Source organism: Leucobacter sp. UCD-THU (genome assembly GCF_000349545.1).
GTDB classification, from domain to species: Bacteria; Actinomycetota; Actinomycetes; order Actinomycetales; family Microbacteriaceae; genus Leucobacter; species Leucobacter muris.
The window spans coordinates 215,701-272,613 of the sequence record NZ_KB714600.1; the positions used below are offsets into that span (position 1 = coordinate 215,701).

At 71.3% G+C, this 56,913-nt stretch carries 49 protein-coding genes (2 of these 49 cut by a window edge); 28 read left to right on the plus strand and 21 right to left on the minus strand.

What is annotated here, in order from left to right:
* From H490_RS20395 to H490_RS20430, 8 genes are all read left to right on the plus strand, one after another.
* Window positions 1-419: the final stretch of a phosphotransferase enzyme family protein gene (locus tag H490_RS20395; protein WP_017883279.1), read on the plus strand. It extends 583 nt beyond the left edge of the window; only the last 419 of its 1,002 coding nucleotides appear in the window; its start codon lies off the left edge, out of view; it ends in the stop codon at window positions 417-419.
* 22 nt (window positions 420-441) lie between these two features.
* Window positions 442-1,710: an aspartate aminotransferase family protein gene (locus tag H490_RS20400; protein ID WP_017883280.1), complete on the plus strand. Its 1,269-nt coding sequence runs from the start codon at window positions 442-444 to the stop codon at window positions 1,708-1,710.
* Window positions 1,711-1,774: 64 nt separating this feature from the next.
* Entirely contained in the window at window positions 1,775-2,737 is a 963-nt protein-coding gene (locus H490_RS20405; RefSeq protein ID WP_017883281.1) for a helix-turn-helix domain-containing protein, read from the plus strand.
* Between the two features lie 272 nt (window positions 2,738-3,009).
* Entirely contained in the window at window positions 3,010-3,828 is an 819-nt protein-coding gene (locus tag H490_RS20410) for a MoaF C-terminal domain-containing protein (RefSeq protein ID WP_017883282.1), read from the plus strand.
* 45 nt (window positions 3,829-3,873) lie between these two features.
* On the plus strand, window positions 3,874-5,055 hold the full coding sequence (locus H490_RS20415) for an ABC transporter substrate-binding protein (RefSeq protein WP_017883283.1): 1,182 nt from the start codon (window positions 3,874-3,876) through the stop codon (window positions 5,053-5,055).
* A gap of 169 nt (window positions 5,056-5,224) precedes the next feature.
* Entirely contained in the window at window positions 5,225-6,100 is an 876-nt protein-coding gene (locus H490_RS20420; protein ID WP_017883284.1) for a branched-chain amino acid ABC transporter permease, read from the plus strand.
* A complete protein-coding gene (locus tag H490_RS20425; protein ID WP_017883285.1) occupies window positions 6,087-7,850 on the plus strand; it encodes an ABC transporter permease subunit in 1,764 nt (587 codons plus the stop codon). The genes H490_RS20420 and H490_RS20425 overlap by 14 nt, the downstream gene beginning before the upstream one ends.
* Window positions 7,847-8,542, plus strand: coding sequence for an ABC transporter ATP-binding protein (locus H490_RS20430; protein ID WP_017883286.1), 696 nt, complete (start codon window positions 7,847-7,849; stop codon window positions 8,540-8,542). Before H490_RS20425 ends, H490_RS20430 begins: the two co-directional genes overlap by 4 nt.
* 99 nt (window positions 8,543-8,641) lie before the next feature.
* Here H490_RS20430 and H490_RS20435 read toward each other — a convergent pair whose 3' ends face one another.
* From H490_RS20435 to H490_RS20445, 3 genes are all read right to left on the minus strand, one after another.
* Window positions 8,642-10,201, minus strand: a complete 1,560-nt coding sequence (locus tag H490_RS20435) for a SpaH/EbpB family LPXTG-anchored major pilin (RefSeq protein WP_017883287.1) — start codon at window positions 10,199-10,201, stop codon at window positions 8,642-8,644.
* A gap of 259 nt (window positions 10,202-10,460) precedes the next feature.
* A complete protein-coding gene (locus H490_RS20440) occupies window positions 10,461-12,161 on the minus strand; it encodes an amidohydrolase (protein ID WP_017883288.1) in 1,701 nt (566 codons plus the stop codon).
* Between the two features lie 17 nt (window positions 12,162-12,178).
* Complete coding sequence (locus H490_RS20445; RefSeq protein ID WP_017883289.1) at window positions 12,179-12,994, minus strand: SDR family NAD(P)-dependent oxidoreductase; 816 nt, start codon at window positions 12,992-12,994, stop codon at window positions 12,179-12,181.
* A 350-nt stretch (window positions 12,995-13,344) separates the two neighbouring features.
* Here H490_RS20445 and H490_RS20450 point away from each other — a divergent pair, with 350 nt between their 5' ends.
* The 3 genes from H490_RS20450 (at window position 13,345) to H490_RS20460 (ending at window position 17,508) form a co-directional block, all read left to right on the plus strand.
* Complete coding sequence (locus H490_RS20450; protein WP_017883290.1) at window positions 13,345-15,429, plus strand: primary-amine oxidase; 2,085 nt, start codon at window positions 13,345-13,347, stop codon at window positions 15,427-15,429.
* Window positions 15,430-15,532: 103 nt separating this feature from the next.
* Window positions 15,533-17,176 carry an amidohydrolase gene (locus H490_RS20455; protein WP_017883291.1) on the plus strand — a complete coding sequence of 548 codons (1,644 nt, stop codon included), beginning with the start codon at window positions 15,533-15,535 and terminating at the stop codon, window positions 17,174-17,176.
* A gap of 20 nt (window positions 17,177-17,196) precedes the next feature.
* Entirely contained in the window at window positions 17,197-17,508 is a 312-nt protein-coding gene (locus H490_RS20460) for an EthD family reductase (RefSeq protein ID WP_017883292.1), read from the plus strand.
* A gap of 113 nt (window positions 17,509-17,621) precedes the next feature.
* Here H490_RS20460 and H490_RS32620 read toward each other — a convergent pair whose 3' ends face one another.
* The 6 genes from H490_RS32620 to H490_RS20485 all read right to left on the minus strand — a co-directional run bounded on the left by H490_RS32620 (window position 17,622) and on the right by H490_RS20485 (window position 23,462).
* Window positions 17,622-18,434: a hypothetical protein gene (locus tag H490_RS32620; RefSeq protein ID WP_238560311.1), complete on the minus strand. Its 813-nt coding sequence runs from the start codon at window positions 18,432-18,434 to the stop codon at window positions 17,622-17,624.
* Complete coding sequence (locus H490_RS32970; RefSeq protein WP_323749069.1) at window positions 18,337-20,046, minus strand: sulfatase-like hydrolase/transferase; 1,710 nt, start codon at window positions 20,044-20,046, stop codon at window positions 18,337-18,339. The genes H490_RS32620 and H490_RS32970 overlap by 98 nt, the downstream gene beginning before the upstream one ends.
* Window position 20,047: 1 nt before the next feature.
* Window positions 20,048-20,839: an ABC transporter ATP-binding protein gene (locus H490_RS20470; protein WP_017883293.1), complete on the minus strand. Its 792-nt coding sequence runs from the start codon at window positions 20,837-20,839 to the stop codon at window positions 20,048-20,050.
* The gene (locus H490_RS31640; RefSeq protein WP_017883294.1) at window positions 20,836-21,672 is read right to left on the minus strand and encodes an ABC transporter permease; all 837 of its coding nucleotides are present in this window, start codon (window positions 21,670-21,672) and stop codon (window positions 20,836-20,838) included. Before H490_RS31640 ends, H490_RS20470 begins: the two co-directional genes overlap by 4 nt.
* On the minus strand, window positions 21,672-22,448 hold the full coding sequence (locus H490_RS20480) for an ABC transporter permease (protein WP_017883295.1): 777 nt from the start codon (window positions 22,446-22,448) through the stop codon (window positions 21,672-21,674). The genes H490_RS31640 and H490_RS20480 overlap by 1 nt, the downstream gene beginning before the upstream one ends.
* 3 nt (window positions 22,449-22,451) lie before the next feature.
* Window positions 22,452-23,462, minus strand: a complete 1,011-nt coding sequence (locus tag H490_RS20485; protein ID WP_017883296.1) for an ABC transporter substrate-binding protein — start codon at window positions 23,460-23,462, stop codon at window positions 22,452-22,454.
* Between the two features lie 203 nt (window positions 23,463-23,665).
* Here H490_RS20485 and H490_RS20490 point away from each other — a divergent pair, with 203 nt between their 5' ends.
* Window positions 23,666-24,262, plus strand: a complete 597-nt coding sequence (locus tag H490_RS20490) for a TetR/AcrR family transcriptional regulator (protein WP_017883297.1) — start codon at window positions 23,666-23,668, stop codon at window positions 24,260-24,262.
* Window positions 24,259-25,332, plus strand: a complete 1,074-nt coding sequence (locus tag H490_RS20495) for a formylglycine-generating enzyme family protein (protein ID WP_017883298.1) — start codon at window positions 24,259-24,261, stop codon at window positions 25,330-25,332. The genes H490_RS20490 and H490_RS20495 overlap by 4 nt, the downstream gene beginning before the upstream one ends.
* 69 nt (window positions 25,333-25,401) lie before the next feature.
* On the opposite strand, the gene H490_RS20500 is transcribed toward H490_RS20495, so the two are convergent.
* Both H490_RS20500 and H490_RS20505 read right to left on the minus strand, forming a co-directional pair.
* Complete coding sequence (locus tag H490_RS20500) at window positions 25,402-26,145, minus strand: SDR family NAD(P)-dependent oxidoreductase (protein ID WP_017883299.1); 744 nt, start codon at window positions 26,143-26,145, stop codon at window positions 25,402-25,404.
* Window positions 26,145-27,722, minus strand: a complete 1,578-nt coding sequence (locus H490_RS20505) for a GMC family oxidoreductase (RefSeq protein WP_017883300.1) — start codon at window positions 27,720-27,722, stop codon at window positions 26,145-26,147. The genes H490_RS20500 and H490_RS20505 overlap by 1 nt, the downstream gene beginning before the upstream one ends.
* Window positions 27,723-28,032: 310 nt before the next feature.
* On the opposite strand from H490_RS20505, the gene H490_RS20510 reads away from it, so the two are divergent.
* Complete coding sequence (locus tag H490_RS20510; protein WP_017883301.1) at window positions 28,033-28,623, plus strand: TetR/AcrR family transcriptional regulator; 591 nt, start codon at window positions 28,033-28,035, stop codon at window positions 28,621-28,623.
* A 155-nt stretch (window positions 28,624-28,778) separates the two neighbouring features.
* On the opposite strand, the gene H490_RS20515 is transcribed toward H490_RS20510, so the two are convergent.
* Genes H490_RS20515 through H490_RS20525 form a run of 3 tightly spaced genes read right to left on the minus strand, consistent with a single transcriptional unit; the run spans window position 28,779 to window position 32,129 of the window.
* Window positions 28,779-29,921, minus strand: a complete 1,143-nt coding sequence (locus H490_RS20515; RefSeq protein WP_017883302.1) for a phosphotriesterase family protein — start codon at window positions 29,919-29,921, stop codon at window positions 28,779-28,781.
* Complete coding sequence (locus H490_RS20520; protein ID WP_017883303.1) at window positions 29,918-31,144, minus strand: hypothetical protein; 1,227 nt, start codon at window positions 31,142-31,144, stop codon at window positions 29,918-29,920. The genes H490_RS20515 and H490_RS20520 overlap by 4 nt, the downstream gene beginning before the upstream one ends.
* 10 nt (window positions 31,145-31,154) lie before the next feature.
* Entirely contained in the window at window positions 31,155-32,129 is a 975-nt protein-coding gene (locus tag H490_RS20525; RefSeq protein ID WP_017883304.1) for a methyltransferase, read from the minus strand.
* A gap of 279 nt (window positions 32,130-32,408) precedes the next feature.
* Here H490_RS20525 and H490_RS20530 point away from each other — a divergent pair, with 279 nt between their 5' ends.
* Window positions 32,409-33,131 (plus strand): alpha/beta fold hydrolase, encoded by a 723-nt coding sequence (locus H490_RS20530; protein WP_017883305.1) that lies wholly within the window; start codon window positions 32,409-32,411, stop codon window positions 33,129-33,131.
* A gap of 152 nt (window positions 33,132-33,283) precedes the next feature.
* Here H490_RS20530 and H490_RS20535 read toward each other — a convergent pair whose 3' ends face one another.
* On the minus strand, window positions 33,284-34,282 hold the full coding sequence (locus tag H490_RS20535) for an aldo/keto reductase (RefSeq protein ID WP_017883306.1): 999 nt from the start codon (window positions 34,280-34,282) through the stop codon (window positions 33,284-33,286).
* Window positions 34,283-34,439: 157 nt separating this feature from the next.
* Here H490_RS20535 and H490_RS20540 point away from each other — a divergent pair, with 157 nt between their 5' ends.
* Window positions 34,440-35,198, plus strand: coding sequence for an SDR family NAD(P)-dependent oxidoreductase (locus H490_RS20540; protein ID WP_017883307.1), 759 nt, complete (start codon window positions 34,440-34,442; stop codon window positions 35,196-35,198).
* Between the two features lie 159 nt (window positions 35,199-35,357).
* Here the strand turns inward: H490_RS20540 and H490_RS20545 are convergent, their stop codons facing one another.
* Window positions 35,358-36,788, minus strand: coding sequence for an amidohydrolase (locus H490_RS20545; RefSeq protein ID WP_017883308.1), 1,431 nt, complete (start codon window positions 36,786-36,788; stop codon window positions 35,358-35,360).
* Window positions 36,789-36,970: 182 nt separating this feature from the next.
* Between H490_RS20545 and H490_RS20550 the strand changes: the two genes are divergently transcribed.
* From H490_RS20550 to H490_RS20575, 8 genes are all read left to right on the plus strand, one after another.
* Complete coding sequence (locus H490_RS20550) at window positions 36,971-38,086, plus strand: zinc-binding dehydrogenase (RefSeq protein WP_017883309.1); 1,116 nt, start codon at window positions 36,971-36,973, stop codon at window positions 38,084-38,086.
* 86 nt (window positions 38,087-38,172) lie between these two features.
* Complete coding sequence (locus H490_RS20555; RefSeq protein WP_017883310.1) at window positions 38,173-39,135, plus strand: aldo/keto reductase; 963 nt, start codon at window positions 38,173-38,175, stop codon at window positions 39,133-39,135.
* Window positions 39,136-39,137: 2 nt separating this feature from the next.
* Complete coding sequence (locus H490_RS32805; RefSeq protein ID WP_051066144.1) at window positions 39,138-39,806, plus strand: alpha/beta hydrolase; 669 nt, start codon at window positions 39,138-39,140, stop codon at window positions 39,804-39,806.
* Entirely contained in the window at window positions 39,806-40,375 is a 570-nt protein-coding gene (locus H490_RS0115655; RefSeq protein ID WP_017883311.1) for an alpha/beta hydrolase, read from the plus strand. The genes H490_RS32805 and H490_RS0115655 overlap by 1 nt, the downstream gene beginning before the upstream one ends.
* On the plus strand, window positions 40,372-41,391 hold the full coding sequence (locus H490_RS20560; RefSeq protein ID WP_017883312.1) for an alpha/beta hydrolase: 1,020 nt from the start codon (window positions 40,372-40,374) through the stop codon (window positions 41,389-41,391). Before H490_RS0115655 ends, H490_RS20560 begins: the two co-directional genes overlap by 4 nt.
* On the plus strand, window positions 41,388-42,827 hold the full coding sequence (locus H490_RS20565) for a multidrug effflux MFS transporter (protein WP_238560308.1): 1,440 nt from the start codon (window positions 41,388-41,390) through the stop codon (window positions 42,825-42,827). Before H490_RS20560 ends, H490_RS20565 begins: the two co-directional genes overlap by 4 nt.
* Window positions 42,828-42,860: 33 nt before the next feature.
* On the plus strand, window positions 42,861-44,276 hold the full coding sequence (locus tag H490_RS20570) for an aldehyde dehydrogenase family protein (protein ID WP_017883314.1): 1,416 nt from the start codon (window positions 42,861-42,863) through the stop codon (window positions 44,274-44,276).
* 83 nt (window positions 44,277-44,359) lie between these two features.
* Complete coding sequence (locus tag H490_RS20575; protein WP_017883315.1) at window positions 44,360-44,716, plus strand: nuclear transport factor 2 family protein; 357 nt, start codon at window positions 44,360-44,362, stop codon at window positions 44,714-44,716.
* Between the two features lie 217 nt (window positions 44,717-44,933).
* Here the strand turns inward: H490_RS20575 and H490_RS20580 are convergent, their stop codons facing one another.
* From H490_RS20580 to H490_RS20600, 5 genes are all read right to left on the minus strand, one after another.
* Window positions 44,934-47,312, minus strand: a complete 2,379-nt coding sequence (locus H490_RS20580; protein ID WP_017883316.1) for a DEAD/DEAH box helicase — start codon at window positions 47,310-47,312, stop codon at window positions 44,934-44,936.
* 162 nt (window positions 47,313-47,474) lie between these two features.
* The gene (locus H490_RS20585) at window positions 47,475-48,368 is read right to left on the minus strand and encodes an ABC transporter ATP-binding protein (protein ID WP_017883317.1); all 894 of its coding nucleotides are present in this window, start codon (window positions 48,366-48,368) and stop codon (window positions 47,475-47,477) included.
* Complete coding sequence (locus H490_RS20590; protein WP_017883318.1) at window positions 48,365-50,218, minus strand: dipeptide/oligopeptide/nickel ABC transporter permease/ATP-binding protein; 1,854 nt, start codon at window positions 50,216-50,218, stop codon at window positions 48,365-48,367. Before H490_RS20590 ends, H490_RS20585 begins: the two co-directional genes overlap by 4 nt.
* Entirely contained in the window at window positions 50,215-51,156 is a 942-nt protein-coding gene (locus H490_RS20595) for an ABC transporter permease (protein ID WP_017883319.1), read from the minus strand. The genes H490_RS20590 and H490_RS20595 overlap by 4 nt, the downstream gene beginning before the upstream one ends.
* 174 nt (window positions 51,157-51,330) lie before the next feature.
* Window positions 51,331-52,875: an ABC transporter substrate-binding protein gene (locus tag H490_RS20600; RefSeq protein WP_017883320.1), complete on the minus strand. Its 1,545-nt coding sequence runs from the start codon at window positions 52,873-52,875 to the stop codon at window positions 51,331-51,333.
* Window positions 52,876-53,179: 304 nt separating this feature from the next.
* On the opposite strand from H490_RS20600, the gene hpaH reads away from it, so the two are divergent.
* The 4 genes from hpaH to H490_RS20620 all read left to right on the plus strand — a co-directional run.
* Window positions 53,180-53,965: a 2-oxo-hept-4-ene-1,7-dioate hydratase gene (gene hpaH / locus H490_RS20605; RefSeq protein ID WP_017883321.1), complete on the plus strand. Its 786-nt coding sequence runs from the start codon at window positions 53,180-53,182 to the stop codon at window positions 53,963-53,965.
* Complete coding sequence (locus tag H490_RS20610) at window positions 53,950-54,768, plus strand: HpcH/HpaI aldolase family protein (protein WP_017883322.1); 819 nt, start codon at window positions 53,950-53,952, stop codon at window positions 54,766-54,768. The genes hpaH and H490_RS20610 overlap by 16 nt, the downstream gene beginning before the upstream one ends.
* A gap of 213 nt (window positions 54,769-54,981) precedes the next feature.
* Complete coding sequence (locus H490_RS20615) at window positions 54,982-56,472, plus strand: fumarylacetoacetate hydrolase family protein (RefSeq protein ID WP_017883323.1); 1,491 nt, start codon at window positions 54,982-54,984, stop codon at window positions 56,470-56,472.
* A gap of 2 nt (window positions 56,473-56,474) precedes the next feature.
* On the plus strand, window positions 56,475-56,913 hold the 5' portion of the coding sequence (locus H490_RS20620; protein ID WP_017883324.1) for a GntR family transcriptional regulator. 248 nt of this gene lie beyond the right edge of the window; the window shows 439 of its 687 coding nt (coding positions 1-439); the start codon lies at window positions 56,475-56,477; the stop codon falls past the right edge of the window.

Here is a 56,913-nt window from a genome sequence, read left to right on the forward strand (position 1 = left end):
CCGCGATCGGGCGGATTCGCGAGGTGCTCGGCGCGTACGGCACCCCCGAGCACCGCTTCGGCCCGATCCACGCCGACCTCACCCCCGAGAACGTGCTGCGCACGGCCGACGGCCTCGTGCTCATCGACTTCGACGACTTCGCCGCCGGGTGGCACCTCTTCGACCTCGCGACCGCGCTCTACTTCTTCACCCCGCACCCCCGCTACGGCGAGTACCGCGACGCCCTCTTCGCGGGGTACGAGTCGGTGCGCCCGCTCGACGCGGCCGACCACGAGGTGTTTCCCGCGATCCTGCTGGCCCGCGGCCTCACCTACCTCGGCTGGTCGGCCGATCGCCGCGGCGAGCCGACCGCCGAGTGGCACGCCACCACCGTGCTGCCGAACATCGTGCGCCTCTCGCGCGAGCTCGTGTCCGTCTGACCCCACCATCAAGGAGCACCGCATGACCTCGAACGCCGAACTCATCGAGCGCCGCAATCGCACCATCGGCCCCTACTCGCCGCTGTTCTACACCGAGCCGCTGCAGTTCGTGTCGGCGAAGGGCGTCTGGTTCACCGAGGCGAGCGGCGACCGCTACCTCGACGGCTACAACAACGTGCCGCACGTGGGCCACTGCAACGAACGGGTCGTGTCGGCGCTGGCCCAGCAGGCCGCGACCCTCAACGTGCACACGCGCTACCTCAACGAGCGAGTGATCGACTACTCCGAGCGCCTGCTCTCGACCTTCGACACCGGCCTCGACCGCGTGTTCTTCGGCAACTCGGGATCCGAGGCCAACGAGCTGGCGATCCGCATCTCCCGCCAACTGACGGGCAGCACCGGCATGATCGTGTCCGATTACAGCTACCACGGCACCACGATCACGCTCGCGGGGCTCACCACGGGCCTGAAGACGGCGACGCCGCTCGACCCGAACGTGCGCGCGCTGCGGATCCCGGATCTGGATCGCGATCCGCGCCCCGAGGCGGAGGTGCTCGCGGAGACGCTCGCCGATCTCGACGGGGCTATCGCCTCGCTGCAGGAGGCCGGCTACGGCGTGGCCGCCTGTCTCTTCGACCCCCTGTTCTCGACCGAGGGCATGCCCCGCCTGCCCGAGGGGCTCGTGCAGGGCATCGTGTCGCGGGTGCGGGCCGCGGGCGGCATGGTGATCGCCGACGAGGTGCAGAGCGGCTTCGGCCGCACCGGCACCCACATGTGGGGCCACCAGTACGCCGGCATGGACGCCGACCTCGTGACCATGGGCAAGCCGATGGGCAACGGGCACCCGATGTCGGCGGTCGTGACGAGCGAGGCCGTGCTCGACGCGTTCGGCTCGACCAACGAGTTCTTCAACACCTTCGCCGGCAACCCCGTGTCGGCGGCGGTCGGAGAGGCCGTGCTGATCGAGATGGCTGAGGAGGGCCTCATGGCCCGGGCGAAGACGCTCGGCGATGAGGCCGCGGCCCGCTTCCGCGGATTCGCCGACCAGTACGACTTCGTGCGCTCGGCGAAAGGCGTGGGCATGTTCCTCGGCCTCGACTTCGCGGTCGACGGCGAGCCCGCTCCGCAGCTCGCGAAGCAGGTCGTCGAGGCGATGAAGACCCGCAAGGTGCTCATCTCGCGCATCGGCCGCGACGAGAGCGTGCTGAAGGTGCGCCCGCCGCTCGCGTTCAGCGAGACGGAGCTGCCGATCCTGCTCGGCGCTCTCGAGGAGGCCCTCGCCGAGGTTTAGGAGGTATCCTCTCGGCTAAAGGGTGTTGCATCAAAGGCGTTGCATCATGAGAAAGGTGACTGGCATGCCGACTGCAGAACAGCAGAACGCGTCTCGCGCAGAGACCCGGCCGACCCAGGTCGAGAGCCTCGGCGTGTTCCGCCGCATGATCTCGACCTCGTTCGTGCCGCTCGAGATCAGCGCGGAGCGCAGCGGCCCGTTCGCTGCGCGGCTGTGCTCGGCCGACGCCGACGACGTCGTGTTCACCGAGGTCGCGGCGAAGCCGCACCTCGTGGAGCGCACCCCCGAGACGATCGCGAACGGCGGCAGCGGCTACTACAAGGTGAGCCTGCTGCTGTCGGGCAGCAGCATCCTGGTGCAGGACGGCAAGGAGCTCGTGATGCGGCCCGGGGACCTCTCGGTGTACGACACGTCGCGGCCCTACTCGCTGCTGTTCGGCGAGGACTTCCGCAACCTCATCATGATGTTCCCGAAGGATCGGCTCGAGCTGCCGAGCGCGTTCACGGAGCAGCTGACCGCGGTCTCGCTCAGCCAGGAGCACCGGGGCGTCGCCCCCGTGATCACGGCGTTCCTATCGCAGTTCCCCGCGCAGCTCGCCCACCTCTCGGACCCGGTGCGCGCGAAGCTCGCCCACACGAGTCTCGACCTCATGGGCACGCTCTTCTCGAGCATTCTCGACGCCGAGCCGGGCCAGCGCGATCCGCATCAGGTGCTGCTGCAGAAGATCTACAGCTACATCGATCTGCACCTGTCGTCGACGGATCTCTCGCCGGGCAGCATCGCAGCGGCCCACTACATCTCGACGCGGCACCTGCACTCGCTGTTCCGGCAGGCCGACACCACGGTGTCGACCTGGATCCGCGAGCGCCGTCTCGAACGCTGCCGCGCCGACCTGCTCGATCCCGTGCTCAGCGACCGCACGGTCTCGGCGATCGCCTCCCGCTGGGGCTTCACCGATGCCGCGCACTTCAGCCGCGTGTTCAAGTCGGCGTACGGCGTCTCGCCGAGCGATCTGCGGCGCGTCTAGCGCGCTCGCCCAGAGGCCTCCCCGAGCGGTTCCGACCGCCCGGGGAGGCCTCTGTCGCGCTCCCCTCCCCGCGGGTCGCGCGCTTCCGCCGCACCCCGCGCGGACCGGACCGAAACCGAGTCGTGATACTCGTTGACCGGTAGCGCACGAAGGTTGTCGTAGGCGGTGCTCGCCGCACACCGAAGCCCTCCGACTCTCTACATTGAGAATCGTATTCCGGATACCGCGGCCTCCGCGGCCATTTCCGACTTCATCAAAGGAGACGAAGAAGAATGACCGATGCACAGATCGCCGACCTCCGCGACGAGCGCCGCGGCGTCGACGAGTGGGCCACGTACGACGAGTTCGCCGCGGGCATCGACACCTACCGCCTGCCGAACGTGTCGCTCGAGGGCCGCAGACTGGCGCTCACCCTCGACGACGGCAGCACCCTCACCGCGCGGTTCGACGCCGAGACGGCGACGTGGAGCGCGAGCGGCGTCATCGGCGCGAGCGACGCGCGCGACCCCTACGACGCCGTGCAGGTGCGCAAGGACGTCTTCTTCCTCAACCTGCCGCTGGAGTCGCGCGAGCGCGAGGCCGTGACGATCGTCTGGTCTGAGCGCACCGGCCGCGGCATCGTCGCCCACTCGCACATCGACGCCGAGCGCGTCGAGGGCGAGCCGCAGGTGAAGCAGGACTTCTACGCCGTTCAGCTCGACGGCGGCGAGGCGAGCGGCGACACCCCCGCGGAGTCGCGCGACCTGATCGGCATGCGCAACCTCTACCGCTACAGCCCCGAGCACCTGTACGAGCACGTGTACATGTCGACCGAGCGCTACGCCTGGCAGAACCTGCAGGGCGTGCAGCGCGGGCACGGCGACATGGACCTCTCGACCGTCTGGAAGCTCGACGAGGGCCTCTATCTCTTCTGCTTCCGCGAGTTCCGCATCTCGGTCGCGAGCGTCTGGCTGCACGACCTCGGCTACAACCTCATGACCACCGGCATCTTCCTCGGCATCAACGGCCGCGGCGAGTCCGAGCACTCGCGCGCAGGCGGCCACATCTACCCGCTCGGCACCGTCAAGTACCCCGACGTGCAGCCGGTCTGATCCCGATCTTCACCTCCCCCCTTCACCCATCCGAGAGGACACACCATGAAATCACGCATCCTGGGCGCCGCCGCGCTGACCGCGGCGGCCGCACTCGTGCTGAGCGGCTGCGCGGGCAGCGACGGCGGCGGTGAGGGCGCGCCGATCAAACTCGGCTCCGTCAACACCATCAGCGGCCCCGCCACGTTCCCCGAGGCCTCCGAGGCGGCTGCGGCCGTCTTCGACAAGGTCAACGCCGACGGCGGCATCAACGGGCGCCAGATCGAGTACAAGGTCACCGACGACAAGGCCGATCCGGCAACCGCCACCGCCTCCGCGCGCGAACTGGTCGGCAGCGACGAAGTGGTCGCTCTCGTCGGCGGCGCGTCGCTGCTCGACTGCGAGATCAACGCGAAGTACTACGAGCAGGAGAACGTGCGCTCGATCCAGGGCATCGGCGTCGACCCCGGCTGCTTCAACTCCCCGAACATCGCGCCGGCCAACATCGGCCCGTTCAACGACACCACGCTCACGATGCTCTACGGCTCCGAGGAGCTCGGCCTCGAGAACCTCTGCGTGCTGACGAGCGTCATCGGCTCGACCGGCCCCGCCTACCAGGCCGGCGTCGACCGCTGGAGCGACATCACCGGCAAGGAGCCGCTGTACGTCGACGACACAGTTCCCTACGGCGGCGCCGACTACACCCCCTACGTGGTGAAGGCGCGCGAGGCCGGCTGCGACGGCATCGTGACCAACAACGTCGAGCCCGACGCCATCGGCATGCTCAAGGCCGCGAACCAGCAGGGCTGGGACGACGTCACCTTCCTGATGCTCACCTCGGTGTACAGCGAGAGCTTCGCGCAGGCCGTGTCGAACAGCGCGGCCGGCGTCTACGTGCCCGCCGAGTTCTACCCCTTCACCGAGGACAGCGACGTGAACGCCGACTGGAAGGCGCTGATGGAGGAGAACGGCATCACGCTCACCTCGTTCAGCCAGGGCGGCTACCTCGCCGCGACCTTCATGGTCGAGGTGCTCGAGAGCATCGAGGGCGACATCACCCGCGAGAGCGTCAACGAGGCGCTCGCGAACATGGATCCCATCGACAACCCGATGATCGCCTACCCCTACCAGTTCGACAAGATCGCCGCTCAGGACTACGAGCCGGGCGGCTGGCCCGTCACCCTGAAGTCGGGCACCAACGCCTGGGAGAAGGCGGCCGACGACTGGCTGATGATCCCGGCGAGCTGATGCTCCGCGCCCTGAGCCGCTCGCGGGGGCCGATCCCCACGACGGGCTCAGGGTCAGACTCACCCGGTGCGGCTGGAGCGCTTCGCTCCAGCCGCACCGGGCACCTCCGTTTCAGATCTCGAAGGATTCCCATGCTTCTCACTTCCCATCGCGCACCGGGGAGGCGGCCGTGAACGGCGGGGCCCTGCTGCAGGGCGCGCTCTCGGGCCTCGCCGCCGGCGGCGTGTACGCCGTGTTCGCGGTCACGCTCACCCTCATGTCGCGCCTCGTGCGCGTCGTCAACTTCGCGCAGGCCGCGACCGGCATGTTCGCCGCGTTCGTCGCCGTCTGGTTCGCCAGCAAGCTCGGCATGCCCGTCTGGCTCGCGACGATCGCGGGCATCCTGGTGGGTGCGCTGCTCGCCGCCATCATCGGCTGGATCGCGGCGACCTGGCTCTCGGACGCCGACCTCTCGACCCGCTCGGCGATGACCGTGGGACCCTTCCTGCTGCTGATGTCGCTCTCGTACATCCTGTTCGGCAACAAGCCGCAGCCCTTCGCGCCCATCTTCAACGGCCCCGCGTTCACGGTCGCCGGCGTCGTGGTGAGCTGGGTCACCGTCATCACCGTCTCGCTCGCGATCCTGGTCGCGGTCGCCGCGGCGCTCGTGCTGCGCAAGACGACCATCGGCACCAAGCTGCGCGCGCTCTCCGACCGCCCCACCACGGCCGAGCTCATCGGCATCTCGTCGAAGCCGCTGGCCATCGGGGTATGGGCGGTGACGGGCGCGATCAGCGCCGTCACGATCCTCATCATCGCGCCGACGCAGTCGAACGACGCGGTGACCCTCTCGATGCTCATCATCCCCGCCGCCGCGGCGGCGCTGCTCGGCGGCTTCAAGCGCCTCGATCTCGCGGTCGTCGGCGGTCTGCTGCTCGGCCTCATCAACGGCATGGTCGCGCAGATCAACGAGCTGGCGCTCGTTCGCAACTTCGTGCCGCTCATCTTCATCGTCATCCTGCTGCTGTGGTCGCAGCGAAAGGAGGTGTGGGATGCTGCTCGCTAATCGGCGCCTGCGCCATGTTCTGCCCATCGCCATCGCGATCCTCGGGATCGGCATCGGCTGGGCGCTGAGCGTCGGGCTCTCCGGCTACGTCGTGTACCTGGCCATCAGCATGGTCACCGCGACGATCTCGCTGCTCGGTCTCGGCATCGTCACCGGGTCGGCCGGGATCATCGCGCTCTGCCAGCTCACGTTCAGCGCGATCGGCGCGTGGGTGGTCACATTCCTCAACAAGAACGAGGCCCCCGGCGGTTTCATCGTCTGGCTGCTCGCGGGGGCGGTCGTGGCCGCAGTCGCGGGCGTGCTGCTCGGCCTGCCCGCGCTGCGCCTGCGCGGCGTGAACCTCGCGGTCGTCACGCTCGGCGCCGCCGCGGCGGTCGACGTGCTGCTCGTGCAGACCCAGTTCCCCGGGCAGCAGGAGGGGCTCTCGGTCGAGCGCCCCGGCCTGTTCTCGAGCGACCGCGAGTACTTCTTCTTCGCGATGATCGTGCTCGTCGTCTGCATCTACCTGGTGTTCCTGCTGCAGCGCAGCCGGGCCGGCAGCAGCTGGAAGGCCGTGGCCTTCTCGGAGCGCGGCACCGCGGCGGTCGGCCAGAGCGTGCGCATGGCGAAGCTCTCGGCGTTCGCGGTGAGCGCCGCCCTCGGCGGCGTCTCGGGCGGCCTGCTCGCGGGCCAGGTGGGCATTCCCTACGCCTCGAGCTTCACGCCCATCATGTCGATCGCGTTCTACATCCTCGCGGTGATGAGCGGCACCTACCTCATCGACATGGCCATCTTCGGCGGCGTGCTGTGGGTGCTCGTGCCCGAGCTGCTGAAGCGCTGGGGCGTGCCTCAGGACTGGGGCTTCGTGATCTTCGGCCTGCTCGGCATCCAGGCGATCACGGGCGGCTCGAACCTCGGCGAGGTGATCCGCAGCGGCTTCCGCGCTCGCGCGAGGAAACGGCGCGCCGCGCGGGTCGAGACCGCCTCGAACGAGGTGGGGACGACGGCGCTCGACGTGTTCGCGGTGCCCGAGGCCGCCGAGCCGATCCCCGCCGATGCGGCGCCGGTGCTCGAGGTGCGCGGCCTGGGCGTGCAGTTCGGCAGCCTCAAGGCGAACGACGACGTGTCGCTGCAGGTGCGGCCGCGCTCCATCATGGGCCTCATCGGGCCGAACGGCGCCGGCAAGTCGACCTTCGTCGACGCGGTGAGCGGCTTCCTGCCCCAGCACACCGGCACCGTGCTGCTCGACGGCGAGGACATCACGCGGCTCTCCCCGGTGGCCCGCGCCCGCAAGGGCCTGCGCCGCACCTTCCAGCAGGATCGGGTGCCGCCGCAGCTGTCGGTCGAGGCGTACGTGCGCTTCGTGGCGCGCCAGCGCCTCGACCACGACGAGCTCGCCGATGCCCTCGCGTTCCTCGGCTGCCCTCCCCCGGAGGAGCAGCTGGCGAACGTCGACGTGGGCACGCGCCGGCTCATCGAGGTCGCCGCGGCGGTGCTGTCTGGCCCGCGCGTGCTGATCCTCGACGAGCCGGCGGCGGGTCTCTCCCACGAGGAGCACCTGCAGTTCGGCCACCGTCTCACTCGGATCCCGTCGCGCTTCGACACCGCGATCGTGGTCATCGAGCACGACCTCGATCTGGTGCGCTCGGTGTGCACCGAGCTCACCGTGCTCGACTTCGGCAAGGTGCTCGCTCAGGGCCCGACGCGCGAGGTGCTGGACGATCCCGCCGTGATCGCGGCCTACATGGGAGATGCGGAGATGACGCAATGAACGAACTGCAACTGAGCGGTGTGACCGTGCGCCGCGGGGCCGGGCCGGTCGTATCAGACGTCGATCTCACCCTGCAGGAGGGGCGGATCGTCGCCCTCGTGGGGCCGAACGGCGCGGGCAAGACGAGCCTGCTCGAGTCGGTCTCGGGAGTGATCGGGCACGCGAGCGGCGACATCACCGTCGACGGCGAGTCGATCGCGAAGTGGAGCCGGGTGCAGCGCTCGCGCGCGGGCATCGCCCACATCGAACAGGGGCGCGCCATCTTCCCCTCGCTCACCGTGCGCGAGAACCTGCTGCTGACGGCGAAGAACGATGCCGGCGTGCAGGAGGTGATGCAGTCGTTCCCCGAGCTCGAGAAGCGCATCGACTCGCAGTCGGTGCTGCTTTCGGGCGGCGAGCAGCAGATGCTCGTGCTCGCCCGGGCGTTCGCCTCGAAGCCGCGGTTCCTGCTGATCGACGAGATGTCGCTCGGTCTCGCGCCCGTGGTGTTCATGCGGTTGCTGCCGCTGATCCAGCAGATCGCAGCGTCGGGTGTGGGCGTGCTGCTCGTCGAGCAGTTCACGCATCTCGCGCTGGGCATCGCCGACGACGCGATGGTGGTGGCGAGCGGCCGGGTGAGTCACCCGCAGGGTCCGGCGAAGGCGCTCGCCGAGGACGAGGCGCTGCTGCGGCAGGCGTACCTGGGAGGCTGAGCCGCGCCGCCTCCGGCGCGGGTGAGAGATCCGGCTTCGATGAGACCAGTTCCTCGGTTCTGGTCTCACCGAAGCCGGATCTCTCGCGTCAGCGGCCCCTCACACTGCGGCGGCGGTCTTCGTGCGGCGTCCGAACACCGCGAACAGTACACCGCCCGCGATGAGGATCGCGCCCGCGGCACCGATCGTGATGCCGCCAGCACCGCCCAGCACGGGCAGCGCCCCGGCCTCCCGCTGACGGTTCTCGATGCTCACGATCGAGCCCGCACCCGACGGGTTGCGACCCGGGTGCACGGTGATCTCGATCGGCTCGCCGCTCGCGACGTAGCCCGCCGGAGCGCTCGTCTCCACCAACCAGTACTTCACACCCGCCGGCGACGACTTCAGGCCGCGGATCACCGCGAAACCGTGGTCGGCGCCCTGATCGGACGTGACGAACGTCTTGCCGTCCTCGCTCACCCCGGAGCCCTCGGCGAACTCCAGCGCACCGGTCACCGGCAGGCCCGCTTCCACCTGCGCCACCGCGTCGCGGGCGGCGCCCTCGGACTCGAACACCTGGAACCCCGCGCCCGCGAGCCGATCCGCCTGTTCGGCGGGATCGCCACCCTCGATCATCTTGTTCACCCGCGCCGAGCCCCAGTACGTCCGGGTGGTAGACGCGTTCAGGTGCTCGTCGTTCAGCCAGAGCGCCGCGTTGTTCGCGAGCTCTCCCCTCGTCGGCACCGAGGCGACGCGGGTCGCGAGCGTGAAGTCGACCTGAGCCCCGTCCCCCGCCGTGCGCAGCGCGTCGAGCCCGGGCTGCTCCATCCGCATCCAGACGCTCGTGGGTGACGGCTCGATCGTGAAGTCGCCGGGCGCCGAGAGCTCGATCGGCGGGCCGGCGGTCGGGCGAATCGTGACGGTCGGCGCAGGATCGTCGGCGTAGACGAGACCGGAGGGGAGGATGTCCAGCACCTCGTACTGATGCGGCGCGGGCGTCACGTGCGGCACGTTGCCGGTGATCGTCCACTTCACGAGATCGCCGAGCGCGTGCGCGGCGCCGTCGTCGACCGTCTTCACGACCCCCGGGGCGATCGCCTTCGGGTAGGCGTGAATGTCGTAGTTGAAGACGCCGGGCTGCTGCGTGGGCATCGGCGCCGTGACGAGGAACGGCTGCACGTCGCTCGTCATCGACGCCGGCTTCTCCACCTGCTGCACCAGGTACAGCCCCACGCGAAGCGCGCGGAGCGTGACCGTGCCGGCGGCGGGCCCATCGCCTCCCGTCGTGCCCCGCCACACCGGCACCAGCGTAGGCGAGGCCGCCGCGAGCGCGGCGGGGTCGTCGAGGTAGGGCTGGACCATCGCCCACCCCGCGTCGGTCGTCAGATCGACGGGCACCCCGCCGATCTCGGTGACCCGCTCGAATTCGAACGTGACGCCTTTGACGGGGAACGATCCCTCGGGCAGCGCGGGCAGTTCCGACCCGTCGCCCGGGACGCCGGTCGGCGGTGTCGGCTGGGTCAGCACGTGCACCGTCAGCGTGCCGATCCGATCCGGGTCGATGTCGCCCGGCGCGGCCTGAGCCGCGGGGGCCGCGCCTCCCACCAGCGCGGCCGCGCCGATACCGAGCGCGGCGACAGCCGCGAGCGCAGTGCTCCATCGTGTGCGGGTTCTCGGCATGCGGTCTTCCTCTCGTCGTGCGGGCATCGACGCGCGAGCACCCCGATCCGGGCGTCTCGCACGCGGGCAGGCCCGACCCGGCGATCACCCGCCCGATCCCCCCGCTTCGGCGCCTCGAGCGGATCACCACTCGGGCGGCCGAGCGCACACACTTCACCTGATGGAGCCATAGCTTGCGCTCAGGATAGCGACAGTTCGGACCCCCGCGCACCGCGGTAGGAGTTTTCACCCAGCCCCGCTCGGCGCGGGAAGACGGCGCTCACCCGCGCTCGTAGACCGGGGCTCCTCCGAAGAGCGTCAGATCGACGCGCAGCTCGGTGAGGCGCTCGGGGTCGACAGATGCGGGATCGCCGTCGAGCACCACCAGGTCGGCGACCTTGCCGGGCTCGAGCGACCCGCGCCACCGCTCGGCGAAGCTCTGCCTCGCGGCGTTCGTCGTGTACGCGCGCAGTGCCGTCTCGAGGCCGACCCGCTGCTCGGGCCCCGACACCCGGCCCGTCGCCTTCGAGCGGCGCGTCATCATGCCGGCCACGCCCGCGAGCCAGTCCGGCGCGGTGACGGGGGCGTCCGAGCTCGCGCAGAACGTCGCCCCCGACTCCGCGGCCGATCGTGTGGGCCACTGCCTCGCCGAGAGCTCCTCGCCCACCACCGAGTCCATGAGGTCGGTGATCTGGGCCTTGATGCCCGGGTTCATGTTCACGCCGTACCCGCGCTCGCCGAGCTGCGCGAGGCGCTCATCCGAGATGAAGTCGCCGTGGATCACGTAGTGGCGGGCGTCGTCACGCGGGTGCCGCTCGTTCGCCTCGACGAAGGCGTCGACCGTGATGTCGATGCCGTGATCGCCCGTCACATGCACGCCCGCCTGCAGCCCCAGCCGGTGCACGGCGTCGATCGCCCGGCGCAGCTCGGCCTCCTGCAGCGGCTCCGAGGCACCGTGCACGCAGAGTGCGCCGTGCCCCTGCGACGGCCCGTAAGGCTCGTACATGTACGCGGTCTCGTTGGGAGGCACGCCGTCGGCGAACAGCTTGACGCCGATCACATTCAACAGCCGCGGGTCGGTCTCGCCGAGACCCGCCTGTTGCTCGCGCACGCGCGTCTCGAGGCGATCCGCCGTCTCCCCCATCGCGAGCGGCAGCATCAGCACCGAGACCCGCGCCGTCAGCTCCCCGCTCGCGACGAGCTCCTCGTAGGCGCGGATCGCGTCGCCCCCGAGCGCCCCGCCGAGCACCCCCTCGCCGCCCGGGCCGAGACCCGGCTCGGTGTACGCCGTGATGCCGAGCGCATTGAGCCGCCGCACCGCGTCGGCGATCGCGCGCTTGCGGGTCTCGTAGTCGGGTCGCGGGATGATCGACTGCACGAGATCCTGCGCTCCCTCGCGCAGGATCCCCGTCGGCTCGCCGCTCTCGTCGCGGTCGATCACGCCGCCGGCGGGCGCGACCGTGTCTCGGTCGACGCCCGCGAGGCGCAGCGCAGCGCTGTTGACGAGCACCATGTGGCCCGAGAAATCGGTGAGGCAGACGGGATGATCGGGCGAGACGCCGTCGATGTCGGAACGGTGCGGGATCGCGCGCTCGCCGTCGAGGCACTCGCGCAGGTAGCCCACGTCCCACCCCTGGCCGACGATCCAGTCGCCCGGCGTGGTCGTGCCGGCGGCGCCCCGCACCGTCTCCACGATCTCGGCGATCGAGCGCACCGCGGGGTACGACAGGTCGAGGGAGTACGGCGGGCTGCCGATGCCCCACGCCGCCCCGTGCAGATGGGAGTCGTCGATGCCGGGGAGCACCGCCCTCCCCGCGAGCTCCACCACGCGGGTTCCCGGCCCGATGAGATCCGAGACCTCGTCGTCGCCGCCCGTCGCGAGCACCGCCCCGTCGCGCAGGGCGATCGCCTGCGCCACGGTGAACCCCTCATCGAGGGTGTAGACCCTGCCGCCCCGCAGCACGGTATCCGCGAACTCCATCACGCCGCCTCCCGCCCTCACATGCCGGCGTGCTCGAACGCCAGCGTCGGCAGATCGACCACGTGGGCGCCGCCGTCGGCCATGATCACGGCCCCGGTGATGTACGACGACTCGTCCGAGCCGAGGAAGCGCACCACCGAGGCGATCTCCTCGGGCTCCCCCGCCCGCTTCAGCGGCACGTCGCGGGTCACGCGGCCGTAGGCCTCCTCGCGGCTCGCGATCTCGGGCACGTGCTCCATGAACTCGTCCATCTCGGCGTCGGCCATGGGGGTGCGCGTCCAGCCCGGGCAGACGGCGTTCACGCGCACGCCGTGCACGCCGTAGTCGCGGGCCATCGAGCGGGTGAGGCCGATGAGCGCGTGCTTCGTGGTGGTGTAACCGGCGACCTTCGGGCCCGCGAACACGCCCGCGAGCGACGAGATGACCACGATCTGCCCGCGGCTCTCGATGAGCGACGGCAGCGTCTCGCGTGACATCGTGAACGCCGTCGTCAGGTTCACGGTGATCGACGACTCCCAGGTCTCGTCATCGGTGTCGCCCACCGGGTTGAAGCCGTGACCGCCGGCGTTGGCGATCAGCACGTCGATGCGGCCGAACCGCTCGAGGATCGCGGCGACCGCCGCGCGGGCCGACTCGCCGTCGGCCGCGTCCGCCGCGATCGCTGTGCCGCCGAGCCTCGCGGCGACCTCCTCGATGGGCCCGAGACGGCGGCCGATGAGCACGACGTGCGCGCCCTCGCTCGCGTAGCGCTCGGCGACGGCCGCGCCGATCCCGGTTCCGCCGCCCGTGATGACGACCACTCGTCCCTGAACACCGTCGTTCTGCTCTGCCATGAGGTTCCTTTCGCCCGAGGCCGGTTCTCGCGGGCCTCAGCGCCCGCTCTCCCCTCATCCTGACGGCTTCCCGGCGCGGCGACGAGGGGGTGGGCGCTCGCAGCCCATCACTCTTCCCGCTGAGTCAACTGCGGGGCGCCCGTCCCGTCGCCCGACGGGACGGGCGCCGCACAGGAGGGGCGCCGTCGCGGACGGCCGCGGAGACCCCGCCGGGGGCATCGTTCCCCCAGCGTCAACCGCACAGCGCCCACGGTCAACGGCGGCCGCGCTTCGAGCTATCCAAATGCCAAGCCGCTTGGGATACTGAGAAGCGGATGTTCAGATCGGTCCCCACGACGAGGATGTTTTCAATGACGCACGCCCCCGCCAGCCGGCACCTGCCCGACGCCACTCACACCCACGGCAAACGGGTGACCACACTCGAGACGGCCGCGCATCCGCTCGACCCGCTCACGGGCGCCGAGATCGCCGAAGCCCGCCGCATCCTCGCCGAGGCCGACCACTTCACCGAGCACACGCGCGTGCCGCGCATGCTCCCCGTCGACCCCGCGAAGGCCGACCTCGCCGCGTGGCGCCCGGGCGATCCCCTCGACCGCCGCATCCGCGTCACGCTGCTCGACCGCAGCACGGGTGTCGCATCCGAGGCGATCGTCGCCGTCACGCGCGGCGAGATCGACAGCCTGCGGGTGCTGCCCAACACCGAGGAGCCCTACGGCCAGCCGCAGTACCTCTTCGAGGAGTACGAGGACGCCGCCGCGATCGTGAAGGCCTCCCCCGAGTGGCAGGCCGCCATGCGGCGGCGCGGGCTCGAAGCGCACATGGACCTCGCCTTCTGCTCGCCGCTCGCGCCCGGCTTCTTCGGCCGCGACGACGAGGTCGGCCGTCGCATCGTGCGCTCCCACACCTACCTGCGCTTCTCCGAGACCGACAGCCCCTGGGCCCACCCGATCGAGGGCCTCGTCGTGCACGTCGACCTCACCGAGCGCCGCGTGATCCGCATCGACGACGAGGGCGACGTGCCCGTGCCCGAGCAGCACGGCAACTACACCCTCGACGTGCAGGGGCCCGCCCGCACGAGCCTCAAGCCCATCGAGATCACCCAGCCCGAGGGCCCGTCGTTCTCGGTCGACGGCAGCCTCGTGCAGTGGGAGAACTGGAAGTTCCGAGTGGGCTTCACCCAGCAGGAGGGTCTGGTGCTCAACCAGATCTCCTTCCGCGACGGCGACGAGGATCGCTCGGTCGCCCACCGCGCCAGCGTGCCCGAGATGGTCGTGCCCTACGGCGACACCTCGGTGAGCCGCTACTGGATCAGCTACTTCGACGCCGGGGAGTACCTGCTCGGCAAGAACGCGAACTCGCTCGCGCTCGGCTGCGACTGCCTGGGCGTGATCCACTACTTCGACGCGTTCGTGCCCGACGACCACGGCAACCCGGTGAGCATTCCGCAGGCCGTCTGCATGCACGAAGAGGACTACGGCATCCTCTGGAAGCACACCGACCTCGACGGCAACGCCGAGACGCGCCGCAGCCGACGCCTCGTCGTCAGCTACTTCGCCACGATCGGCAACTACGACTACGGCTTCTTCTGGTACTTCTACCTCGACGGCTCGATCCAGGTCGAGGCGAAGGCCACCGGCATCGTCTTCGCGGGCGCCGGCGTGCCCGGATCCGACAACCCGCACGCCCCCGAGATCGCACCCGGCATCTTCACGCCGGTGCACCAGCACCTCTTCTGCGCGCGCATCGACGTCGCCGTCGACGGCGAGGACAACACCCTGCACGAGATCGAGGCTGTGCGCATCCCCACGGGGCCGGACAACCCCCACGGCAACGCGTTCACCTGGTCGGACACGCAGCTGACGAGCGAGCAGCAGGCGCAGCGCATCGCGAACGGCCTCACCGGTCGCGTCTGGGAGGTGCGATCAGCGCACCGCACGAACGCCGTGGGCAAGCCCACCGCCTACTGGCTGATCCCCGAGGGCAAGATGCTGCTCGCAGCGCAGCCCGAGTCGACGGTGCACGGCCGCGCCAACTTCGCCACCCGGCACCTCTGGGGCACGCAGTACGACCCCGAGCAGCTCTACCCCGCCGGCTTCCATCCGGGCGCCCACGCCCCGGGCGCGGGTCTGCCCGAGTGGACGAGGGCCGACCGCTCGCTCGACGGCGAAGACCTCGTGCTGTGGCACGTCTTCGGCCCCACCCACATCCCGCGCCCCGAGGACTGGCCGATCATGCCGGTCGACTACTCGGGTTTCTGGTTCAAGCCGCACGGCTTCCTCGACCAGAACCCCGCCATGAACCTTCCCGAGGACGCGCGAGCCGGGGCCGCGTGCGGCACCGACGCCGCGGGCGGCTGCTGCGCGCAAACCGGCTGCGGCTGCTGCGCGGGCGAGGCCTGCCGCTGCGGCGGCGCCGACTGCGCCTGCGGCAAGTAACGGCCGCGCCTCCGAGCCCGTCGCAGGCGCAGCATCGCCCGCACCTCTGCTCGACGGGCTCGGGGCACCACCGCTCACCCACCCACACACCAAGGAGTCAACGATGACCACTCAGCCCGAGCTGATCCTCACCGGGGGACGCATCTACACCGTCGATCCCGCGAACCCCTGGGCCGAGGCGATCGCGGTCGCCTCGGGCCGCATCGTCGCGGTCGGATCGGCCGCCGAGGTCGGCGCTCTCGCGCGCCCCGGCACCGAGGTGCGGCAGCTGGGCGGCGCCTTCGTCATGCCCGGCCTCATCGACGCGCACAACCACCACGCGATCGCCGGCGAGGAGGAGCTGTTCCAGCTGCGCCTGCCGATCGGCGCGCACCTCGACGGCATCGTCGCCGCCGTGCGCGAGCACGCCGCCGCCCTGCCCGAGGGCGCGTGGATCGTGGGCGGGCCGTGGGCGAGCGACCGCCTGGGCGAGATCAGCACGGCCGACGCCCTCGCGCAGCTCGACGACGCCGCCGGCGGGCGCCCCGTCATGCTCTCCGACGACTCGCACCACAACCGCTGGGTCAACTCGCGGGCACTCGAACTGGCGGGCGTCGAGGCCGGGCACGACGGCGTGGTGGTCGACGCCGACGGCCGCCTCACGGGCGTGCTGTTCGAGGCCGCCGGGATCCCGGTCGCCCGCGCACACCGCGCCGCGGGCGGACTCACCCCCGCACAGGACCGCCAGGCGTCGCAGCGCGGCGTCGAGATCCTCAACTCGTTCGGCGTGACCGCGTTCCAGGACGCCGCCGTATCGGCGCCCACCCTGGAGGCGCTGCGCTCGCTCGACGCGAGCGGCGACCTCAACGCCTGGGTGGTCTCGTCGATGCTCATCAACGACGACATCTTCGGCTACACCCCCATCGGCGAGGATCTCGTCTTCGACGGCGAGCGGTACCGCACCGAGCACCACCGCCCAGACTTCGTGAAGATTTTCCTCGACGGGGTGCCGCCCACCCGCACCGGCGCCTTCATCGAGCCCTACCTGCCCGACGACGTGCACGGCGCGCACCACCACGGCGAGACCCTGCTGAAGCCCGAAGAGCTCACCGACTGGCTGCGCCGCGTCGCCCAGCGGGGCATCTCGGCGAAGATCCACTGCACGGGCGACGCCTCCGTGCACGCCGTGCTGAACTCGGTCGAGACGCTGCGCCGCGAGGGCTTCTCCGACACGCGCTACCACGTCGCCCACGGCCAGTTCGTCCACCCCGACGACATCTCGCGCTTCGCCGAGCTGGGCGTCGTCGCCGAGATCTCGCCCTTCATCTGGGTGCCCGGTCCCATCGTCGACGCGATCCGCGAGGTGCTGCCGCGCGACCGCGCCGACCGCATGCAGCCCAACCGCGACCTGCTCGACGCGGGCGCCGTCGTGGCGGGCGGCTCGGACTGGCCGGTCTCGGTCTCGCCCAACGCGTGGGAGGGCATCCACGGCCTCGTCACCCGCGAGGATCCGAGCGGGCAGTATCCCGGAACGCTGTGGCCCGAGCAGGCGATCACCCTCGACGAGGCCATCGCCGCGTTCACCATCGGCGCCGCGAGCGCCCTCGGGATCTCGGACGAGACCGGTTCGCTCGAGGCCGGCAAATCGGCCGACTTCGTGCTGCTGGATCGCGACCCCTTCGAGCACCCCGCCGGGCAGCTCGTGCAGACCACCGTCGACGAGACCTGGTTCGCCGGTCGCCGCGTCTACGCGCGCGACGAGCAGTGAGCCGAGAACGGAGAACCCCCATGCACAAGCTCACCGTGCTCTACCCCGAGCCCGCCGACCGCGCCGCGTTCCGCGAGTACTACCTGAACACGCACCTGCCGCTCTGCGCCCAGCTGCCCGGCGTGCAGGAGATCACCTACGCCCTCGACATCTGCGAGCCGGGAGCGGGGCCGTACTTCGGCGTCTTCCAGGCGACGTTCGCCGACGAGGCGGCGCTCGGCGCGGCGCTCGCCTCGCCGGAGGGCCGCGCGGTCGAGGCCGACGTGCCGAACTACGCGACCGGCGGCGCGACCGTGTTCCCCTTCGAGGTGCAGACGCTGCCGCTCCCCTGAGAACCGGTTCGGGGCCGGCCATGCGGCCGCGTCGCGCTCGGCTGCGCGGCGCCTCGCCCGGCTCCCGGGCCGGCGCATCGCTCGGGCTGCCCGGCAGCCCCTCGGCGATCCGCTCAGTCGGCCAGCTCGGCGACGGCCTCGCCGATGCGGCGCAGCACCGTGGGGTCGTGACGGGAGCGCGCGCCGGGCACGTAGCGCAGCCGCTCGATGGTCCCGCCCGAGAAGCGGAATGTGCGATGCCGCTCGTGCAGCTCCCAGTCGACCGGCCCGCCGTAGTCGTAGCCGACGCTGATGCCGGTGAAGGGCGCCATGCCGAGCAGCATCGGCACGGCGGCGATCTCGGCGGAGAGCTCGCCGTCGACCTCGAGCCGCAACCGCCAGCGCAGCCCCTCCAACTCGTCGACGTGGAGCAGGAGCTCGTGGGGCCCCGCCCCCAGGGCGGCCCCGCGCGAGCGGTGCATGTCGCCGTACGCGTTGTAGGAGATGAGCGGAGCGCCGCCCTCGACCGCGAGCAGGTAGCCCCCGCCCTGATCGCCGTGGGCCACGATCACCCCGGCGGCGCGATCGTCGAGCACGAGCGACGCCTCGACCGAGAACGACTTCAGCACCGTCAGCTGGGCCGCGCGGAACCGCTCGAGCGGGGGGCGGAACGGCACGAGCGCCACCGGCGCGGCGAGTTCGGCCTCGCTCTCCGGCCGGTTCGCGTGGAGCGTGCCGTCGTCGTCGAGCGGGAACACGGTGTTGCGCCACGCCTCGTCGCGCCAGCGCTCGGCGAGCTCGGCCACGCGCGTCGGCTCTGCGGCGGCGAGGTCGAGGGTCTCGGTGGGATCATCGGCGAGATGGTACAGCTCCCACGTTCCACCGGCGGCGCCCTCCTCGCGGCGGGGCGGCACGGGCGACACCGCCTTCCACTCGCCGTCGACCATGGCACGCCGCCCCACGCACTCGAAGTACTGCGCCGCGCGCCCCTCCGCCGTCGGGTCGGCGAGCACGGCTGCGACGCTGCGCCCGTCGGGCTGCTGCGCGGGCCTGCCGCGCAGTTCGGCGAGCGGCGGCACTCCGGTCAGCTCGAGGATCGTCGGGGCCAGATCCGATACGAACACGAACTGATCCCGCAGCCCTCGCAGCCCCCGCAGCCCCGCAGCCCCGGCTTCGACCGGATCGGAGCCGCCCTCTGCCCGCGCGGCCGCCGGCCACGACACGATGAGGGGTGCGTGCACCCCGCCCTCGTAGGTCGACGACTTGAACGACCGGAACGGGGTGTTCGAGACGCGGGCCCAACCGGTCGGGTACTGGCTGAAGAGTCTCGGCCCTTTTCGAATGACTTTTTCGCGCCCATGNCCCGCCGATGTCGGCGGGATCGCGCGGCACGTCGCGCACCCAGTTCTCGGGCAGCGGCGCCGAGTGGCCGAACTGGGCGAAGTAGCTGCGCGTGCCGCTCGGCCCGCCCTCCGCCGTGCCGCCGTTGTCACTCGCGAGCACGATGATCGTGCGCTCGAGCTCGCCGAGCTGCTCGAGGCGGTCCAGGAGCCGGCCGACGCTCTGGTCGACCTCGTCGACCGCCGCCGCATACACCTCCATGTGCCGGGCGAAGAGCGCCCGCTCCTCGTCGCTCAACGAGTCCCAGCTCGGGATCCGAGCGTCGTCGGCGAGGGCGCCCTCGGGCAGCTCGGCGTGGGTCGGCACGATCCCGAGCTCCCGCTGCCGCGCGAACCGCGCCTCGCGAAGCGCGTTCCACCCAGCCTCGTAGCGACCGCGGTGGCGCTCGATGTCGGCGCGCTTCGCCTGGATCGGCCCGTGGACCGAGGTGTGGGCGTAGTAGAGGAAGAACGGCTTCGACGCGTCGTTGACCCGCAGCTCGTCGATCATCGCGAGCGCCTCGCCGGTGAGCTCGTCGGTGAGGAAGTAGCCGTCGGGGAACTCGGGCACGTCGACGACCGAGTTGTCGCGCACGAGCCGGTGCGGGTGATGCAGCGACGTGAAGCCGTCCATGCTGCCGAAGTATCGGTCGAAGCCCCGCTGCAGGGGCCACGACGACTTGTCGGCGGCGTCGTGCAGGCGCGACTCGAGCGTCAGATGCCACTTGCCGACCGCGAACGTCGCGTACCCGCCGGCTCGCAGCGACTCCGCGAGCGTGGGCGCGTCCTGCGGCAGTTCGCAGGTGAAGCCCGGGTAGCCCGGGTCGGTGTGCGCGACGAAACCGAAGCCCGCCCGGTGCGGGTTGAGGCCGGTGAGCAGTGCGGCGCGGGCGGGCGAGCACATCGGAGCCGTGCGGTAGTTGGTGAACACCCACCCCTCGCCCGCGATGCGGTCGATGCTCGGCGTCGGGATCTCGCTGCCGAACGGTCCGAGATCGCTGAAGCCGAGGTCGTCGACGAGCATCACGACGACGTTCGGCGCGCCGGCCGGAGCGCTCGCGCGCTGCGGCCACCACGGCGTCGACTCCGAGACGAACTCGGCGACGCGCCCCCCGAACGCCTCGTACCCCCGCCGCGGCGCCCCATCCGCCGCGTCGCGGCGCCCCGCCTCCCCCCGCACGCTACCCGGCCTTCCGGATGAGCTCGAAGATCTCGGTGCGCAGCTCGGCGAACTCGTGAGCGGCGCGGCTCGTGATCTGGTCGCGGGGAGCCGGCAGCCCGATGTCGACGGTGCGGGTGACTCGGGCGGGCCGCTCGCCGAGCACCACGACGCGGTCGGAGAGGTAGACGGCTTCGTCGATGTCGTGCGTCACGACGACGACGGTCATGCCGAACTCGTCGCGGATCTTCAGGCAGAGATCCTCGAGCTCGAAGCGGGTCTGCGCGTCGACCGACGCGAAGGGCTCGTCCATGATGAGCACCTCCGGCCGGTACGCGATGGCCCGTGCGATCGCGACGCGCTGCTGCATGCCGCCCGACAGCTGCCACGGGTACTTCGACTCCGCCCCCGCGAGCCCCACTGCGGCGAGCGCGGAGCTGATCCGCTCCTCCCGCTCGGCGGCGGGCAGGCGCAGGTGCTTGAGCGGCAGTCGCACGTTCTTCTCGACGGTGAGCCACGGCATCAGCGAGCGCGTGTACTCCTGGAACACGAGCGCCATCTCCTCGGGCGGGCCGTCGATCTGCTTGCCGTCGATCCGGGCCGAACCCGACGTGATCGACTGCAACCCCGTCAGACACTTCAGCAGCGTCGTCTTGCCGATGCCCGACGGGCCCACGATGCAGACGATCTCGGCGGCGTGCACGTCGAAGGTGAGGTCGGCGATGACCGGCACCGCCCCCTTCTTCGTGTCGTAGGTCTTCGCGAGGCCCTGCATGCTGAGGCGGGGCTGGGCCGCGGCGGTCGTGGCGGTCATAGGTTCTTCTCCTGCTGTCGGATGGCGATGTACCAGCGCAGCACGCGGCGCCGGAAGATGGCGAGCAGGGCGGTGGCGACGTAGCCGATGATGCCCAGCACGAGGATGCCGACCCACATGTCGGCGATCATGAACGACTGCTGCGCGAGCAGCGTGCGGGCTCCGAGCCCGATCGACGATCCCAGCATCTCGCTCGCGATCATCACGACGAACGCCGTGATGAGGCTCACCTGCGTGCCGGAGAGGATGCGCGGGCTCGCCTCCGGCAGCGCGACCGAGAAGATGCGGTCCCACGCCCCCAGTCGGTAGATGCGGCCGACGGCGCGGCGATCCGGGTCGACGGCGTGGATGCCGTCGATGGTCGAGATCAGCACGGGGAACACCGCCGACAGCGTGATCGAGAGGATGCGCGTCTCGTTGCCGAAGCCGATCAGCGAGACGAAGATCGGTACGAGCGCGACCGGCGGGATGGCCCGGAAGAAGTGGATCGTCGGCTCGACGAGCCACGACAGCCAGCGCGACATGCCGAGCGCGATGCCGAGCCCCACGCCGAGCGCGCTCGCGAGCGCGAACGAGAGCAGCAGGTTGCCGACCGACGAACCGACGTCTCCCCAGAACGCGGGGGTGGCCGCGAGCGACGCCATGCGCTCGAGGATCGTCTCGAGCGGCGGGAAGAACGTGTTGGTGGAGTTCGCCGACGCGATCCACCACACGGCCAGCAGCAGGATCGGGACGAGGATCTCCGCCCCGATGAGCACCCACTTCGGGAGTCCGCTGCGCTGCTGCCGCCGCGCTTCCCGCGTGCGGATGAGCACGGTCGAGGTCACGGTCATCACGACACCTGCTTCCGGTACTGGGGGTGCCAGTGCAGCAGGCGGCGCTCGCCCCACTGGCTGAGGCCCTGCACGACGAGGCCCAGGATGCCGAGCACGAGCACGTAGGCGAAGAGCCTCGGCTGGTTGCCGGTGATCTGGGTCTGCACGAGGCTCTGGCCGAGCCCCGGACCGCCACCGATGAGGCCGGCGACCACCGCGACGATGAGCGCCGTGGGGGCCGCCACCCGCACGGCGGTGCCGATGTAGGGCAGGGCGCTCGGCAGCACGATGCTCCAGAGGATCTCCCCGCGGCTCAGCCCGTACGACTGCCCGGTGGCCTTCGCGACGGGGTCGGTGTCGAACACGCCCGCCGAGGCCTGCACCACGATCGACACGAAGCACCCGATGAACACGAGGAAGACGCCCATCCCCGCCGTGGGACCCAGCACGAGCACCACGACGGGCAGGATCACGATCGGCGGGATCGGCTTCAGGAACTCGAGCGGCACGCGGGTCGCGTGCATCGCGAGCGGCGAGACTCCGACGCCGATCCCGAGCAGCACGCCGGCCGCGGTCGCGATCGCGAGCCCCAGCAGCGCCATCGCCACGGTGTCCCAGGTGGCGGCCCACATCTCCGGTGTGACGACGAGCCGCGCCAGCTCGCCGATCGCCTCACCCGCGGTGGGCAGCGGCGAGCCCGCGAGGGGGCCCGCCGCCGCGAGCTGCCAGACGCCGAGCGCGATCAGCGCGCCGAGGGCGCCAGTCCCCCACTTCAGCAGTCGAGAGTCTCCCACGGGTCACTCCGAGACGATCACACCGGTGAGATCGACGGGCTGGGCCAGGAAGCCCAGGCTCACCATCTTCTCGTTCGGCCGCTCGAGATCCTCGGCGTTCACGACGGTCGGCCAGACCGGCACCTTCACCTGGTCGACGGTGAGCTGCGAGTCGGTGTAGTCGAGGCCGGCCTGGATGGCCTCCTGCGGGTGCTCGGTGGCCCACTCGTTCGACTTCACGATCGCCCGCTGGAATGCCGCGATGGCGTCCGCCTTCTGCGAGACCGTGCCCGCCCCCGCGGTCCAGAGGCCGGTCGCGCCGGTCTCGAAGAAGCCGATCGAGGGCGCCGAGAGCTGCTCGGCCCCGGCCTCCTCGGCCTCCGTGGTGAAGGGGCTCACGAGCCCGGCTGCGTCGACCGTGCCGTTCTGCAGCCCGGCCACGGCCGAGGTGAAGTCGAGCACCACCCAGTTCACGCCGGTGGCGGGGTCGATCCCCTCCTTCTCGAGCTCGCCCGCGATGACGACCTCGAGCTGCGCCTTGCGCGCGGGAACGGCGATCGTCTTGCCCTCGAGGTCGGCGACGGAGTGGACGTCGCCGTCCACCGCCGCGAAGAGGCCGGTGTCGTCGAAGTCGGCGGGATCGTCGATCTCGGCCTGGTCGGCGGGGTAGCCGTCCGCTGCGCCGATCACCTTGATGTCGACGCCCTGGCTGAGGGCGTTCAGCAACGGGATGCTGGGAGAGTACGCGATGTCGACCTGCCCGCTCTGCACGGCGGCGAGGCCGGCGGGCGGGTTCGCGACGATGGAGGTCTCGATCTGCAGCCCCTCCTCCTCGAAGAAGCCCTGCTCGATGCCGCCGATCAGGCTGCCGTCGGAGGTGAGGCCGATCGTGGCGACCTTGAGGGTGGTGAGCTCGCCGCTGCCGCCGTCACCGGAGGGCGCATCGCCGCCTCCCCCGGACGAGCAGGCGGAGAGGGCCAGGGCGGCGGCCGGGATGAGCGCGAGCGCGCCCATCAGGCGGTTGATCTTCTTCATGTGTTCGACTCCTTCGTCGGCCGGGCCGGAAGCGATGGCACGCATCGATCCCGTTAATCACCATTCGGTGACTAAAGAATAATCTCCAAGCGTCCACTTTCCATAACACTCCGGTAACGATTAATCACCAAGCGGTGACGAAAACGGCACCGGCTGACCCAGACTGGAGTACCTCCCTAGAATTCAAGGGAGAAGGGAGACACATGCCGAAGATCGTGGACCACGACGAGCGCCGCGCGCACATCGTCGAGGCGGTCACGCAGATCATCATCAGAGACGGCTTCGACCGCGTCACCATGCGCGAGATCGCCGCCGAGGCCGGCTACGCCCACGGCGCCATCGCACGCTACTTCCCCGACAAGAAGAGCCTGCTCACGGCGGCCTTCCTCGAGGTCTTCCAGAAATCCCACGAGCACACCCTGCGCCGCACCGAGGGCGTGCGCGGCCTCGAGGCCCTCAGACAGATGTTCCTCGAGCTGATGCCCCTCGAGGCCGACGGGCCCCAGCGATCCCGGGTCGTGCTCTCGTTCTGGGACCGCGCCGCTCAGGACGGCGAGCTCTGGGAGATCCACCACGAGAACATCACCCGCCGGCGCGGCCTGATCCGACGCTTCCTCACCGAGGCGCGCGAAGACGGGGAGCTCGGGCCCGGAATCGACATCGAGGACGCCGTCAACCGCGTCTCGGCGCACAACGCGGGGTGGCAGATGATGGCGGTGCTCGTACCCGAGGCCGCGACCGACACCAGCATCGTCGCGAGCATCGACTCCACGATCGCCGACCTCAGGGGCGGGCGGTGACCGGGCCGGGCGCCGGGCACTGCTGCGGCCCGGCCGCGCCCATCGGGGACGGCGCGGCAACTGCCGCGGGAGCCGCGAGGGCGGCAGGGGATGCCGCTGCCGGCACGATCGCCGGATCCGCGATCCGCATCACCACCCGGCCTGCAGCCGGCGGCCCCGACCCTGCCCTCGCACCCTCCGGAGCGCACGAGATCGAGCAGCGCCGCATCCCGGCCGGCGCCTTCACCATGGGCGACGCCTCGGGCGACGGCCTCGCCGTCGACGGCGAACTGCCGCTGCACCCCGTCGAGCTCGACGCCTTCGAGATCGACGCCACCCCCGTCACCAACGAGCAGTTCGCCCGCTTCGCCGACGCCACCGGGTACGTGACCGACGCCGAGCGCACGGGCGCCTCCGCGGTGTTCCACCTGCTCGTCGACGCCCCCACCGCCGACATCGCCGGCCCCATCGTCGGCACCCCCTGGTGGATCGGCGTGCGCGGAGCCGACTGGCGGCACCCGGGCGGGCGGGCCTCGTCGCTCGCCGGGCTCGACCAGCACCCGGCCGTGCACGTGAGCTGGCACGACGCGCTCGCCTACTGCGCGTGGGCCGGGCGGCGCCTGCCCACCGAGGCGGAGTGGGAACGCGCCGCGCGCGGCGGCCTCGAATCGGCGACCTACCCCTGGGGCGACGACCCGATCGACGGCAACGACGGCGTCTGGCGGGCCAACGTGTGGCAGGGCGCGTTCCCCGCCCACAACACGGCCGCCGACGGCTGGGTCGGCACCGCACCCGTGCGAACCTTCGCGCCGAACGGTTTCGGCCTCTGGCAAGCCGTCGGCAACGTCTGGGAGTGGTGCGCCGACCGTTTCGACCCCGGCTACTACGCCATCGCCCCGCTCGTGAACCCCCGCGGGCCGGAGGATGGCGACGGGCTCGGCGGCGAGCGCGACGACGAGCGGCGCGTGCTGCGGGGCGGCAGCTACCTCTGCCACCCCTCGTACTGCAACCGCTACCGCAACTCGGCGCGCTCCAGCAACACCCCCGACTCCACGATGGGCAACGCAGGGTTTCGCACGGTCGCGGCCTGAGGCGGCCGCGCCCCGCGGGCCCGGGGCCGGGCATCGGGTCGGGCGCTGATCCCGCGCCCAACCCGCGACTCATACGGCCGTGGTGAGATACCCGCCGTCGACCGGCAGCACGGCGCCGGTCACGAACGATGCGGCGTCCGACGCGAGGAACACGATCACCGCGGCGATCTCGGAGGCCGCGCCGAAACGGGCGAGCGGCGTGCGCGAGAGGATCCGCTCCTTCGCCCGAGCATCCAGCCCGTCCGCGAGCGGCGTCTCGATCCAGCCGGGCGCCACGCAGTTCACCCGGATGCGGTCGCCCGCCCAGGCCTCCGCGAGCGACTTCGTCAGCTGCACCACGCCGCCCTTCGCAGCCGAATAGGCGACGCGCGATCCGCCCCCGAAGTACGCGAACATCGACGCGATCGTGATCACCGAGCCGCCCGACGCCGCGAGCAGCGGCCGGGTCAGCTCGGCGATGCGGTACACGGCGGCCAGCTGGATCGAGACGACCGTGTTGAAGGCCTCCCACTCGAGCTCGCGCTCCCCCAGGCTGATGCCCGCGGCGGGAACGAGCACGTCGAGCCGGTCGAGCCCCGCGACCACCGCGCGCAGCGCGTCGTCGTCGGTGACATCGACCTCGACCAGCTCGACGTCGAGCCCGGGCGAGACCTCCGCCCGCGCGGCGCCGAGGCCGATCGCCACCACGCGGGCGCCGAGCCCGGCGAACGCCTCGGCGGTCGCCAGCCCGATCCCCGAAGTGCCGCCCGTGACCAGTACGGTACGGCCCTCGAACAGCCCCGGCGCGAGCGCCGCGAGCGGGCGGGAGGCCACTAGCGCTCGCCGGCCAGCACGAACTTCGCGCCCTGCTCGCCGATCAGCACCGCGGGGGCGTTCGTGTTGCCCGTCGTGACGCGCGGCATGACCGAGGCGTCGATCACGCGCAGGCCGTCGACGCCGTGCACCGCGAGCCGCGGCGACACCACGGCCAGCTCATCGACGCCCATCTTGCAGGTGCCGACCTGGTGATGGTAGGTCGCGAGCGTGCCCCGCACGTAGTCGACCAGGTCGTCGCCGTCGCCCACTGACGGACCGGGGTACACCTCGGTCGCGCCCCAGCCGCCCTCGTCGGGCGCCGCGGCGAGCGCCGCCTGGCTGCCGATGCGCCGGCACTGCCGCACCGACGCGACGAGCGACTCCACATCGTGCTCGGCCGTGAGCGCCTGCGGATCGATCACCAGCGGATCGCCGGGGTTCGGGCCCGACAACCGGATCTCGCCCCGCGACTCCGGCGTCACGAGCCCCGCCATGAGCGAGAAGCCGTTCGCGCCCCGGGGCTCGAGGAAGTCGCCGTACATCGGCACCGAGAAGTTGATGGGCTGCGTGTCCGGGCGATCCAGCTCCTCCCTGCTCTTCCAGAACAGGTGCGACTGCGTCACCGACACCCCCTCGCGCGGCGGGTCGATGGGCTTCTCGGTATCGAAGATCACCGGGGCGAGGTAGTGGTCGTGCAGGTTCTTGCCCACGCCCGGAAGGTCGACGCGCGGCTCGATCCCCGCCTCGCGCAGCTCGTCGGCGGGGCCGATCCCGCTGCGCAGCAGCACCCGGGGCGAATCGATCGCGCCGGCCGCGAGGATCACCTCGTCGGCGCGCAGCTCACGCACCTCGTCGCCCTGCGCGAACCGCACTCCCACCACGCGGGGGCGCTCCCCCTTGACCTCGTCGTCGAAGATCAGCTCGTGCACGTGGCAGCCGACCTCGACCCTGATGCGATCCCGAGCCGGCTTCACGTACGCCATGTAGGTGTTCAGCCGCTTGCCGTCGCGCGCCGTGATCTGCTGCTGCGAGACCCCCTCGATCGAGGCGCCGTTGTAATCGGGGTTGCGGGGCAGCCCCTCCTCGACCGCGGCCTCGATGATCGACTCCTGGATCGGCGACAGCTCGTAGTCGTCGGTGACGTCGAGCAGGCCTTCGGCGCCGTGCAGCGCCGGCTCCCCGCCGCCGCGGTAGTTCTCGATCGCGCGGTAGACGGGCAGCACGTCGTCCCACGCCCAGCCGTCGTTGCCGAGCGAGGCCCAGTGGTCGAAGTCCTGCGGCACGCAGCGCACCCAGATCATCGCGTTGAGCGAGTGGGATCCGCCCAGCACCTTGCCGCGCGGCCAGTGCAGGCGGTGACCGTTCGCGCCCGGCTGCGGCACCGTGTAGTAGTCCCAGTCGTCGGGCGAGTGCCACAGCTCGCCCATGCGGCTGAGGTCGTGGATCGCGGGGTTCGTGTCCTCCCCGCCCGCCTCGAGCAGGGTCACCTCGACCCCGGCATCGGCGAGCCGGCGTGCGACCACCGAACCGGCCGAGCCGGCCCCGACGACGATCGCGCTCTTCGGGGCGCGCGCAGATCCAGAATGCTCCGACATCAGAACTCCTCTCTCGTGCGGCTCCTTCGCCGCACCCCGCTCAGCCTCCCACCGCCCGCGCCCCGCGTCGAGAGCGGCCGCGGAGTCGTGCTCGCAGGAGCAAGCGCCCTGCCGCTGCGGTCAATCGACGCCGGGCGGGGCAGGGCGGGCGCCGAAAGGCGAAAAACGCGCCTCGGGGGCCGGGATGCGATGCGTTTTCCGCCTCTCGACGGGCGGGCGCGGGAGCGGGCGGATCGCGGACGCCGAGCGTCCGGGCCCCGTTTTCGTCTACACTGGAGGAGAAAACCAACGCTCGCCGGAGGATGCCTCAATGCCGAAGATCATCGACCACGACCAGCGACGCAAGGAGATCGTCGACGTCACCTGGCAGCTCATCGTGGAGGGCGGCATCGAGGCCGCCACCATGCGCGAGATCGCGTCGCGCGCCGGGTTCGCGAACGGCGCGCTCAAGCACTACTTCTCGGGCAAGGACGCCATCATCGAGGGCGCCTACGAGCGCTCGCTGAACCGAATCCGCGATCGGCTGCAGAAGCACGTCGAGGGCAAGCGCGGCATCGAGGCCCTCGAGATGTCGATGCGCTACACGCTGCCCACCAACGAAGACGCCACCGCCGCCCGCGTGCTGCTCTCGTTCTGGGAGCGCTGCGCGTTCAGCAGCGAGATCGACCACGACTACGGCGAGCACCTCACCGACTGGAAGGCCGGGTACCTGCAGTACCTGCGCGAGGGCCGCGAAGACGGCGACGTGGTCACCGAGACCCCCGACGAGCAGCTGGTCAGCGAGATCGTGCTCATGAACATCGGCGCGACCGTCACCCGCGTCGTCAGCCCCGAGCACCTCAACAGCGCCGTGCTCGACGCGCAGGTCACCGACTTCGTCGCGCGCCTGCGCCGCGCCTGAGGCGAGGCCGCTCGCCGGGCCGCGCGGCGCTCGGCAACTCGCGCAGCTCAGCGCACCGTGCGGCGCTCGGCAAGCCGCACCCCGGGCCGAGCTTGCCGAAGCGGCCGGCCCGGCACCCGCTCCCCGAGTTCGCCGCAGGAGCCCGGCCGCCGGCCTCAGCTCATCCGGGGCGCGCGGAAGGCGAGCACGCGCGCAGGATTCTCGACCATCATGCGGTCGAGCGCCTCGGGCGTCACGCCGAACTCGGCGAGCACGGGCAGGAAGTGGTCGACCACGTAGCCGTAGCCGTGCCCGCCGTAGCGCCGCAGCTGCACGCGCTGGCAGACGTCGCCGCCCAGCACGAGCTGCGAGCCCCAGCCGTCGGCGACGAGTTCCGCGAAGCCGCGCGCCACGGATCGATCGGTGAACGGGAAGAGCGTGCCCCACGGGCTGCCCGTCGTGCCGAGGAAGTCGGCCTCGACGGTGGCGCCGCGGGCCAGCAGGCGCCGGGCGAGCGGCATGTCGTCGGCGATCGATCCCGCGTGCCCGAAGACGACGGAGCGGGGGTCGGCTCCCTCCTCCTCGAGCGCGTCGAGCACGCGCAGCTTCGCCTCGCCGAAGCCGCCCATGTGCAGGGTGATCGGCGCGCCGGTGATCGCGGAGGCGCGCCCCGCGGCGCGCACGCTGCGCATCTCCTGGGGGTCGACGGGATCGCCCTCGGCGCCGACCTCGCCGATGATGCCGGATCGGATCCCGGCGCCGCCCGCCCCGCATACGGCCCCGTCCGTCCCGCCCGCGGCGCCCACGACGATGTCGCGCACGATCTCGGCGGCGAGTTCCTCGATGCTGCGTTCGGCGAAGCCGGAGGGCAGTAGATCCTTCTGGTACCAGCCGCACCCCATCACGATGTCGAGGCCCGAGGCGCGGCTGAGTCGGGCGAGCGCCCGCGCGTCGCGGCCCACGCCGTTCGGGGTCACCTCCACCATCGTACCGCCGCCCTGCCGCACGAAGTCGCCCACCTCGTCGAGTGCGGTGTCGAAGTCTCCGAGCACGTCGTTGTCGGCGTTGGGCCGGCCGCGGCGCACGGCGGCGAGCGTGTCGAGGGTGAGCGGATCCCGGGCCGCGGCGTCCCACTCGCCCGGGCGCGGGTTCGGCGTGTGCGCGGGTCTCCGGATGTCGAGGAAGATGTGCTCGTGCATGAGCGTCGGTCCGAGCGTCTCGGGGCGCACGGGCCCGAGCACGGTCTGCACGAGGCCCTCGAGATTCGGGATCTCGAGGCCGTCGAGCGCGGATGCGGGCGGCGCGATGCGATCCCTCATTCCCCTGCTCCCTCGTCCGTCGCGCGCGCGAGCACGCGCGCCGCGTTGCCTCCGCCGACCGCCGCGACGAGCTCGTCGTCGGCGCCCATCATGCGCAGGTAGGGCAGGAACTGCGTGGCGACGAACTCGAGACCGTTGCCCCCGTAGGCGGTGAGGCGGTGCTTGTTGCGGATGCCGCTGCTGAGCAGCACCCGGTGCGCCGCGCCCGCCGCCGCGCTGCGCAGGATCGCCGCGGCGAGGTCGTGGTCAGAGACGACGGTGCGCACGTTCGGGATGCGCCCCAGCTGGTCGAAGCAGATCGCGGTGCCGAGGCCGAGCAGCGCGTCGAGGCGGCCGTGGTCGACTCCCGTTCCCGCCGCGTCGGCGATGACACCAGCGGCGCCCAGCAGGACCACGCGCGAGCGGTCGAGACCGGCCGCGTCGACCGCGTCGAGCGCCCGCTCGAGTGCCGCCAGCGTCGCGTCGCCCGCGGCGTGCGGGGGCGCCACCTCCCAGGGGTCGGGCCGCGGCGAGACGACGAGCGCGGCTCCGGCGGCGCTCGCCGCCCGGGCCGCGGCGACGAGCAGGGCGAGGGCGCGATCCGCGTCGGTGAGCTCGGCGGCCTCGGGGCTCGCGGAGACTCCGGGGCTTCTCGGCCGTGCGGCGCCTCCGGCGCGCGCGTCGAGGGGCAGCGGGATCGCGCCCACAACGCCGGCGGGATGCTCGGTCGCGCGCAGCTCGGCGGCGATCCTGCGCCCCACCGCATCGGGGTCGAGCGGCCCTGGATCGCTCGCTCCGTCGCCCGGCGCACCACTCGGAGACGAGCCCGCGGACCGGGATCCGGACCCGGATCCGATCCCGCCATCCGTGCCGCGCACGATCGCGACGCCGCTCGCGCGGCTCAGGCACGCGAGTGCGGCGGGCTCGGCGGTGGAGCCCTCGCCCGCGAGCGCCACGAGCGCGGCGGATCGCCCGGTCTCGGTGCCGGCGGCCGCCGCGAGCTCGTCGACCGCGGCCTCGGCGGCATCCGCCTCGATGGTGCGGTCATCGGTGTTGACCGCGCCCAGCATCAGCCTGCCGAGCATCGGCATGCCCACCGCGACGCGCTCGAACTCGGCCTCGCTCGCCGGGACGCCGGCGTTGCCGAGCCGCTGGGGCGGCGCGCAGAGCAGCGTCTCGGCGGCGAGCACGGAGCCGAGGGCGCCCGCCTCGACGGGCCCCAGCACGGTGGTGACGGTGGGCATGCCGGTGGGCTCAGACGGCGGTCGCGACGAGCACGCGCGGGCTGCCGGGAAGCGCGACCAGGCGGTCGACCTTCCAGCCGGTCTCGGCCAGCCAGCCCTCGACCTGGGCGATCGGGTAGACGACGGTGCCGTCGATGTTGAAGTACTCGCCGGCGTGCAGGGCGTCGATGGGGCGCTGGGTCTCGTCCTCGTCGAGGAAGAAGTCGAGCAGCATGAGCGTGGCGCCCTCGGCCGCGGCGCCGCGGGACGCGCGCAGGATGGCGACGTTCTGCGCCTCGTCGAAGCGGTGCAGCACGTGGGTGAGCAGCACGAGGTCGTGCTCGCCGCCGGGCTCCGTCGACTCGGTGGGGCCCTCCTCGAGCGAGACGCGGTCGGAGACGCCCGCCTGCTCGGCGGCCTCGGCGATGCCGTCGGTGAATCCGGGCGCGTAGACGAAGCGGGTGGTGAGCTCGGGGTTCTGCTGCATCGCGACGACCGAGAAACCGGCGGCGAGGCCGCCGAAGTCGAGGGCGCTGCGGTACTGCGAGAAGTCGAAGGCCTCGCCGAACTGCTCGGCGTGCAGCGCGTTGTAGGTCATCACGCCGGCCATGAAGTCGCCCCAGCCGGCCTCGTCGAGGTCGAGGGTGCCGGCCTCGTCGGTGTCGACGGTCTTCTCGTAGCCGAGCCACTGCTTGTAGCTGATGTCGCCGAGGAAGGCGATGAACGGGGTGAGGTCGATATCGCCCGCGCCGGAGAGGTACTTCTCTGCGTCGGCCTCGAGCGAGTAGGCGCCGTTCTCGCGGCGCAGCAGGCCGAGGCTGTTCATGGCGTCGGCGAGGGTGCGCACCTGACGCTCGGAGTGCTGGGTGGCGGCGGCGAGCTCGGAGAGGTTCCGGGGGCCGTCGGCGAGGGCCTTGAAGATGCCGATGCGGGCGGCGTTGTCGAGCTGCTTCGCTCCCATGAAGCCGATGGCGATGTCGACGATGCGTGCGGGGGTTGCGGTCATGCGAGTCGTTCCTTACGATTCAGGGCCGCCCCGGTCGATCGGGACGACGGTGTCCGTGGTGTGGCCTGCCGGAAACTCTACATACGTAGACATAAAAAGTCCAGCGGCGCTGCGGTTTATTTTCTACTAGCATAGAAAAACAGGGGAGGGATGCCGATGCACTCGAGCAGCCGCGAGCAGCCCGGGTGCAACCGGTCTTCGCTCGCCTCTCCGGGGCGATCGCACCGCGTCCCCTGACCCCGCCCTCCGTTGCACCGCTTCACCGTCGAAAGGTCGATCATGGCTCTCACCGTCCACCGTTTCCCCGCCGAGGGTTCGCAGCAGCCTCCCGTCGTGCTGCTGCACGGCTTCGCATCGAGCGCGGCCGACGACTTCCTGACCACCGGCTGGGTCGACTCGCTGCGCGCCGCGGGTCGCACCGTCGTCGCGATCGACCTGCCGGGCCACGGCGAGAGCCCGGCCGTCGCCTCCGCCGCAGACGCCTCGACCTCGGCCGTCGTCGCCGCGATCCTCGATGCCGCCGCGAGCGCCGCCCCCGTGGGCGACCTCGACGTCATGGCGTACTCGCTGGGCTCGCGCCTCGCGTGGGAGCTGCCCGCCGCGTCGCCGCGGGTGCGCCGCCTCGTGCTCGGCGGACTCAGCGTGTTCGAGCCCTTCGCCGCGGTCGACCCCGCCGAGCTCGAGGCCGTGCTCGGCGGCGCCGAACCCGCCGACCCGCTCGTCGGCATGATGGCCGGCATGATCTCGGCCCCCGGCCGCGACACCGCGTCGCTCGCGAAGCTGATCCCGGGCCTCGCGAGCGAGCCCTTCGCGCCGCAGACCGGCGGCCCCGAGGTGCCGACGCTCTTCGTCGCGGGCAGCGACGACCAGATGACGCAGGGCGTCGAGCAGCTCGTCGATGCGCTGCCCCAGGCCTCGCTCACCCACGTGCCGGGCGACCACCGGGCGGCGCTCGACAGCCCCGAGTTCCGCGAGGCCGCGATCCACTTCCTCGCCCAGTAGAACGGATCATCGAGTCGGCCAGGAATGATCGAGTCGGCCAGGAACTCGCGCGAATTCCAGGCCGACTCGGCACGAACGGGCCGACTCATCGGGTTGGGCCACGCGACGGGCGGCGCGCACCAGGGCGGCGCGCACCAGGGCGGCGGGCCGGGCTACGCGACGGGCGGCGCCCAGACCCCGTCGGCGCGCACCTCGCGGTCGAGCCACAGCTCGGCGGCGGCCTCGCGGATCCCCTGCGCGCCCACCCGCTCGAGCAGCGGGATCGCACCGAGGTTGTCGTCGAACTGCCGCACGCTCGAGGCGCCGAAGAGCACGTTCGCGGTGGCGGGGTTGGCGAGGCAGAACGCGATGCCGAGCTGCGCCGGGGTCGCGTCGAACGACGCCGCGATGCGCTGCACCTCGGGATACGCGGCGACGATGCGCTCGCGGATGCCGCCCACGTCGGCGCCGATCTTGCGCTGCGGGCTGAGCTTGCCGACGAGGATGCCGCCCTCGAAGGCGTCGGAGGCCTGCAGTGCGAGCGTGCCCTCGTCGAACCAGCGGCCGTAGAACTCGCCCTCGGCCATGCTGCGCCGCACGAGCCCGTACTTGAGCTGCGCGAAGCTCGGCGGGGTGAGACCCTCGGCCGCCGCGGTGGCGAGCGCGAGCCGCAGCGACTCCGCCGGCCAGTTGTTGACCCCCCAGCTCGCGAAGCTGCCGCGGTCGATCTCGGCCTGCACGTCGCGCACCACCTGGGCGATGTCGATGTCGCCCATGAAGTCGCCCACGACGACCGTGTCGAAGCTCTCGGGCCCGCCCGCGCCGGCTCCGATGCGCTCGAGCGACACGTCCATCTGCCCGGCGAAGCCCGTCTGGGGATACTCCCACAGCCACAGCTTGCCGCAGAGCTGGTAGTCGGAGCGGGCGAGCCCGAGCTTGCGGATCGCCTCGCCGAACAGCAGGTCGGTGCGGGAGGCCTCGGCGTGCGGGCCCATGTTGTAGTAGGCGACGTCGAAGAACGCCGACCCCGCGTCGACGGCGCGGCGCATCAGGGCGAGGCGATCCTCCGCCTCCATGCGATCCCAGATGTTCCAGGAGCCGAGCGCGAACACCGGCACCTCCGGCCCGCCCGGTCCGAGCTTCCGAGTGGGGACCTTTCCGCTGAACTCCACAACCGCCTCCTCGCAGCTCTCGGGCGGGGACGCGGATCGTCGCGACCCCGTTGCCCTTTTATTTTCTACGATCGTATAATATAAACGAGGATCGATCCAGTGCCATTCAGTGGGACGCCCGGGATCGCCCGCACATCAGCACGACGAAGGAGTCACCGTGACCTCACCCACTCCCGGCAGCGCCGGATCCCGCACCGTCCTCATCACCGGCGGCGCCGGCGGCATCGGCCAGGGCATCGCCCGCGCCTTCGCCGCGGCGGGCGACCGCGTGATCCTCGTCGATCGCGACGCGGCCGCGGTGGCCGCGGCCGCCGAGGCGCTCGGCGCGGAGCCGCTCGCCCTCGACATCACCGACGCGGCCTCCGCGGCCGAGGCGCTGCACGGCCTCGCAGAGCGCGGAGGCGTCGACGTACTCGTCAACAACGCCGGCATCCTCTCGGTGCACGGCACTGTGACCGAGCTGGAACCCGATGCCTACCGCTCGATCCTCGAGGTCAACGTGATCGGCACGTTCAATATGATCCAGGCGTTCGCGAGGCATCGCATCGCCGCGGGCGGCGGGGGCGCCGTGGTCAACATCTCGTCGATCGGCGGGCGCCAGCCCACCCCCGGCATGGGCGCCTACGAATCGAGCAAGGCGGCCGTCGACTCCGTCACGCGTTGGGCGGCGATCGAGCTCGCCGCTCACGGCATCCGCGTGAATGCGGTCGCCCCGGGGCCGGTGCTCACGCCGATGCTCGAGATGGGCATGCCCGAGGGATCACCCGCCCGTGAGGCCTGGTCGAGCCGCATCCCGCTCGGCGACCTCGCCCAGGTCTCGGACATCGCGCCGGCGGTCGTGTTCCTGGCGAGCGGGAGCGCCGGGCACATCACCGGCGTGAGCCTCGCCGTCGACGGCGGCCAGCTGCTCACCTGAGCCCGAGGGCCGGGTGGATCGGCGGCGGCGGATCACCGCCCCGGCGATCCGCCGCCGGCCTATTCGTATCGAGTCGGCCTGCAATTCGCGTGAATTGCAAGCCGACTCGACACAAACGGGCTGTCTCAATGAGGCCGACCACCTCACGGGGAACGATATCTAGCGCTCGAAGACCACGCGCCCGTCGAGCACGGTGAGGTCGACGGCCACGTCGGGCAGCCCGGCGGCACCGGTCTCGAAGGGGTCGGAGGCGAGCACGGCGAGATCCGCGGCCTTTCCGACCTCGATCGTGCCCTTCCAGGCGTCGGCGCGGTCCTGCTCGGCGGGCACCGCGGTGTAGGCGCGCAGCAGCCGGTGCAGCCGGTCGCGCGCGGCGGCGGGCGAGGTGCCTCCGCCCATCGCGACGATGCGCTCGTCGGCGGCGGCGATCCAGCGGCGCCAGTCGTAGTGCAGCACGGGCGCGTCCGATGAGAGCACGAGCACGTCCGCGTCGAGGGCGGCGGCGAACTGCCAGGCCTCGGCGGCCGTCTCGGGCCCCATCATGGCGGCGAGCCACTCGCCGGTGATCGAGGCGATGCCCGGCTGCGCGTTGAGCCAGACGCCGAGCTCGGCCATGCGCCGCACCTGCTCGGCGGTGGCGAGGTCGCCGTGGATGATGACGTGGCCGAGCTGCTGCGCGGAGGGGGCGCCGGGCTGCGCCGCTGCCTCGGCGATCGCGTCGAGGGCGAGCTGGATGGTGCGGTCGCCGGTGGCGTGCAGGCCGATCTGCAGGCCGGCCCCGTGGGCGGCGCGGATCATCTCGGCGAGCCGCTCGGCCTTCTGCTCGATGCCGTCGCCGCGCACGAGCAGGTCGCCGTGGGTGCCGTCGTCGTAGGGCCGCTCGGTCCAGGCCTGGCGCGAGAGCGGGATGAGGTCGCCGAAGATCTTGACGCCCGGCACGTTGAGCCAGGCCGGGTCGGGCTCGGGAGCGGCGACGGCGCGCTCGCGGATGCCGGCGAGCACCGTCTCGACGTCGCTCGGGCCGTCGAGCACGCCGTAGAGCGCGAGCATGGTGACGCGCTGACGCAGTGCGCCCGCGGCGGCGAGTTCGCGGTAGACGTCGAGCACCTCGCTGTGGAAGCAGCCGGTCTCGCCCTCGTCCTCTCCGGGCCCGATGCCCGGCTCGGTGTAGCTCGTGATGCCGAGCTCGGACAGCATCCGTCCGGCGGCGAGGATCGCGGCGCGGCGGGCGTCCCGGTCGGGGGCGAGCACGCCGCCGACGCCGGCGGCGGCCTCGGGATCGGGGGCGCCGAAGAAGGTGTGCGGCCAGCGGGCGCCGAGCCAGGTGGCGTGCAGGTGGGAGTCGTTGATGCCTGGCAGCAGCGCGCGGCCGTCGAGCTCGATCACGCGGGTGCCCTCGCCGATGAGGGGTCCGATGTCGGCCGTCGAGCCGACGGCGACGATGCGCCCGTCGGAGACGGCGACGGCCTCGGCGCGGTTCGCGGCCTCGTCCATCGTGAGCACGGCGCCGCCGAGCAGCACGAGGTCGGCCGAGCCGCTCGGGCCCGCAGGGGCCCTGCCGCCCGATGATGCCGCGCTGCGCCGCGTCATGATGCGCTCCGCTTGGGTGTCATGGATGCACTCCGTCTCAGTGGATTCTCTCGCGATCGCGAGTCCCCCGATTCATCGGTGAATCGGGGCTCCCCGTTTGGGTCAACGTATGTAGAATAAAACCACATCCTCGGCATCCGTGCAACGACGCCATGCCGACATCCAACGGAATGGAGCTTTCGATGACGATTCCCACATCCACCCGCGCGGCCGTGCTCACCGAGCACGGCTCGCCGCTCGAGATGCAGGAACTCCCCCTCCCCGACCGCGTCGAACCCGGCGCCGCGCTCGTGCGCATCACCTGCACCACGCTCTGCGGCACCGATATCGAGATCTGGGCGGGCAAGATGACCTTCCCCGGCATGCTGCCGATGGTGCTCAGGCATGAGATGGTGGGCGAGGTCGTCGCCGTCGGCGAGGGCGCCGTCGACGCCCTCGGCGAGCCGCTCGCCGTCGGAGACCGCATCGGCTGGTCCGAGTCGGTGTGCGGCGAGTGCTTCGGCTGCACGGTGCTGCGCCAGCCCGTCGCGTGCTCCCGGCGCGGCTACGGGTTCCTGCAGCGCAGCGACGTCGTCCCCTACGCGACCGCCGGCCTCTCGGAGTACGCGTACGTGACGCCCGGCGCGCAGAAGCTGCGACTGCCCGCCGAGGTCAAGGACACGTGGGCCTCGGCGGCGGGCTGCGCCGCGAAGACCGTGCTGCGCGCCTTCGATCGCGCGGGCGGCGTGCGACCCGGATCCCGGGTCGTCGTGCAGGGCTCGGGCGCACTGGGCCTGTTCGCCACCGCGGTCGCGAGCATCTCGGGGGCGGGCACCGTCGTCACGGTGGGCGCCCCCGCGCCGCGCCTCGCCCTCGCGGAGCGCTTCGGCGCGACCCACACCGTCGACATCGCGGGCGGCTCGGAGGCGACCATCGCGCGCGTGCTGGAAATCACCGAGGGCCGGGGCGCCGACCTCGTGCTCGACTTCGCCGGAGCGCCGAGCATCGGCCCCGAGGCCGTCGGCATGGCCGCTCAGCGCGGCACGGTCGCGATCGTCGGCTCGACCGGCCCCGCCGGCGATCCCTTCCCGCTCTCAGCGATCATGGGCAAGGAGCTCACGGTCGTGGGATCCCTCAACGGCGACGTCTCCGACTACTTCCGATCCATCGAGTTCTTCCGCACCTTCGCGGACCGCTTCCCCTGGGACGAGCTGTTCTCGCAGCCGTGCGGCCTCGCCGAGGCCTCCGACCGCATCGCCAACATGCACCGGTTGGGCGAGGTGAAGGCCGTGATCGATCCGCGCATCGACGCCGCCTGACCCACCCGCTCCCGTCGCTCCGCACGCGCTCGCGCCCCGGCCGAGCGCGCGGCGGCCGACGGCCCCTCACCATCGAAAGGACCCCCATGACCACCCCAGTCCCCCGCCGCCGCATCGGCCGCAGCGAACTCGAGACCTCCGTCTTCGCGCTCGGATCGTGGCACATCTACGACCGCATGCACTTCGAGGACGCGGTCGCGATGGTGCGCACCGCCGTCGACCGCGGCGTCAACCTCTTCGACGTGGGCGTCTACGGCGCCCCGGGCATGCCGCCGGCCTTCACCGACGTGCTATTCTCGGCGATCATCCGCGCCGTGGGCGTGCCCCGCGACGAGTACCTGCTCTCCGAGAAGCTCTGGCTCGAGGGCTGGGACGCCGACCGCGGCTTCCGACCGCAGCTCGAGAACGCGCTCTTCCGCGTCGGCGACGACCACGCCGACCTCGTGATCCTCGGCGACCTGCGCCGCGACGACGTCGAACTGCGCGACATCGCGCTCAGCCTCGACGAACTGCAGCGCGCGGGCCTGATCCGGGCCTGGGGCGTCAACAACTGGTCGGCGTCGAACGTGCAGGCCCTGCTCGACATCGCGACCGCCGAGGGCATCGCCGCGCCCGAGATCGCGCAGCTCAAGTACAGCATCTCCCGCCGCTCGATCCCCGACGGCGAGCCGTTCGCGCGCCTGTGGCAGCAGGGGCTCTCCATGCAGGCCTCCGACGTGATGGAGGGCGGCTACCTCGCCGGCAAGGTGGCGACCGACCGCGAGGTGGGGCGCGATCCGGGCGGCATCCGCCAGCGCATCATCGACGACGTGCCCGCCTTCGTCGAGCTCGCCGACGAGCTCGGCGGCACCCCCGCCCAGCTGGCGATCGCGTTCACGCTCACCCACCCGGCGACCGCGACCACCCTCTTCGGAACGTCGAGCACCGCCCAGCTCGAGGCGAACCTCGGCAGCCTCGAGCTGCTCGACCGCGTGGGCTCCGAGACCATCCGCGCGCGCGTCGAGCCGTTCTGGGCCGACCGCGGCCTCGTCGACCCGGAGGGACCGTGACCATGAGCACCGACGCCGCAGCAGGAGCAGCGGCGGGATCGGGATCGGGATCGGGATCCCTCCGCCCCGTCGCCCACGGCCGGCCCAGCGTCGCGCCCGTGCCCTTCGACCCCGAGGTCGTGCCCGTGCTCGAGGCGCTGGCTGCGACTCCGCAGCCCGGTCTCAGCCGAGAGACGCTCGCGGCGATGCGGGAGCCGGGCCTCGGCCCCGCTTTCCCGAGCGGCGCCGAACTCGTCGTGGGTCGCGCGGTGACCGCCGAGGAGCTCGTGATCCCGGGGCCCGTCGGCGCCCCGGCGCTCGAGGCCACCGTGTTCGCCCCCGCCGACCGCGGGCCCGACCCCCTGCCCGTGCTCGTGAACTTCCACGGCGGCGGCATGATCGTGGGCCACCGCGCCTGGGAGCACGGTCGTGTGATCGATCTCGTCGAGCGCCACGGCGTGGTCGGGGTGAACGTCGAGTACCGGCTCGCCCCCGAACACTTTTCGAATTCATTTTTCAAAGCTAAACACTTCCTCTTCGTCTTCGGCACCGTGCTCCTGAGCATCTGTTTCGCCGTCGTCTCGTTCTTCGTCCTCGGAGTCGTCNCTCGTGCACCAAAAATTCCATCGAAAACCGCTGGGTCGCCGAGCACGCGGCCGAACTGGGCGCCGATCCCGACCGCCTCGTCGTGATGGGCGGCAGCGCCGGAGGCGCCTTCGCGGCCGCGGTGTCGCTCATGGCGCGCGACCGCGGCGGCCCCGCGATCGCCGGCCAGCTGCTGCTGTGCCCCATGCTCGACAACACGAACTCGACCGTGTCGAGCCTGCAGTACGACGGCATCGGCACCTGGACCCGCGACGCGAACCTGCTCGCGTGGGAGTGCGTGCTCGGCGAGGAGCTCGCCTACTCCGACCGCGCGCCCGCGTACGCGGCGCCCGCGCGCGCCGACGACCTCGCGGGGCTGCCGCCCGCGTTCATCGAGGTGGGCGCCGCCGAGATGTTCCGCGACGAGGACGTCGACTACGCCCGGCGCATCTGGGCGACGGGCGGCCCCGCCGAGCTGCACGTCTGGTCGGGCGGCTGCCACGGCTTCGACATGTACATGCCCGAGGCCGAGATCACCCGGGCCGCGCTCGCGTCGCGCGACTCGTGGCTCGCCCGCGTGCTCGGCACCGTGGCGGCACCCCCGCCGAAGCCGCTCGCGGCCGGGTCCGCCGCGCAGGATCCCGTCGGCGCCGCCGACCAGGGGGCCGCACGATGACCGCCCCGCAGCGCTACCGGGCCGCCGAGCCCGAGGCGCGTCCCGCCAGCGTCCCCTACGATCCCGAGCTCGAGGCCGGCCTCGCCTTCTTCCTCGACCTCGTGGAGCGCATCCCGCTGCGCGCCCACACCATCCTCGAGAACCGCGCGCACTTCGCCTCGATCACGCCCTCGATGGAGGTGCAGGCCGACGGCCGCGCGGTCGAGTGGGAGCACCGCACGATCCCGGGCCCCGCGGGATCGCCCGGCATCGAGGTGACGATCGTGCGGCCCCGGGGAAGCGGCGAGCACGACGCCCCGCGCCCCGGCGTGCTCGGCATCCACGGCGGCGGCTACGTGCTCGGCACCCGCTTCTTCGGCACGGGCGAGCTCATCGACCTCGCCGAGCGCTTCGGCACGGTGGGCGTCGCGGTCGAGTACCGCCTCGCCCCCGAGCACCCCGCGCCGGCCGCGGCGGAGGACTGCTTCGCCGCGCTCGTCTGGATGTCGCAGAACGCCGACCGGCTCGGCATCGACCCCGCGCGCATCGTCGTGTCGGGCGCGTCCGCCGGCGGCGGTCTCACCGCCGCGGTGTCGCTCATCGCGCGGGATCGCGGCGGCCCCGCGATCGCCGGCCAGCTCGTGGGCTGCCCCATGATCGACGACCGCAACACGACGGTGTCGGCCTGGCAGTACGACGGCATCGGCGCCTGGGATCGCAACAACAACGACACCGGCTGGGACGCCGCGCTCGGCGCCGACCGCGGCGGCGAGCGCGTGCACCCCTACCAGGCGCCCGCCCGGGCGACCGACCTGTCGGGGCTGCCGCCCGCGTTCATCGAGGTCGGCTCGGCCGAGGTGTTCCGCGACGAGTCCGTCGACTACGCGAGCCGCATCTGGGCGGCCGGCGGCGAGGCCGAGCTGCACGTCTGGTCGGGCGGCTATCACGGTTTCACGGGCTTCTCCCCCGACGCCGTGGTGTCGCACGCCGCGAACGACGCCCGCGACAGCTGGTGGCGCCGGATCCTCGCCCGATGAGCGCGCGTGCACGACGGCGCGCGGGCGCCTCGCCCTCGCGGCCGATGGGGCTGCTGCGCATCACGCTGGTGCTCGGCCTGCTCGAGGCGTTCGGGCCGCTCTCGATGGATCTCTACCTGCCGCAGCTGCCGCAGCTCGCCCGCTCCCTCGACACCTCCGACGCGCTCGCCCAGGCGACCATGTCGGTGTGCATGATCGGGCTCGGGATCGGGCAGCTCATCGCCGGCCCGCTCTCGGACCGCTTCGGGCGCAAGCGGCCCCTCGTGGTGGGGGTGGTGCTCTTCGCGGTGCTCTCGGCGGTGTGCGCCGTGGCGCCCACGATCGAGGTGCTGCTCGCGGCGCGTCTGATGCAGGGGCTCGCGGGATCGGCCGGAGTGGTGATCAGCATGGCGGTCGCGCGCGACCTGTTCCACGGGATCGAGCTCTCGCGGATGCTGTCGCTGCTCGCGCTCGTCACCTCGCTCACCCCGATCATCGCTCCGGTGATCGGGGGCCAGCTGGCACGGGTGATGGACTGGCGCAGCATCTTCTTCGTGCTCGCCGGGATCGGCGTCGCGCTCGTGTTCGTGGCCGTTTTCGGGCTGCGCGAGTCGCTGCCCGAGGCCGGCCGCCACTCGGGCAGTGTGCTCGGCACGACGGTGACGCACGCGTCGGTCGTGCTGCGCGACCCGCTGTTCGTGGCGCTCATGCTGGCGGCGTGCCTGGGCGGTGCGGCCTTCTTCTCGTACCTGTCGATGTCGAGCTTCGTGCTGCAGGGCCAGTTCGGTCTCACCCCGCAGCTCTTCAGCCTCGTCTTCGCGATGAACGCGCTCTCGCAGCTCGGGGGCGCCCAGCTCAGCCGCGTGTTCGTGCGTCGGCTCGGCACGGCGCGCATGTACCTCACGGGCCAGCTGGCCGGCGCAGCGGCCGCGATCGCGCTGCTCGTCGTGACCCTGCTCGGCGCCCCGGCACCCGTCTTCATCGCCCTGCTCGCCCTCTACCTGGGCGCGGCCGGGCTCGGCGGCCCGAACGGCACCTCCCTCGCCCTCGGCGGGCACGGTTCGAGGGCGGGCACCGCGTCGGCGCTGCTCGGCATGGCGATGTTCACCGCGGGCGCGGTGGCGGCTCCGGTGGTGTCGGCGCTCGCCGGCAGCTCTGCCGAGACCATGGCGACGAGCGTCGCGGCGGGATCGGCCGCGGCCGCCCTCATCGGCTGGCTCGCGGTGCGGCGGCTCGCCCCGGCGGATGCCGGGCGGCCGCTCTCGGCGAGAGCCCGCGCCGAGGCCGACGCGGCGTCGCTTCCGGGCACGGCAACAGGACCGGTGGCCGAAGCGGCGGTGGATCCGGGTACGGGTGCTGCGACGGACGACGACACGGGCGCCGCGCCGACTGTTCCCTCAGAGACAACGGGGGCACCGCCCGAGACAAGCCCCGGCCGGCCCGAAAAGCTACCCTGAATGACATCTAGCGGTATTCGACCTGGAGGATCCATGGAAACCTACGAAAGCCTGCTCGCAGCAGTCGTCGCAACCGAGGGCGAGACCCGCGACTCGGTCAACCCCGCCACCGACGAGGTGATCGGCAAGGTGCAGAAGCAGTCGATCGAGGATCTGGAGGCCGCGATCGACAAGGCCGAGGCCGCTCAGCCCGCCTGGGCCGCGCTCGGCGACGACGAGCGCCGCGCCTACCTGCACCAGGCCGCCGACAAGATCGAGGCGTCGGCCGAGGCGCTCGCCGAGCTGCTCTCGCGCGAGCAGGGCAAGCCGCTCAACGGCCCGAACGCCCGCTTCGAGGTGGGCGGCTGCGTGGCGTGGACCCGCACCGCCGCCGAAACCCCGCTGCCGGTCGAGGTGCTCGTCGACGACGAGTCGGGCTATGCCGAGATGCACTACCGCCCCATCGGCGTGGTCGGTGCGATCTCGCCGTGGAACTGGCCCATGATGATCTCGATCTGGCAGATCGCGCCGTCGCTGCGCATGGGCAACACCGTCGTGATCAAGCCCGCCGACACCACCGCGCTGTCGGTGCGCGCGCTCGTCGCCGTCATGAACCAGGTGCTGCCCGAGGGTGTGCTCAACGTCGTCACCGGCCCCGGACGCACGGTGGGCGACGCCCTCACCCGCAGCCCGAAGATCGGCAAGATCATGTTCACCGGTTCGACGCCCGTCGGCCAGCAGATCATCGAGGCCTCGGCCAACAACGTGACCCGCCTCACGCTCGAGCTCGGCGGCAACGACGCCGGCATCGTGCTGCCCGACGTGGACCCGGCGGCCATCGCCGAGGACCTCTTCTGGGGCGCGTTCATCAACACCGGCCAGACCTGCGCCGCGCTCAAGCGCCTCTACGTGCACGACTCGGTCTACGACCAGGTCGTCGAGGAGCTCGCGAAGGTGGCGGCGAACGTGCCGATGGGTGTCGGCCTCGACGAGAACAACGTGCTCGGTCCGCTGCAGAACCGGGGCCAGTTCGACACCGTCGACCGCCTCGTCGAGGCCGCCAAGGCCTCGGGCGCCCGCGTGGTGCTCGGCGGAGAGCCGGACCGTGACGCCCCCGGCAACTTCTACCCGACCACGATCGTCGCCGACATCGACCCCCACAACGACCTCGTGGTCGAGGAGCAGTTCGGCCCGGCGCTGCCGATCATCCGCTACACCGACCTCGACGAGGTCATCAAGCTCGCGAACGAGCTCGAGTTCGGCCTCGGCTCCTCGGTGTGGACGCAGGATCGCGCGAAGGCGCTCGAGGTCGCCGGCCGCCTGCAGGCCGGCACCACGTGGATCAACTCGCACGGCGGGCTGCACCCGATGGTGCCGTTCGGCGGCGCGAAGAAGTCGGGCTACGGCCGGGAGTTCGGCGTCGAGGGCCTGAAGGCCGTCGCCGAGCCCCAGGTGATCAGCGGACGCTGATCGCCCCTTCCCGGAGACGGGCGCGGCTGCTCTTCCGAGCGCGGCCGCGCCCGTTCGCGCATCCCACCACGAAAGCAGGAATCATGAGTGAAGCAGCAGCCGTCGAGGCCGCGGTGCAGCAGTACGTCGACGGGTGCAAGGCCGCCGACGCCGACGCCGTGCGCGACGCGTTCGACGAGAACTCCGTGATGTGGGGCTACCTCGGCCCCGACTACGTCACGATGACCGGCGCCGAGTTCGCGGCGAACGTCGTCGCGACGGCCGAGCCCTCGGGCCCCGAGTACTCATTCGAGATCCACGGGATCACCGTCACCGGCGACGTCGCGCACGCCGTGCTCGACGAGCGGGGCTTCCTGGGCGCCGACTTCCGCAACCACTTCGGGCTCGTCAAGCGCGACGGCGCGTGGCGCATCACCAGCAAGGTGTTCACCACGGTCTGAGCGCTCGCACGGCCTCGGTGAGGGACCCGGACTCGGTGACGCCGGATCCCGGGTTTCCATCTCACCGAGGCCGGATCTTCCACCGAAGCAGGATCCCCGAGGCGCCCCATGACCGGCCGCAGGCCTCGCACCGCGGCGTGCACGGGCCTCGAACGCCTGCGGCCCGGGTGCTCCCCGAAGGGAGCATCCGGGCCGCAGACCTCAGCTTCTCGAAGCGCTACCAGCGCGGCTTGCGCTTGCCGTCGGCTCGGTTGCCGCCGCCGTCGCGGTTGCCGCCATCGCGATTGCCGCCACGATCCCAGCGGTCTCCGCCGCCCCGGCGATCATCGCGGTCCCAGCCGCGGTTGCCGCGATCCCGGTCGTACCCGCCGCGCTCCCCGCCGCGATCGTCGCGCGAGCCGCGGTTGCGGTCGTAGCCGCGATCCTGGCCGCGGTCGTACCCGCCGCGGTCGGAACGGTCGTACCCGCCGCTGTTGCGGCCGTAGCCGCCCCGATCATCGCGGTCGCGGCGCTGGTATCCGCCCGAGCGGTCGCCCCGGTCTCCCCGATCACCTCGGTCGCCCCGGCCCCCGCGGTCGAAGCGGTCACCGCGGTCGCGGCCGCCACCGTAGGATCCGCCCCTGTCGAGCGACATCTCGATGAGCTTGCCGCTGATGCGGGTCTGCGCGAGCTTGTCGAGCGACTCGGCCGGCAGCTTCTTGGGCAGCTCGACGAGGGTGAAGTCGTCGCGGATCTGGATGCGTCCGAAGTCGTCGCGCGACAGCCCGCCCTCGTTCGCGAGCGCGCCGACGATCTGGCCCGGCTTCACCTTCTGGCGGTGACCCACCTCGAGCCGATACATGGCCAGGTCGTCGCGGCGCTCCCTCGGCCCGCGATCCGCACGCTCGCCGCGCTCGGCACGCTCGCCCCGACCGCGATCCCTCGAGCCGTCCTCGAGGAACCGCGCGGCCTGGGCGCGGTCGCGCTCGAACTTGCGATCGTCGTCCTCGGAGAGCAGCAGCGGCGTATCGCCCTGCGCGACCACGGCGAGCGCCGCGGCCACGTCGGCCTCGGGCACGTCGTGGTGGCGCACGTAGTGGTCGATGATGTCGCGGAAGGCCTCGATCCGCTTCGTCTCCTCGAGCGCGGCGGTGATCGCGTCGTCGAAGCGGGAGAGGCGGGTCGCGTTGACCTCGTCGACGCGCGGCAGCGGCATCTGGGTGAGCGGCTGCTTGGTGGCCTTCTCGATGGCGCCGAGCAGGCGGCGCTCGCGCGGCGTGACGAAGCTGATCGCGTCACCCGTGCGGCCCGCACGGCCGGTGCGGCCGATGCGGTGCACATACGACTCGGTGTCGATGGGCAGGTCGTAGTTGATGACGTGGCTGATGCGCTCCACGTCGAGGCCGCGCGCGGCGACGTCGGTCGCGACGAGGATGTCGAGCTTGCCGTCCTTGAGCGCCTGCACGGTGCGCTCGCGCTGCGCCTGCTGGATGTCGCCGTTGATGGCCGCGGCCGAGTATCCGCGTGCGCGCAGCTTCTCGGCCACCTGCTCCGAGTCGCCGCGGGTGCGCGTGAAGACGATCATGCCGTCGAAGTCCTCGACCTCGAGGATGCGCGTGAGCGCATCGAGCTTCTGCGTGTAGGAGACGACGTTGTAGCGCTGGGTGATGCTCGCGCTCGTCTGCGTCTTGCCCGCGATCTTGATCTCGCGCGGGTCGTTCAGGTGCTGCTGCGAGATGCGGCGGATCTGCGCGGGCATGGTCGCCGAGAACAGTGCGACCTGCTTAGTCTCGGGGGTGTCGGCGAGGATCGTCTCGACGTCTTCGGCGAAGCCCATCTTGAGCATCTCGTCGGCCTCGTCGAGCACGAGGTACTTGATCTGCGACAGGTCGAGCGAGCCGCGGTTCAGGTGATCCATGATGCGGCCGGGGGTGCCCACCACGATGTCGACGCCGCGGCGCAGCGCGCTCAGCTGCTGGCCGTAGGCCTGACCGCCGTAGACGGGCAGCAGACGCACCTCGGGCAGGTGCGAGGCGTAGCTCTCGAAGGCCTCGCACACCTGCAGCGCGAGTTCGCGCGTGGGGGCGAGCACGAGGGCCTGCGGCACCCCCTGGCCGGGCTCGATGCGGCTGAGGATCGGCAGCGCGAACGCCGCCGTCTTGCCCGTGCCGGTCTGTGCAAGGCCGACGACGTCCCGGCCGCTGAGCAGCACGGGGATGGTCGCCGCCTGGATGGCCGACGGGTTCTCGTAGCCCACGTCGGTGATGGCCCGCAGCACATCGGGATCGAGCCCGAGATCGGCGAAGGTGGTGCGCGCCTTCTCTGCGTTCTTGGCGGGCTTCTCGGCGGAAGCGGCTTCGGCGACGGGTTCGGTCGCAGCCTCAGCTTCGGGTGCGGAGTCGGCCGCAGCCGCAGCCGCAGCCTCGGGCGCGGAATCGGCCTGCGCCTCGGGCTCGGAATCGGTCTCGGGGGCGGTCTCGGATGCGGTATCGGCCCGGGTGTCGGCCTGCGCGGGAACTTCGGGCTGGGGTTCAGCCGGTACAGCAGCCTCGGTGGAGGCTACGTCGGTGGCGGTCTCGATGGGCTCGCCTGCGTCGACGTTTTCAGAATTGGTCATCATACAATCCTACCGCGGATCGCGCGACGCCGCGCCGCGGTCCCCGGATCCGCGCTCAGCTCCCAGCCCGCCCGCACCGCGCGCCCCGCTGCAGTGCAGGATCGGCGCCCCGGATCGCTGCCGCGCAGCGGACCCGCGGTGCCGGTCCCGCAGGGGCTCGCGTTACGCGGCGGGCGCCTCGCGCAGCGCGAGCCACTCGGCGCGGCGCTGAGCCTGCAGGGCGGGGTCGGCGACGGGCGAGGCCGCGAGCAGCCGCTGGCTGTAGGGGTGCTGCGGATCCCGGGTCACCTGCTCGCCGTCGCCGATCTCGACCAGGTTGCCGCGGTACATCACGGCGACGCGGTGGCAGATGCGCCGCACGACGCCGAGATCGTGCGAGACGAAGAGGTACGACACGCCGGTGTCGCGCTGCAGCTCGATGAGCAGGTCGAGCACGGTCGCCTGCGTCGTGAGGTCGAGCGCGCTCACCGGCTCGTCGCAGATGATCAGCCTCGGCTTGCGCACGAGCGCGCGGGCGATCGCGATGCGCTGCCGCTGCCCGCCCGAGAACTCGCTCGGGTAGCGGTCGATCACGCTCGCCGGCAGGTTCACCCGCTCGAGCATCTCCCCGACGATCCTGCGGGCCTCGGCCCGGGAGGTGCCCGCGGTGGAGAGCGGCTCGGCGAGGATGTCGCCGATCGTCATCATCGGGTTCAGCGAGCCGTAGGGGTCCTGGAAGACCACCTGGATGTCGGAGGCGAGGTCGCGCCGGGAGCGGCCCTTGAGGTGCGTGATGTCGCGACCGTCGAAGCTGATCCTGCCGCCCGCGACGGGCACGAGGCCGAGGATCGCCTTGCCGAGCGTCGACTTGCCCGATCCCGACTCGCCGACGAGACCCACGCACTCCCCCGCGCCGATCTCGAGCGAGACCTCGTGGAGCACCCGGTTGGGCTTGCGCTTGGAACCGTACTCGACGACCACGTTCTCGGCCCGCAGCAGGGGCTCCCCGTGCGCCGACTGGGACGCCGCCGACGCCTGCGGCGCCTGCACGCCCTGCGGCTGGATCGTCTCGCTCATGCGTTCTGCTCCTTCGTGGCGTGGGCGGCGGGCGCCGCGGGCGCGTGCGCGTCGAGACCGGTGTCGAGCTCGACGCGGCTCTCGGCACCGTCGAGCGACGCCGCGATGAGCTCGCGCGTGTAGTCGCTCTGGGGGTTCTCGAAGATGGGGCCCACGTCGTCGATCTCGACGATCGATCCCGACCGCATCACGACGACGCGGTCGCAGAGGTCGGCGACGACGCCGAAGTTGTGGGTGACGATGACGAGCGCCATGTCGTACTCCTGCTGCAGCTCGCGCAGCAGCTCGAGCACCTCGGCCTGCACGGTCACGTCGAGCGCCGTGGTGGGCTCGTCGGCCACGAGCACCGACGGCTTACCCGCGATCGCGCCGGCGATGAGCACGCGCTGGGCCATGCCGCCCGAGAGCTCGTGCGGGTACGACTTCATGACGCGCGCGGGGTCGACGATGCCGACCCGGTCGAGCATCGCAAGGGCCCGCTCGCGCGCCTCGGACCGGCTCATGCCGTGCACGGCGCGCAGCGGCTCGATCAACTGGTAGCCGATCGTGTACGAGGGGTCGAGGTTCGACATCGGCTCCTGCGGGATGTAGCCGATCTCGTGGCCGAGCAGCTGGGCCCGATCCCGCTTCGAGAGCGTGGTCACGTCCTCGCCGCCGATCCAGATCGCATCGGCCGTGTAGTAGCCGGACTTGGGCAGCAGGTCGAGCATCGAGAACACCGTCTGCGACTTGCCCGATCCCGACTCGCCCACGATGCCGAGCACCTCGCCGGGGGACACGTCGAGGGTGATGCCGTGCACCACCTCGACCTCGCCGTCGGTCGTCTCGTAGTTGACGCGCAGGTTCTCGAGCCGCACCGCCGAGTCGACGGCGGCGACCGAGATCGAACCGGTGGTGGTGGCGGTCGCGCCGGCGGGCGTCTTCTCGGCGTTGAGGCGCGCGATGCGCTTGCGCTCGCGGCGCGAGAGCGTGGGCGTCTTGACGCTGATCACGTCGGCGAGGGTCGACCCCATGACGGCGAGGGCGGCGATGGTGATGCCGAGCGCGAGCGAGGGCCAGAGCAGCAGCAGCGGATCGGTGCGCATCACGCGGAAGCCCTCGTTCATGGCGGCGCCCCAGCCGGGGGTGGTGCCGCCGCCGATGCCGAGGAACTGCAGGCCGGCCTGCATGCCCATGGCCATGCCCGCGGTGAGCGCCGACTGGATCACGATGGGGGCGACGACCGCGCGGATCACGTGGCGGCCCATGATGCGCAGGTCCGAGAGCCCCGCCACCTTCGCGGCGTCGACGTAGGCCTCGCCGCGCACCGCCATGACGGTGGAGCGGGTGAGGCGGAAGTAGCCGGGGGCCATGAAGACGCCGACCGTGATCATGAGCACGGTGAAGTCGTTGCGGAACGCGGCGGCGACAATCAGCAGGATGATCATGCCGGGGATCGCCTGCAGGCCGTCGCTGATCCAGGTGCCGATGCGGTCGACCGCGCCGCCGTAGTAGCCGGCGGCGAGCCCCGAGGGGACGCCGATCACGAGGGAGGTGACGATCGCGACGAGCGCGCCCCACAGTGTGATCTGGGTGCCCCAGATGATGCGGCTGAGCACGTCGCGGCCGGTCGTGTCGCCGCCCAGAGGGTGTTCGGCGCTCGGCAGAGCGCGGGTCAGGCCGAGGTCGACCGCGTTCGGGTCGTGGGGCGAGAGCCAGGGCGCGAACACCGCGACGAGCACGATGAGTAGCAGCACGACTGCGGTGACGGCGCCGGCTGGGCGGCGCAGGAAGCGGACGAACGTCGTGCCGCGGCTGCCGCCGCGCGAGTCGACGGCGTCGGCGACGGTGTCGGTGATCGGGGCGGTCATTTCACACGGGCCTTCGGGTTGATCCAGCCGAGCAGGATGTCGAGCAGGAAGTTGACGATGACGACGAAGATCACGGTGATGACCGTGATGCCGAGCAGCATCGGGATGTCGCCGTTCTGGGAGGCGCCCTGGGTCATGGCGCCGATGCCGGGCAGCGCGAAGATCTGCTCGACCACGATGGCGCCCGAGAGCAGGCCGACGAACATGAGGGCGAGGATCGTGAGCGAGGCGGGCGCCGCGTTGCGCAGCAGGTGGATCACGACGCGCCAGGGCGGCAGGCCGCGGCTGCGCAGCGTGCGCACGTAGTCCTGGCGGTCGGCCTGCATGATGGCGTTGCGCAGCTGCTCGGCGATCATCACGATCGCGCCGAGCGCGAGTGCGATGGCCGGAAGTGTGATCGACTGCAGCCACTCCCCGACCGACTGCGAGGGTGCCGTGTAGCCGACGGCGGGGAACCACTTGAGCTGCACCGCGAAGATCATCACGAGCACGAGCGCCACCCAGAAGCCGGGCAGGGCGAAGAGGATCACGGATCCGGCCTTCACCGCGCGGTCGATCCAGGTGTTGGGACGCAGGCCGGCGATCACGCCGAGCACACCGCCGAGCACTGCGGAGAGCAGGATCGAGACGGTGACGACCGAGAGCGTGACGGGCAGCTTGAGGGCGATCTGCTTGCCGATGGGCTGGAAGTTCTTCCAGGAGTCTCCGAAGTCGCCGCGCAGCATGCCGCCGATCCAGTCGCCGAACTGCACGAGCAGCGGCCGATCCGTGCCGATCTTCTGCGCGAGCGCGGCCTGCGCCTCGGGCGTCGCGGCGCTGCCGAGCAGGCCGAGCGTGGGATCTGGGATCGCGGCGTGCGCGAGGAAGAATGTGCCTGTCGCGACCGCGAACAGCAGGATCACCCCCGAGAGCAGCCTCTTGAGCGTGAATGAGAGCATCGGATCTCCTGAATCGGATTTCGGGGAAGTCGTTGGGGCGGGCGGGGAGCGTGTCGCTCCGCGGCCCGGTCGAGGGGCGGATCCCGCTCCCCGCGGCTGTCGTGGCGCGGGATCGCCGCCCCCGGGCCTGTCGCCCCTCTCGGCGAGAGGGGCGACAGGCCCGGGGTCGGCGGCTCAGCCCTCGAGGTTGATGTGGCGGAGCGTCGGGAACATCATGCCGATGACCGGCGTGACGGTGAACTCCGACGTGGAGATGTAGGCGTTGTTGGCCTGGTACCACACCGAGTAGAAGGCCTGGTCGGTGACCAGCTCGTTGAGCTTCTCGATCTCGGCCGTCTGGGCATCGCCGGGCTCGGCGGTGAAGACCTTGTCGGCCTGGGCCTGGATCTCGGGGAAGGCGTCGACTCCCGGGGTGGGGTTGTACCACTGGGGGTTGACGATCTGACGCTCGACGGTGGCGACCGGGTTGCCGTCCATCGAGATCACGCCGATGAACATCGGGTAGGTGGGAGCGTTGCCCATGTAGTCCATGAACTGGTACTCGTCCCAGCTCACCGTGATGTTCAGCTCGCCGAAGACCTGCTCGACGGTGGCCTGCCACGCCTGGAACGGCTGGGCCATCGGCATCTTCACCTCGAAGCCGTCTGCGTAGCCGGCCTCGGCGAGCAGCTTCTTCGCGGTGTCGATGTTGGGTGCGTAGAGGTCGTTGAGCTCGGGCAGGTTGCCCGCGGTGCCGTCGGGGAACACCTGGTTGGTGTCGACGCCGGCGCCCTGGCCGATCGCGCCCAGCATCTCAGCGCCGTTGAAGGCGTAGTTCAGAGCCTGGCGCACCTTGAGGTCGCCGAGCGGCTTGCCCATCTCGGTCGAGCCGGTGCGGTCGGTGAACTGCAGGCCCACCCAGGTGGCGACGCCGGAGCTGACGTTCCAGTCGTAGTCGGGGGCCATGTCCATGGCGGTCTGGTCGCCGTAGATCACGTTGAACTGGCCGCCCTCGAGCCCGTTGAGCATCGCGGTCGGGTCGCTCAGCGGCGAGATCACGAGCGGGTCGAAGGGGAAGTCGGCGGCGGCCCAGTGGTCGGCGACCTTGTCGAAGTGGTACTCGGAGCCCGCGACGCTCGAGTCGGAGAGCGTGTAGGGGCCGGATCCGACGGGGGCGGTGGCGAGGCTGCCGTCGTCGATGGCGGCGGGCGCCATCATGTAGCTGCGGCCGAGGCCCATGAAGTAGAGGATCGTGTCGTCGCGCTGGGTGAGGTGGATCGCGATGGTGTCCTCGTCGACGACCTCGAAGCTGTCGACCTTGGTGTAGGCCTCCTGCGAGCGCACGCCCTCCTTGAGGTACTCGAGGCTCTTGACGGCCGCCTCGGCGTTGAACTCCTCGCCGTTCGAGAAGACCGCGTCGGTGCGCAGATCCATGGTGATGGTCTTGAAGTCTTCGGAGACCTCCCACTCGGTCGCGAGCGCCGGTTCGGGCTCGCCCTTGCCGTTGTCGACGACCAGCGGATCGTAGATGGCGGAGAGGTAGGGGCCGTCGAAGCCGATGTCGGCGAGCGCAGGATCCCAGGAGGTCACGTCAAGGAAGTTGCCGACGTTGAGGGGCACGACGGCGCCTTCGCCGCCTCCGCCCCCGCTGCCGTCGCCGGAGCCGCCCGACGAGCAGGAGGTCAGCGCGAGCGCAGCCGCAGCGACGGCTGCGAGGCCCGTGAGGGTTTTCTTCATCATGTCTACTTCTCTCGGTTTTCGGAGATGTGGGTGAGGGTGAGGCGCCGTTGCAACTCCACCGCGCAGCCCGGGAATGGAGTCCCCACCAGATGCGATGGACGTCACTTCGGCGTGCCGTCGCGTTTCATTCTACGCACGTTGACAATAAAAACAAGTCGCGCGGGGCACCGAGAATGTTACGAATTCAACACGGCAGAATCGACCTCGCCCACTGGCGCGGATCGAGCTGAATCGTATACGATCGCAGGCAGGCGATGCGGAGCGGCAGAGCGCAGCACCGCGCACACGCAGAAACGGAGGCCTCGTGCTCGAGCAGTCACAGATCGAATCCATCGCGGATGAACTGGTGCAGGCGGACAGGGATCGCACGATCCTTCCCAAGCTCACCGCCCGCTACCCCGGCATGGTGATCGAGGATTCGTACGCCATTCAGAAGGTGTGGTCGGATCGGCGCATCGCCGACGGGGCCCGCCTCGTCGGCCACAAGATCGGCCTCACCTCGAAGGTGATGCAGGTCGCCACCGGCATCTCCGAGCCCGACTACGGCGTGATTCACGACGACATGGTCTACGAGTCGGGCTCGGTGCTCGAATTCGACCGCTTCTCGAACGTGCGCATCGAGGTCGAGCTCGCCTTCGTGCTCTCGAAGCCGCTCTCGGGCCCCGGCACCACGATCTTCGACGTGCTCGACGCCACCGCCTACGTGGTGCCCGCGCTCGAGGTGCTCAACTCGCACCTCGAGCTCGAGGGCCGCACGATCGTCGACACCATCAGCGACAACGCCGCGATGGGCGCGATGGTGCTGGGCGGCCGCCCCGTGAAGGTCGATGAGCTCGACCTCACCTGGGCGAAGGCGCTGCTCTACCGCAACGAGACCATCGAGGACTCCGGCGTGGCGGGCGCCGTCCTCGGCCACCCCGCCCTCGGCGTGGCCTGGCTCGCGAACAAGCTCGCCCAGCACGGCCAGACCCTCGAGGCCGGCGAGATCATCCTCGCGGGATCCTTCACCAAGCCGATGTGGGTGGAGCGCGGCGACACCGTGCACGCCGACTACCACGAGCTGGGGGCGGTGACATGCCGATTCGTCTAGAGCTGCCCGCTACGCTGCGCGAACGACTCGACGCGGCCGACCGACCGCTCATCGGCCTCTGGGCGTGCGCCGGCAGCCCGATCACCGCCGAGATCGTGGCCGGCAGCGGCTGCGACTGGGTGCTGCTCGACGCCGAGCACTCCCCCAACGGACTCGAGTCGGTGCTCGCGCAGCTCTACGCGATGTCGGCCTACCCGGTGGCGCCGCTCGTGCGCCCGCCCTTCGGCGACTCGGTCACCATCAAGCAGTTCCTCGACCTCGGAGCGCAGAACCTGTTGATCCCGATGGTCGACTCGGCCGAGCAGGCGGCCGAGGTCGTGCGCGCCGTGCGCTACCCCGACGGTTCGGCCGGCGGCGGCGTGCGCGGCGTGGGGTCGGCGCTCGCGCGCTCCGCGCGCTGGAACCGCGTCGAGGGCTACCTCGGTCGCGCCTCGGAGACGATCAGCCTCACCGTGCAGATCGAGTCGGCGACCGCGGTCGCCGACGTCGAGCGGATCGTGGCGGTCGACGGGATCGACGCGATCTTCGTCGGCCCCTCCGACCTCGCGGCGTCGATGGGGCTGCTCGGCCAGCAGAACCACCCCGAGGTGGTGGACTCGGTGCTGCGCGCGATCGCCGCGGGTGTCTCTGCGGGCAAGCCGGTCGGCGTCAACGCCTTCGTGGAGGCCGATGCCGAGCGCTACATCGAGGCGGGCGCCTCGTTCGTGGCGGTGGGCGCCGACGTGGCGATCCTCGCCCGCCAGACCGAGGCCGTCGTGGATCGCTTCGCGGGCGCCGCCGCCGCGGAACGCTCCAGCTACTAGCCCCTCCGCACCGCGGGGTCGCACAGTTCAACACCCAGAAACGCGGAGTCCCGGACTGCCGGTCGCGGAGGCGAGGAGGCAGCGGTTCGGGGCTCCGGGTTCTCGGAAGCGGGGGATCGAGCCCCCGCTTCCCAAATCCATCCAGATCGTATACGATAAGAAATACAACGAGCGATCGTCCCCTCGGGCGTGAGCCAGATGAGCGAGGTAGCCATGACGTACGGAATCGAGACCCCCGGCAAGATCATCGCCGTCCATCTCAACTATCCGTCGCGGATCGCGCAGCGCGGCCGCACCCCCGCATTCCCCTCCTACTTCTTCAAGCCCGCCTCGTCGCTGGCCCCCACCGGCAGCACTATCGAGCGCCCCGCCGGCACCGAGCTGCTCGCCTTCGAGGGCGAGGTCGCCCTCGTGATCGGCGAACCTGCCCGCTGGGTCTCCCCCGAGGACGGCTGGAAGCACGTCGCCTTCGTCACGGCCGCCAACGACTTCGGCCTGTACGACCTGCGCGCCGCAGACAAAGGGTCCAACGTGCGCAACAAGGGCGGCGACGGCTACACGCCCATCGGACCGAAGGCCATCCCCACCGACGGCATCGGCCAGGATCAGTGGCGCGTGCGCACCTGGGTCAACGGAGAACTCGCCCAGGACGACACGAGCGACACCCTCAAGTTCTCGTTCGGCCAGCTCATCGCCGACCTCTCGCAGCACATGACCCTCGAGACCGGCGATGTCATCCTCACGGGCACTCCCGCGGGCTCCTCGGTCGTGATCCCCGGCGACGTCGTCGAGGTCGAGGTCGACGCCCCGACCGCGCCCGGCGCCCCCAGCACCGGCCGCCTCGTCACCACCGTCGCCCAGGGCGACCACGAGTTCGGCGACTTCGGCAACAAGCCCGCCGTCGACGACAAGCAGCGCATCGAAGCGTGGGGCAGCGAGCAGGAGCACGCGGCCGCGGTCGCCGCGGGCCGTGCCACCCCGCTCGACGAGCAGCCCGAGGCGAGCCCCCTCACCGCCGAGATCCGCGAGCTGCTCGACGGCGTCGCCGTCGCCACCGTCTCCGCGGCGCTGCGCAAGCGCGGCTACGTCGACATCTTCATCGACGGCGTGCACCCGAACCACGAGGGCGACACGATCCTCGGCACCGCGAAGACCCTGCGCTTCATCCCCTTCCGCCCCGACCTGTTCAAGCAGTACGGCGGCGGCTTCAACGCGCAGAAGCGCGCCTTCGACACCGTGAACGAGGGCGAGGTGCTCGTGGTCGAGGCCCGCGGCGTCCCCTCCACCGGCACCGTGGGCGACGTGCTCGCCCTGCGCGCCCAGGTGCGCGGCGCGGCCGGCATCGTCACCGACGGCGGCGTGCGCGACTTCGCGGCCGTGCAGGAGTTCGATATCCCCGTCTTCTCGCAGGGCGCCCACCCCAGCGTGCTGGGCCGCCGGCATGTGCCGTGGGAGACCGACGTGACCATCGCGTGCGGAGGCGCCGCGGTGCAGCCGGGCGACATCATCATGGGCGACCGCGACGGCGTCATCGTGATCCCGCCGTTCCTGCTCGACGAGGTGGCCCGCGAGGCCGCCGCCCAGGAGCGGGCCGACGCGTGGGTCGCCGAGCAGGTCGCGAAGGGCGCGCCCGTCGACGGGCTCTTCCCGATGAACGCCGAGTGGAAGGCGAAGTACGAGGCCGAGCAGGAAGCGCGGGCGTAACCGTGTCAGCAGAGTCCAAGTCCGAGCGGGCGTACCGCCTGATCCGCAGCAGGATCGACAGCGGCCAGTACGTGCCCGGCTACCGCCTCGTGCTCGCGACCATCGCGAACGAGCTCGACATGTCGGTGGTGCCGGTGCGCGAGGCGATCCGCCGCCTCGAGGCCGAGCAGCTCGTCACCTTCGAGCGCAACGTCGGCGCCCAGGTCTCGCTCGTCAAGGAGACCGAGTACCTGCACACCATGCAGACGCTCGCGCTCGTCGAGGGCGCGGCCACGGGGCTCGCCGCACCGCACATCACCGCCGACCAGATCACCCGCGCCCGAGCCGTCAACCAGACGATGCGCGAGTCGCTCAGCTCGTTCGACCCGCTGCGCTTCACCGAGCTCAACCTCGAGTTCCACAGCGTGCTGTTCGAGACCTGCCCCAACCCGCACATCCTCG

Excerpts from the sequence above, each read along its gene's own strand:
- H490_RS20400 (WP_017883280.1), top strand. The coding sequence starts at position 442 with ATGACCTCGAACGCCGAACTCATCGAGCGCCGCAATCGCACCATCGGC.
- H490_RS20405 (WP_017883281.1), top strand. The coding sequence starts at position 1,775 with ATGCCGACTGCAGAACAGCAGAACGCGTCTCGCGCAGAGACCCGGCCG.
- H490_RS20410 (WP_017883282.1), top strand. The coding sequence starts at position 3,010 with ATGACCGATGCACAGATCGCCGACCTCCGCGACGAGCGCCGCGGCGTC.
- H490_RS20415 (WP_017883283.1), top strand. The coding sequence starts at position 3,874 with ATGAAATCACGCATCCTGGGCGCCGCCGCGCTGACCGCGGCGGCCGCA.
- H490_RS20425 (WP_017883285.1), top strand. The coding sequence starts at position 6,087 with ATGCTGCTCGCTAATCGGCGCCTGCGCCATGTTCTGCCCATCGCCATC.
- H490_RS20430 (WP_017883286.1), top strand. The coding sequence starts at position 7,847 with ATGAACGAACTGCAACTGAGCGGTGTGACCGTGCGCCGCGGGGCCGGG.
- H490_RS20435 (WP_017883287.1), bottom strand. The coding sequence starts at position 10,201 with ATGCCGAGAACCCGCACACGATGGAGCACTGCGCTCGCGGCTGTCGCC.
- H490_RS20440 (WP_017883288.1), bottom strand. The coding sequence starts at position 12,161 with ATGGAGTTCGCGGATACCGTGCTGCGGGGCGGCAGGGTCTACACCCTC.
- H490_RS20445 (WP_017883289.1), bottom strand. The coding sequence starts at position 12,994 with ATGGCAGAGCAGAACGACGGTGTTCAGGGACGAGTGGTCGTCATCACG.
- H490_RS20450 (WP_017883290.1), top strand. The coding sequence starts at position 13,345 with ATGACGCACGCCCCCGCCAGCCGGCACCTGCCCGACGCCACTCACACC.
- H490_RS20455 (WP_017883291.1), top strand. The coding sequence starts at position 15,533 with ATGACCACTCAGCCCGAGCTGATCCTCACCGGGGGACGCATCTACACC.
- H490_RS20460 (WP_017883292.1), top strand. The coding sequence starts at position 17,197 with ATGCACAAGCTCACCGTGCTCTACCCCGAGCCCGCCGACCGCGCCGCG.
- H490_RS32620 (WP_238560311.1), bottom strand. The coding sequence starts at position 18,434 with ATGGTCGACGGCGAGTGGAAGGCGGTGTCGCCCGTGCCGCCCCGCCGC.
- H490_RS20470 (WP_017883293.1), bottom strand. The coding sequence starts at position 20,839 with ATGACCGCCACGACCGCCGCGGCCCAGCCCCGCCTCAGCATGCAGGGC.
- H490_RS31640 (WP_017883294.1), bottom strand. The coding sequence starts at position 21,672 with ATGACCGTGACCTCGACCGTGCTCATCCGCACGCGGGAAGCGCGGCGG.
- H490_RS20485 (WP_017883296.1), bottom strand. The coding sequence starts at position 23,462 with ATGAAGAAGATCAACCGCCTGATGGGCGCGCTCGCGCTCATCCCGGCC.
- H490_RS20490 (WP_017883297.1), top strand. The coding sequence starts at position 23,666 with ATGCCGAAGATCGTGGACCACGACGAGCGCCGCGCGCACATCGTCGAG.
- H490_RS20505 (WP_017883300.1), bottom strand. The coding sequence starts at position 27,722 with ATGTCGGAGCATTCTGGATCTGCGCGCGCCCCGAAGAGCGCGATCGTC.
- H490_RS20510 (WP_017883301.1), top strand. The coding sequence starts at position 28,033 with ATGCCGAAGATCATCGACCACGACCAGCGACGCAAGGAGATCGTCGAC.
- H490_RS20515 (WP_017883302.1), bottom strand. The coding sequence starts at position 29,921 with ATGAGGGATCGCATCGCGCCGCCCGCATCCGCGCTCGACGGCCTCGAG.
- H490_RS20520 (WP_017883303.1), bottom strand. The coding sequence starts at position 31,144 with ATGCCCACCGTCACCACCGTGCTGGGGCCCGTCGAGGCGGGCGCCCTC.
- H490_RS20525 (WP_017883304.1), bottom strand. The coding sequence starts at position 32,129 with ATGACCGCAACCCCCGCACGCATCGTCGACATCGCCATCGGCTTCATG.
- H490_RS20530 (WP_017883305.1), top strand. The coding sequence starts at position 32,409 with ATGGCTCTCACCGTCCACCGTTTCCCCGCCGAGGGTTCGCAGCAGCCT.
- H490_RS20545 (WP_017883308.1), bottom strand. The coding sequence starts at position 36,788 with ATGACGCGGCGCAGCGCGGCATCATCGGGCGGCAGGGCCCCTGCGGGC.
- H490_RS20550 (WP_017883309.1), top strand. The coding sequence starts at position 36,971 with ATGACGATTCCCACATCCACCCGCGCGGCCGTGCTCACCGAGCACGGC.
- H490_RS20555 (WP_017883310.1), top strand. The coding sequence starts at position 38,173 with ATGACCACCCCAGTCCCCCGCCGCCGCATCGGCCGCAGCGAACTCGAG.
- H490_RS0115655 (WP_017883311.1), top strand. The coding sequence starts at position 39,806 with ATGGGCGGCAGCGCCGGAGGCGCCTTCGCGGCCGCGGTGTCGCTCATG.
- H490_RS20560 (WP_017883312.1), top strand. The coding sequence starts at position 40,372 with ATGACCGCCCCGCAGCGCTACCGGGCCGCCGAGCCCGAGGCGCGTCCC.
- H490_RS20565 (WP_238560308.1), top strand. The coding sequence starts at position 41,388 with ATGAGCGCGCGTGCACGACGGCGCGCGGGCGCCTCGCCCTCGCGGCCG.
- H490_RS20570 (WP_017883314.1), top strand. The coding sequence starts at position 42,861 with ATGGAAACCTACGAAAGCCTGCTCGCAGCAGTCGTCGCAACCGAGGGC.
- H490_RS20575 (WP_017883315.1), top strand. The coding sequence starts at position 44,360 with ATGAGTGAAGCAGCAGCCGTCGAGGCCGCGGTGCAGCAGTACGTCGAC.
- H490_RS20580 (WP_017883316.1), bottom strand. The coding sequence starts at position 47,312 with ATGACCAATTCTGAAAACGTCGACGCAGGCGAGCCCATCGAGACCGCC.
- H490_RS20585 (WP_017883317.1), bottom strand. The coding sequence starts at position 48,368 with ATGAGCGAGACGATCCAGCCGCAGGGCGTGCAGGCGCCGCAGGCGTCG.
- H490_RS20590 (WP_017883318.1), bottom strand. The coding sequence starts at position 50,218 with ATGACCGCCCCGATCACCGACACCGTCGCCGACGCCGTCGACTCGCGC.
- H490_RS20595 (WP_017883319.1), bottom strand. The coding sequence starts at position 51,156 with ATGCTCTCATTCACGCTCAAGAGGCTGCTCTCGGGGGTGATCCTGCTG.
- H490_RS20600 (WP_017883320.1), bottom strand. The coding sequence starts at position 52,875 with ATGATGAAGAAAACCCTCACGGGCCTCGCAGCCGTCGCTGCGGCTGCG.
- H490_RS20610 (WP_017883322.1), top strand. The coding sequence starts at position 53,950 with ATGCCGATTCGTCTAGAGCTGCCCGCTACGCTGCGCGAACGACTCGAC.
- H490_RS20615 (WP_017883323.1), top strand. The coding sequence starts at position 54,982 with ATGACGTACGGAATCGAGACCCCCGGCAAGATCATCGCCGTCCATCTC.